Source organism: Kordiimonas lipolytica (genome assembly GCF_042651265.1).
Classification (GTDB): Bacteria; Pseudomonadota; Alphaproteobacteria; order Sphingomonadales; family Kordiimonadaceae; genus Kordiimonas; species Kordiimonas lipolytica.
Map to the genome: position 1 here is coordinate 1 of NZ_JBHSCR010000016.1, position 54,555 is coordinate 54,555.

The 54,555-nt window shown below is 57.8% G+C and carries 61 protein-coding genes (1 of these 61 only partly in view); 40 read left to right on the forward strand and 21 right to left on the reverse strand.

The window, feature by feature from the left end:
• Positions 1–147 precede the first annotated feature (147 nt).
• On the forward strand, positions 148–318 hold the full coding sequence (locus ACFO5Q_RS15325) for a DUF2312 domain-containing protein (RefSeq protein ID WP_269448966.1): 171 nt from the start codon (positions 148–150) through the stop codon (positions 316–318).
• A 64-nt stretch (positions 319–382) separates the two neighbouring features.
• Here ACFO5Q_RS15325 and ACFO5Q_RS15330 read toward each other — a convergent pair whose 3' ends face one another.
• Positions 383–1,201 (reverse strand): arylamine N-acetyltransferase family protein, encoded by an 819-nt coding sequence (locus ACFO5Q_RS15330; RefSeq protein WP_068146736.1) that lies wholly within the window; start codon positions 1,199–1,201, stop codon positions 383–385.
• Positions 1,202–1,300: 99 nt separating this feature from the next.
• On the opposite strand from ACFO5Q_RS15330, the gene ACFO5Q_RS15335 reads away from it, so the two are divergent.
• Both ACFO5Q_RS15335 and ACFO5Q_RS15340 read left to right on the forward strand, forming a co-directional pair.
• Complete coding sequence (locus ACFO5Q_RS15335; RefSeq protein WP_068146738.1) at positions 1,301–1,852, forward strand: PAS domain-containing protein; 552 nt, start codon at positions 1,301–1,303, stop codon at positions 1,850–1,852.
• 30 nt (positions 1,853–1,882) lie between these two features.
• Positions 1,883–2,524: a phosphoribosyltransferase gene (locus ACFO5Q_RS15340; protein ID WP_068146740.1), complete on the forward strand. Its 642-nt coding sequence runs from the start codon at positions 1,883–1,885 to the stop codon at positions 2,522–2,524.
• Here ACFO5Q_RS15340 and ACFO5Q_RS15345 read toward each other — a convergent pair.
• Positions 2,521–3,357, reverse strand: a complete 837-nt coding sequence (locus tag ACFO5Q_RS15345) for a glutamate racemase (protein ID WP_068146742.1) — start codon at positions 3,355–3,357, stop codon at positions 2,521–2,523. The genes ACFO5Q_RS15340 and ACFO5Q_RS15345 overlap by 4 nt on opposite strands.
• Positions 3,358–3,376: 19 nt before the next feature.
• Positions 3,377–4,846 (reverse strand): sigma-54-dependent transcriptional regulator, encoded by a 1,470-nt coding sequence (locus ACFO5Q_RS15350; protein ID WP_068146745.1) that lies wholly within the window; start codon positions 4,844–4,846, stop codon positions 3,377–3,379.
• A 250-nt stretch (positions 4,847–5,096) separates the two neighbouring features.
• Between ACFO5Q_RS15350 and ACFO5Q_RS15355 the strand changes: the two genes are divergently transcribed.
• The 6 genes from ACFO5Q_RS15355 (at position 5,097) to ACFO5Q_RS15380 (ending at position 11,540) form a co-directional block, all read left to right on the forward strand.
• Positions 5,097–6,227, forward strand: a complete 1,131-nt coding sequence (locus ACFO5Q_RS15355) for a Re/Si-specific NAD(P)(+) transhydrogenase subunit alpha (RefSeq protein ID WP_068146748.1) — start codon at positions 5,097–5,099, stop codon at positions 6,225–6,227.
• Position 6,228: 1 nt separating this feature from the next.
• Entirely contained in the window at positions 6,229–6,525 is a 297-nt protein-coding gene (locus tag ACFO5Q_RS15360; protein ID WP_068146751.1) for an NAD(P) transhydrogenase subunit alpha, read from the forward strand.
• A gap of 12 nt (positions 6,526–6,537) precedes the next feature.
• Positions 6,538–7,956, forward strand: coding sequence for an NAD(P)(+) transhydrogenase (Re/Si-specific) subunit beta (locus ACFO5Q_RS15365; protein ID WP_197421019.1), 1,419 nt, complete (start codon positions 6,538–6,540; stop codon positions 7,954–7,956).
• Positions 7,957–8,074: 118 nt separating this feature from the next.
• A complete protein-coding gene (locus ACFO5Q_RS15370; RefSeq protein WP_068146753.1) occupies positions 8,075–8,731 on the forward strand; it encodes a hypothetical protein in 657 nt (218 codons plus the stop codon).
• Between the two features lie 401 nt (positions 8,732–9,132).
• On the forward strand, positions 9,133–10,680 hold the full coding sequence (locus ACFO5Q_RS15375; RefSeq protein WP_068146755.1) for a sensor histidine kinase: 1,548 nt from the start codon (positions 9,133–9,135) through the stop codon (positions 10,678–10,680).
• Between the two features lie 92 nt (positions 10,681–10,772).
• Positions 10,773–11,540: a substrate-binding periplasmic protein gene (locus ACFO5Q_RS15380; RefSeq protein WP_068146758.1), complete on the forward strand. Its 768-nt coding sequence runs from the start codon at positions 10,773–10,775 to the stop codon at positions 11,538–11,540.
• A 6-nt stretch (positions 11,541–11,546) separates the two neighbouring features.
• On the opposite strand, the gene ACFO5Q_RS15385 is transcribed toward ACFO5Q_RS15380, so the two are convergent.
• Positions 11,547–12,311 carry a DUF1295 domain-containing protein gene (locus ACFO5Q_RS15385; protein WP_068146761.1) on the reverse strand — a complete coding sequence of 255 codons (765 nt, stop codon included), beginning with the start codon at positions 12,309–12,311 and terminating at the stop codon, positions 11,547–11,549.
• A 108-nt stretch (positions 12,312–12,419) separates the two neighbouring features.
• Between ACFO5Q_RS15385 and ACFO5Q_RS15390 the strand changes: the two genes are divergently transcribed.
• From ACFO5Q_RS15390 to ACFO5Q_RS15430, 9 genes are all read left to right on the forward strand, one after another.
• Positions 12,420–12,956 (forward strand): hypothetical protein, encoded by a 537-nt coding sequence (locus ACFO5Q_RS15390; RefSeq protein ID WP_068146764.1) that lies wholly within the window; start codon positions 12,420–12,422, stop codon positions 12,954–12,956.
• Positions 12,957–13,036: 80 nt separating this feature from the next.
• Positions 13,037–13,477 (forward strand): hypothetical protein, encoded by a 441-nt coding sequence (locus ACFO5Q_RS15395; protein ID WP_068146767.1) that lies wholly within the window; start codon positions 13,037–13,039, stop codon positions 13,475–13,477.
• Positions 13,478–13,660: 183 nt separating this feature from the next.
• Positions 13,661–16,765 (forward strand): efflux RND transporter permease subunit, encoded by a 3,105-nt coding sequence (locus ACFO5Q_RS15400; protein WP_068146771.1) that lies wholly within the window; start codon positions 13,661–13,663, stop codon positions 16,763–16,765.
• Positions 16,766–16,789: 24 nt separating this feature from the next.
• Positions 16,790–17,893 (forward strand): efflux RND transporter periplasmic adaptor subunit, encoded by a 1,104-nt coding sequence (locus ACFO5Q_RS15405; protein ID WP_068146773.1) that lies wholly within the window; start codon positions 16,790–16,792, stop codon positions 17,891–17,893.
• Positions 17,894–18,109: 216 nt separating this feature from the next.
• Positions 18,110–19,180: a sensor histidine kinase gene (locus tag ACFO5Q_RS15410; protein ID WP_197421020.1), complete on the forward strand. Its 1,071-nt coding sequence runs from the start codon at positions 18,110–18,112 to the stop codon at positions 19,178–19,180.
• A gap of 63 nt (positions 19,181–19,243) precedes the next feature.
• Positions 19,244–20,056, forward strand: coding sequence for a LytR/AlgR family response regulator transcription factor (locus tag ACFO5Q_RS15415; protein ID WP_068146778.1), 813 nt, complete (start codon positions 19,244–19,246; stop codon positions 20,054–20,056).
• A gap of 16 nt (positions 20,057–20,072) precedes the next feature.
• A complete protein-coding gene (locus tag ACFO5Q_RS15420) occupies positions 20,073–20,582 on the forward strand; it encodes a hypothetical protein (RefSeq protein ID WP_156431928.1) in 510 nt (169 codons plus the stop codon).
• Positions 20,583–21,152 carry a hypothetical protein gene (locus ACFO5Q_RS15425; protein ID WP_068146786.1) on the forward strand — a complete coding sequence of 190 codons (570 nt, stop codon included), beginning with the start codon at positions 20,583–20,585 and terminating at the stop codon, positions 21,150–21,152.
• Positions 21,153–21,254: 102 nt separating this feature from the next.
• Positions 21,255–22,016 carry an MOSC domain-containing protein gene (locus ACFO5Q_RS15430; protein WP_068146788.1) on the forward strand — a complete coding sequence of 254 codons (762 nt, stop codon included), beginning with the start codon at positions 21,255–21,257 and terminating at the stop codon, positions 22,014–22,016.
• Positions 22,017–22,136: 120 nt separating this feature from the next.
• Here the strand turns inward: ACFO5Q_RS15430 and ACFO5Q_RS15435 are convergent, their stop codons facing one another.
• From ACFO5Q_RS15435 to ACFO5Q_RS15460, 6 genes are all read right to left on the reverse strand, one after another.
• Positions 22,137–22,772 (reverse strand): GNAT family N-acetyltransferase, encoded by a 636-nt coding sequence (locus tag ACFO5Q_RS15435; RefSeq protein ID WP_068146792.1) that lies wholly within the window; start codon positions 22,770–22,772, stop codon positions 22,137–22,139.
• Positions 22,773–22,854: 82 nt separating this feature from the next.
• A complete protein-coding gene (locus ACFO5Q_RS15440) occupies positions 22,855–23,301 on the reverse strand; it encodes a hypothetical protein (RefSeq protein ID WP_068146795.1) in 447 nt (148 codons plus the stop codon).
• An 84-nt stretch (positions 23,302–23,385) separates the two neighbouring features.
• The gene (locus ACFO5Q_RS15445) at positions 23,386–24,201 is read right to left on the reverse strand and encodes a TIGR00282 family metallophosphoesterase (protein WP_068146797.1); all 816 of its coding nucleotides are present in this window, start codon (positions 24,199–24,201) and stop codon (positions 23,386–23,388) included.
• A 49-nt stretch (positions 24,202–24,250) separates the two neighbouring features.
• Positions 24,251–24,832: a 5-formyltetrahydrofolate cyclo-ligase gene (locus ACFO5Q_RS15450; RefSeq protein WP_068146798.1), complete on the reverse strand. Its 582-nt coding sequence runs from the start codon at positions 24,830–24,832 to the stop codon at positions 24,251–24,253.
• Between the two features lie 197 nt (positions 24,833–25,029).
• Positions 25,030–25,347 (reverse strand): cell division protein ZapA, encoded by a 318-nt coding sequence (zapA, locus tag ACFO5Q_RS15455; RefSeq protein WP_068146799.1) that lies wholly within the window; start codon positions 25,345–25,347, stop codon positions 25,030–25,032.
• On the reverse strand, positions 25,347–25,868 hold the full coding sequence (locus ACFO5Q_RS15460) for a hypothetical protein (protein WP_068146801.1): 522 nt from the start codon (positions 25,866–25,868) through the stop codon (positions 25,347–25,349). The genes zapA and ACFO5Q_RS15460 overlap by 1 nt, the downstream gene beginning before the upstream one ends.
• Positions 25,869–26,137: 269 nt before the next feature.
• Here ACFO5Q_RS15460 and tkt point away from each other — a divergent pair, with 269 nt between their 5' ends.
• The 5 genes from tkt (at position 26,138) to thiE (ending at position 32,567) form a co-directional block, all read left to right on the forward strand.
• The gene (gene tkt / locus ACFO5Q_RS15465) at positions 26,138–28,141 is read left to right on the forward strand and encodes a transketolase (protein WP_082719833.1); all 2,004 of its coding nucleotides are present in this window, start codon (positions 26,138–26,140) and stop codon (positions 28,139–28,141) included.
• Between the two features lie 55 nt (positions 28,142–28,196).
• Positions 28,197–29,204, forward strand: coding sequence for a type I glyceraldehyde-3-phosphate dehydrogenase (gene gap, locus ACFO5Q_RS15470; RefSeq protein ID WP_068146804.1), 1,008 nt, complete (start codon positions 28,197–28,199; stop codon positions 29,202–29,204).
• Positions 29,205–29,289: 85 nt separating this feature from the next.
• Positions 29,290–30,453: a phosphoglycerate kinase gene (locus ACFO5Q_RS15475; protein ID WP_068146806.1), complete on the forward strand. Its 1,164-nt coding sequence runs from the start codon at positions 29,290–29,292 to the stop codon at positions 30,451–30,453.
• A gap of 279 nt (positions 30,454–30,732) precedes the next feature.
• Complete coding sequence (gene fbaA, locus ACFO5Q_RS15480) at positions 30,733–31,797, forward strand: class II fructose-bisphosphate aldolase (protein ID WP_068146809.1); 1,065 nt, start codon at positions 30,733–30,735, stop codon at positions 31,795–31,797.
• Between the two features lie 134 nt (positions 31,798–31,931).
• Positions 31,932–32,567: a thiamine phosphate synthase gene (gene thiE / locus ACFO5Q_RS15485; protein ID WP_068146811.1), complete on the forward strand. Its 636-nt coding sequence runs from the start codon at positions 31,932–31,934 to the stop codon at positions 32,565–32,567.
• A 41-nt stretch (positions 32,568–32,608) separates the two neighbouring features.
• On the opposite strand, the gene ACFO5Q_RS15490 is transcribed toward thiE, so the two are convergent.
• Positions 32,609–33,085, reverse strand: a complete 477-nt coding sequence (locus ACFO5Q_RS15490; protein WP_068146814.1) for a DoxX family protein — start codon at positions 33,083–33,085, stop codon at positions 32,609–32,611.
• A gap of 130 nt (positions 33,086–33,215) precedes the next feature.
• On the reverse strand, positions 33,216–33,815 hold the full coding sequence (locus ACFO5Q_RS15495) for a hypothetical protein (protein ID WP_068146818.1): 600 nt from the start codon (positions 33,813–33,815) through the stop codon (positions 33,216–33,218).
• A gap of 188 nt (positions 33,816–34,003) precedes the next feature.
• On the opposite strand from ACFO5Q_RS15495, the gene efp reads away from it, so the two are divergent.
• The 8 genes from efp to ACFO5Q_RS15535 all read left to right on the forward strand — a co-directional run bounded on the left by efp (position 34,004) and on the right by ACFO5Q_RS15535 (position 40,834).
• Positions 34,004–34,567 carry an elongation factor P gene (gene efp / locus ACFO5Q_RS15500; RefSeq protein ID WP_068146821.1) on the forward strand — a complete coding sequence of 188 codons (564 nt, stop codon included), beginning with the start codon at positions 34,004–34,006 and terminating at the stop codon, positions 34,565–34,567.
• A gap of 70 nt (positions 34,568–34,637) precedes the next feature.
• Positions 34,638–35,459 (forward strand): inositol monophosphatase family protein, encoded by an 822-nt coding sequence (locus tag ACFO5Q_RS15505; protein ID WP_068146822.1) that lies wholly within the window; start codon positions 34,638–34,640, stop codon positions 35,457–35,459.
• A gap of 179 nt (positions 35,460–35,638) precedes the next feature.
• The gene (locus tag ACFO5Q_RS15510) at positions 35,639–36,337 is read left to right on the forward strand and encodes a glutathione S-transferase family protein (RefSeq protein WP_197421022.1); all 699 of its coding nucleotides are present in this window, start codon (positions 35,639–35,641) and stop codon (positions 36,335–36,337) included.
• Between the two features lie 227 nt (positions 36,338–36,564).
• Complete coding sequence (locus tag ACFO5Q_RS15515) at positions 36,565–37,779, forward strand: hypothetical protein (RefSeq protein WP_068146830.1); 1,215 nt, start codon at positions 36,565–36,567, stop codon at positions 37,777–37,779.
• Complete coding sequence (locus ACFO5Q_RS15520) at positions 37,779–38,873, forward strand: peptidoglycan -binding protein (RefSeq protein ID WP_068146833.1); 1,095 nt, start codon at positions 37,779–37,781, stop codon at positions 38,871–38,873. The genes ACFO5Q_RS15515 and ACFO5Q_RS15520 overlap by 1 nt, the downstream gene beginning before the upstream one ends.
• Positions 38,874–38,908: 35 nt before the next feature.
• On the forward strand, positions 38,909–39,298 hold the full coding sequence (locus tag ACFO5Q_RS15525; protein ID WP_068146835.1) for a hypothetical protein: 390 nt from the start codon (positions 38,909–38,911) through the stop codon (positions 39,296–39,298).
• A gap of 64 nt (positions 39,299–39,362) precedes the next feature.
• The gene (locus tag ACFO5Q_RS15530) at positions 39,363–39,734 is read left to right on the forward strand and encodes a hypothetical protein (RefSeq protein ID WP_068146838.1); all 372 of its coding nucleotides are present in this window, start codon (positions 39,363–39,365) and stop codon (positions 39,732–39,734) included.
• Between the two features lie 98 nt (positions 39,735–39,832).
• Positions 39,833–40,834, forward strand: a complete 1,002-nt coding sequence (locus ACFO5Q_RS15535; RefSeq protein WP_068146841.1) for a serine hydrolase domain-containing protein — start codon at positions 39,833–39,835, stop codon at positions 40,832–40,834.
• On the opposite strand, the gene ACFO5Q_RS15540 is transcribed toward ACFO5Q_RS15535, so the two are convergent.
• A complete protein-coding gene (locus ACFO5Q_RS15540; protein ID WP_068146845.1) occupies positions 40,831–42,615 on the reverse strand; it encodes an ABC transporter transmembrane domain-containing protein in 1,785 nt (594 codons plus the stop codon). The genes ACFO5Q_RS15535 and ACFO5Q_RS15540 overlap by 4 nt on opposite strands.
• Positions 42,616–42,848: 233 nt before the next feature.
• Here ACFO5Q_RS15540 and rpmE point away from each other — a divergent pair, with 233 nt between their 5' ends.
• Positions 42,849–43,073, forward strand: a complete 225-nt coding sequence (gene rpmE, locus ACFO5Q_RS15545) for a 50S ribosomal protein L31 (RefSeq protein WP_068146850.1) — start codon at positions 42,849–42,851, stop codon at positions 43,071–43,073.
• 191 nt (positions 43,074–43,264) lie between these two features.
• Positions 43,265–43,723, forward strand: a complete 459-nt coding sequence (locus tag ACFO5Q_RS15550) for an Hsp20 family protein (RefSeq protein WP_068146853.1) — start codon at positions 43,265–43,267, stop codon at positions 43,721–43,723.
• Positions 43,724–44,102: 379 nt separating this feature from the next.
• Here ACFO5Q_RS15550 and ACFO5Q_RS15555 read toward each other — a convergent pair whose 3' ends face one another.
• Positions 44,103–44,297, reverse strand: coding sequence for a DUF1192 domain-containing protein (locus tag ACFO5Q_RS15555; RefSeq protein ID WP_068146856.1), 195 nt, complete (start codon positions 44,295–44,297; stop codon positions 44,103–44,105).
• Between the two features lie 88 nt (positions 44,298–44,385).
• Between ACFO5Q_RS15555 and ACFO5Q_RS15560 the strand changes: the two genes are divergently transcribed.
• Positions 44,386–45,366, forward strand: coding sequence for an NAD(P)H-quinone oxidoreductase (locus ACFO5Q_RS15560; RefSeq protein WP_068146859.1), 981 nt, complete (start codon positions 44,386–44,388; stop codon positions 45,364–45,366).
• Between the two features lie 212 nt (positions 45,367–45,578).
• Positions 45,579–46,256, forward strand: a complete 678-nt coding sequence (locus ACFO5Q_RS15565; protein WP_068146862.1) for a DUF1013 domain-containing protein — start codon at positions 45,579–45,581, stop codon at positions 46,254–46,256.
• An 85-nt stretch (positions 46,257–46,341) separates the two neighbouring features.
• On the opposite strand, the gene ACFO5Q_RS15570 is transcribed toward ACFO5Q_RS15565, so the two are convergent.
• Positions 46,342–46,509 (reverse strand): YdcH family protein, encoded by a 168-nt coding sequence (locus tag ACFO5Q_RS15570; protein ID WP_074519394.1) that lies wholly within the window; start codon positions 46,507–46,509, stop codon positions 46,342–46,344.
• Positions 46,510–46,665: 156 nt separating this feature from the next.
• Here ACFO5Q_RS15570 and ACFO5Q_RS15575 point away from each other — a divergent pair, with 156 nt between their 5' ends.
• On the forward strand, positions 46,666–47,238 hold the full coding sequence (locus ACFO5Q_RS15575; protein WP_068146865.1) for a UbiX family flavin prenyltransferase: 573 nt from the start codon (positions 46,666–46,668) through the stop codon (positions 47,236–47,238).
• Positions 47,239–47,244: 6 nt separating this feature from the next.
• On the opposite strand, the gene ACFO5Q_RS15580 is transcribed toward ACFO5Q_RS15575, so the two are convergent.
• Positions 47,245–47,718 carry a TIGR02444 family protein gene (locus ACFO5Q_RS15580; RefSeq protein WP_068146868.1) on the reverse strand — a complete coding sequence of 158 codons (474 nt, stop codon included), beginning with the start codon at positions 47,716–47,718 and terminating at the stop codon, positions 47,245–47,247.
• Between the two features lie 41 nt (positions 47,719–47,759).
• On the opposite strand from ACFO5Q_RS15580, the gene ACFO5Q_RS15585 reads away from it, so the two are divergent.
• Positions 47,760–47,957, forward strand: coding sequence for a YdcH family protein (locus ACFO5Q_RS15585; protein ID WP_068146871.1), 198 nt, complete (start codon positions 47,760–47,762; stop codon positions 47,955–47,957).
• 67 nt (positions 47,958–48,024) lie between these two features.
• Here ACFO5Q_RS15585 and ACFO5Q_RS15590 read toward each other — a convergent pair whose 3' ends face one another.
• A complete protein-coding gene (locus ACFO5Q_RS15590) occupies positions 48,025–48,765 on the reverse strand; it encodes a GGDEF domain-containing protein (RefSeq protein WP_068146969.1) in 741 nt (246 codons plus the stop codon).
• A gap of 226 nt (positions 48,766–48,991) precedes the next feature.
• On the opposite strand from ACFO5Q_RS15590, the gene purE reads away from it, so the two are divergent.
• Together purE and ACFO5Q_RS15600 are read left to right on the forward strand one after the other, a co-directional pair.
• Positions 48,992–49,489, forward strand: coding sequence for a 5-(carboxyamino)imidazole ribonucleotide mutase (gene purE / locus ACFO5Q_RS15595; RefSeq protein ID WP_068146972.1), 498 nt, complete (start codon positions 48,992–48,994; stop codon positions 49,487–49,489).
• A gap of 27 nt (positions 49,490–49,516) precedes the next feature.
• On the forward strand, positions 49,517–50,593 hold the full coding sequence (locus tag ACFO5Q_RS15600; protein WP_068146873.1) for a 5-(carboxyamino)imidazole ribonucleotide synthase: 1,077 nt from the start codon (positions 49,517–49,519) through the stop codon (positions 50,591–50,593).
• 56 nt (positions 50,594–50,649) lie between these two features.
• Here the strand turns inward: ACFO5Q_RS15600 and ACFO5Q_RS15605 are convergent, their stop codons facing one another.
• On the reverse strand, positions 50,650–50,907 hold the full coding sequence (locus ACFO5Q_RS15605) for a YjhX family toxin (RefSeq protein ID WP_068146876.1): 258 nt from the start codon (positions 50,905–50,907) through the stop codon (positions 50,650–50,652).
• Positions 50,908–51,140: 233 nt separating this feature from the next.
• On the opposite strand from ACFO5Q_RS15605, the gene ACFO5Q_RS15610 reads away from it, so the two are divergent.
• Complete coding sequence (locus ACFO5Q_RS15610) at positions 51,141–51,608, forward strand: hypothetical protein (RefSeq protein ID WP_068146881.1); 468 nt, start codon at positions 51,141–51,143, stop codon at positions 51,606–51,608.
• 6 nt (positions 51,609–51,614) lie between these two features.
• Here ACFO5Q_RS15610 and ACFO5Q_RS15615 read toward each other — a convergent pair whose 3' ends face one another.
• The 3 genes from ACFO5Q_RS15615 to ACFO5Q_RS15625 all read right to left on the reverse strand — a co-directional run.
• The gene (locus tag ACFO5Q_RS15615) at positions 51,615–52,274 is read right to left on the reverse strand and encodes a hypothetical protein (protein ID WP_068146884.1); all 660 of its coding nucleotides are present in this window, start codon (positions 52,272–52,274) and stop codon (positions 51,615–51,617) included.
• Positions 52,275–52,331: 57 nt separating this feature from the next.
• Complete coding sequence (gene fsa, locus ACFO5Q_RS15620; RefSeq protein ID WP_068146888.1) at positions 52,332–52,985, reverse strand: fructose-6-phosphate aldolase; 654 nt, start codon at positions 52,983–52,985, stop codon at positions 52,332–52,334.
• Positions 52,986–53,167: 182 nt separating this feature from the next.
• Positions 53,168–54,555 carry the 3' portion of a DHA2 family efflux MFS transporter permease subunit gene (locus ACFO5Q_RS15625; protein ID WP_068146889.1) on the reverse strand. 163 nt of this gene lie beyond the right edge of the window, so the window shows 1,388 of its 1,551 coding nt (coding positions 164–1,551); its start codon lies beyond the right edge, outside the window; it ends in the stop codon at positions 53,168–53,170.

Consider the following 54,555-nt stretch of genomic DNA (forward strand, 5'->3'; position numbering starts at 1 on the left):
GAAATTACTACGCCATGCTGGACGAACGCCCCATGGCCGCTTAACTTAAACCAACCTGCCTCCGACAATCCCGGGGCGGTTCAGCATGGCCCCTTCCAAAATAGCAATGGGCTGACTGCTAAATAATGATACAAAAAGATACAGTATATATTAGGCTTCGACACCAAGGTGATGCGCAAGGTTATCGCCATCCGCAAGATGGATCAGGCAGACCGGCAGGAGCAGGAAGCGCTTCTGGACGTTTACCTGCACGCCATTGAAGGCGGCCAGATGCCGGAAGCCGCACCAGCCGCACCAGGCGAAGGCGACGACGAATAGGCTTTGGCTTTATTGCTGAAGTGTTGAGAAGGCGCTGGTTTCAGCGCCTTTTTTCATGGCCGGGTTATCCCTGGCGGGCTTCAGCAGTCAGTTCCGCGTCGCGCGCCAGCACCTTCTGCCAGATAGGGTCGAGGCCTTCGATCTCAAGCCCGAACAGCGCCTTCAGCGTCTCCCGGTAATCATCAAGGTCCGCGATCGTGCGTTTGTGGCTTTCGTCCGCGCGGATGGTTTTCAGTACCCGCCCCCGCATGATCTCAAGCCGGTCCGGGAAGTGCCGCTGGCACACAGCGTTCAGCACGAATACTGACTCTGGCGAGCTCTGGAGGTGCTGACACTTTCTGGCGAGCAGATCGGCGTCGGCCTGTTCTTCGGTGAAATCGAACGATGGGGCCGCGCCGTCCGGGTGGTTATGCAGCCGCCACCAGCGGTCGTCCAGCTTTTCAAGGGCGAACCGCCACTGCCGCTGCTTGAAAGGGCCCTCCTTGAGCGGCGCTGGCTCGACCATGCCGTCCCCAAAGCCGACGTCGGCCAGATAGCGCACGCCTTCAAGGTCCACCAGAAGCGCAAGGTGATTGCCGACCATCTCGTCCCCCAGAAGCGCGCGCCTGACACCTGCGGCCACGCGTGTGACGGAAAAGCCAATCTGGCCCAGGGCCCAGCCCATCAGGCCGTTCATTTCATAGCACCAGCCGCCGCGCCCGCGCCCGACGATCTTTTCGAACGCATCAGGCACGTCGATCCCGATGGGCACACCGGCCTGCACATCCAGATTCTCATACGCGATGGCGTCACTGTGCAGGCGGTGGATGCGCTGGAATGTCTCAAGATCAACCTGTGGTATTCCATTGAATCCAATACGTTTTAGATAGGCATCCAGTTGCATGGGGGCATTCTCACATTGTTTGCCTTTGTGCCAAAAACGGCATGGACACGGGCCCCATAGATTGGCAATCTGAATCCTGATGGGGCAACAACTTATAAAGTGACCACCCTTATTGTGTCTCTTCCTCCGGCTCATGAAAAGCTGTTAAAATATTATCGCGGCCTGATGCAGGATGCAGGCGGCGCCATTCCGCAACGCTCGGCTGTTCATCCATCCGATATCAAGCCGATGTTGCCCTGGATTGCGATGGCGGAACGGCAGGGGCCGCGGCATCTGGTGCCTACCATTATCGGCAGCGCGGTAGACGAGGTTTTGCAGGCCAGCTTCACCGGCATAAATCTGTTCGAATATTGGGACGAAGACATGTTCGATCCCATGGACACTTTTTATTCCAACATCACCGATGTGCCCTGCGGCGGCTACAATGTTCGAACGCTGGTGGGGCAAAACGGCCTTCAGCGCCTTTATCAAAGCTCCATGTATCCGCTTAAAGGGCGCAGTGGCAAGATCGACCGGTTGATCGGCATTATCTCGGTTGCGAAATCGGAACCGCTGCTCTCACGGTTTGGCAAACCCAAAGATATTAAAACGCTGGATGTGGCCCATATCGATTATATCGACATCGGTTTCGGCGTGCCTGAGGGTATTTGAACCATCCGCTGATCCGCGGTAAAATGCGCCATGTTTCATGACAGGACAGAGGCTGGAAAACTGCTCGCCGAACGCCTTCAGGCGTTTGAAGGGCAGGATGCGCTGGTAATCGGGCTGCCGCGTGGCGGTGTGCCTGTGGCCTATGAGGTAGCACATGCGCTCAACGCGCCGCTTGATATCCTGCAGGTGCGAAAATTGGGCGCGCCGGGCCAGCCGGAATTGGCCGCCGCCGCGGTGGCGGAAGGAAATCCGCCGCACTTGGTGCGCAACCAGAAGGTCGTCACCTTCTTCAATATCTCTGACGCTTATCTGGAAAGCACGGCCGCCGACATGCTGCGGGCCATGGCAAAACGGCGGCTTGAGATGGGCGCGGGCGACGGCCCTTTGAATGTACGTGACCGCGTGGTGATTTTGGTGGATGACGGCATCGCCACAGGCGCCACCGTCAAGGCGGCGATTGAAGCCATCCGCGCGGGCGGTGCGAAACGCATTTGTCTGGCGGTTCCCGTTGCGCCGCCTGAGGTCGTGCTTGAGATGCGCCGCCTTGTGGATGATGTCATTTGCCTTGAAACGCCTGAATATTTCCGCGCCGTTGGGGCGCACTACCGGATTTTTGATCAGGTCAGCACGGCAGAGGTCGCCGACATCCTGGCCAGTTACCGCGCGAATTAGACGCTGGTGTGATCCTCAAAGTGCCGGAGTTTTTCTGGCAGGTAGGCATCCGCCATAGTGACATCCTCTGGCCTGCCGGTTGTCAAAAGCCGAACATGGCCTGATCCGCTTTTCTGGAATTCCGGATGCCGCGCCAGATAGTCCTTCAGCGATTTCGCGACGATGTCGGGCTGGGACAGAAGCTCTGTCGATGCGGGCAGGGCGTCACGGAAATAGTCCCGTACCAGCGGGAAATGGGTACAGCCCAGCACGGCAGCATCTGGCGCAGGCACTTCTGCCAGCACTTCGCCCACAAAACCGTCAATCAGGCCGCGCATGGGCGCTTGCCCGGCACCGCCTTCAATCGCGTCCACTAGGCCAGGACAGGCCTTCTGTACCAGGGCTACATGCGGGGCACGCTTGTTCACTTCATCAAGATATGAGCCGCTCTCCACCGTTTTCCGCGTGGCGAACAGAAGGATCGAACGGTCCTTTGGCTTGCCCCCGTTCGGATGCTCCTGGCTCCAGGGCACACCGGTCAGCGCCTCCACCATCGGCACAAGAACGCCAAGGATACGCTTGTTTGGGTGAGCTTGCGGCAGCCAATCCTGCTGCAGGGTCCTGAGGGCGATGGCGGCTGCCGTGTTGCAGGCCAGAATGACAAGGTCGCAGCCCGCATCAAAAAGGGTTTCGATGCAGTCCCGCGTCATGTCCACGATCTGCTCGTTCGACCGGTGCCCGTATGGCGCGTTGGCATGGTCGCCCAGATACAGGAAATCCTGGTTTGGCATGGCTTCATGCAGGGCTTCAAGGATGGTGAGCCCGCCCGAGCCGGAATCAAAAACGCCAATCATCAGCGCGTGCGCCCTTTGCTTAAGTGTCGAGACCGTATTCAGCTACTTTTCGATACAGCGTTGACCGGCCAATGCCAAGCCTTCGTGCGACTTCGGCCATCTTACCGTCGTACCTTTCAAGCGCCTTGCGGATAATCTCCGCTTCCAGCTCATCGAACCGCTTGATATGGCCGTCACCGCTTTCGAGCGCCAGCAGCATGCCATCTGCCTGTGGCGCTTGTGTGGCAGGGCCGGGCCCAGGAGCAGAACCAGGCACAGTAGCGGGCTGGGAATGAGGAAGGGTGGGCACAGCGCCTGCGTTGGGCTGCAGATGCGGGAAATCGGCTGGCGTCAGGATGTCGCTGTCCGAAAGGATCACCGCGCGGAACAGGGCATTCTGAAGTTGGCGGATGTTGCCCGGCCAATCGTAGCTTTCAAGAAGCCTCAGCGTGTCCGTTGAGACCTGCTTGCGCGCCATGTCTTCCATGGCGGCGATCTGGTCCAGGAAATGTTCGGTCAGCGCCGGGACGTCGCTTTTGCGTTCACGAAGCGGCGGCAGGTGAATGGGGTAAACATTCAGCCGGTAATAAAGGTCTTCGCGGAAGGCACCAGTGGCGACGCGCTCTGCCAGGTTTCGATTCGTTGCCGAAATAATTCTGATATCGACTTTGATCGACTGCCGCCCGCCAACGGGATCGATTTCTTTCTCCTGGATCGCGCGCAACAGCTTCACCTGCACATCCAGCGGCAGCTCGCCCACCTCATCAAGGAACAGGGTGCCGCCGTCGGCTTCCTGGAATTTACCGATGCGTTTTTCCGTGGCGCCTGTGAAAGCGCCCTTCTCATGGCCGAACAGGATGCTTTCCACCAGGTTTTCCGGGATGGCGCCACAGTTTACGGCCACAAAAGGCGTGCCCGAACGGTCGCTGGCGTCATGGATGGCGTTTGCGAACACTTCCTTACCCACGCCGCTTTCGCCTTCGATCAATACTGGAATGGCGGCCTTGGCTGCTTTTTTGGCCAGGCCCACCGCGCGCTGCATGCTCTCAGATGTGCCCACAAGGGACTGGAAACCGACGCCGGTGGCGTGCCCAGCCATCTGATCGCGCATGGGGCCGATTTCTCCCACGAGCGAGCTGGTCTTCAGCGCTGCCTCTATCGCTGTGCGGATACGTTCGGCGCTTGCGGGCTTCACGATAAAATCATTGGCGCCGGCGCGCATGGCGTCCACCACTGTGGTGATGGAGCTGTGCGCTGTCAGCATGACAACCGGGAGGGCGGGGAACTTGGGGCGGATGGCATTGAGAACCTCAATACCGTCCATGCCGGGCATGACCAAATCCAAGAGCACGACATCGACCTTAGGGGCAGCGCGGTCCATCAGCCGGTCTATGGCTTCCTGACCGCTCATGCATTTTTCAGCGCCAAAACCTGCCCGCGTCACAATGCCTTCCAGGAGTGTGATCTGGGTGATTTCGTCTTCGACTATGAGAACGCGTTCGCTTGCCACTTTATGCCCCTGCCACCGAATCAAACTGTATCATTTCAGGACACTTGTTAACAAAGTGGTAATCATAAAATTTTACCAATCACTTTCTCTTCACATCATCATCACAAGAAATAATGTTGCTCATACGCGCAATTGCGCTACCCTTCCGTTTCAAGGCTCTGGCAGCTCGAGAGGGGCAAACCAGAAATATAAGTTTCAAGTGCTGAAGTGCCTGTTTTGTTGTCTTTAAAAAGTTCAGGGAGAACTGCTTATGAAACTGGCGGTCCTTCGGGAGCGGCGAGACGCGGAAAAGCGCGTTGCGGCCAGCCCCGAAACAGTCAAGAAACTGATCGGCCTCGGGTTCGAGGTCATCATCGAGGCAGGCGCCGGAGAAGGCGCCTCCATTCCAGACAAACAGTTTGAAGAGGCTGGCGCTTCCATCGCCAAGGACCTCAAGGCTGCAGTGAAGGATGCCGACGTCATCTTTTCCGTGCAGGGGCTTGAGGCGGCGGATGCCAAGCACGTGAAAAAAGGCGCGGCCCAGCTTGCTGTGTTGAACCCGTTCGTGGAGCGCGACCGGCTTGACGCCTACGCCAAGGCGGGCCTGATGGCCTTCGCTATGGAGTTCGTGCCGCGGATCACGCGGGCACAGTCTATGGATGTGCTGTCATCCCAATCGAACCTTGCCGGCTATAAGGCCGTGCTGGACGGTGCGGCTGAATTCGGCCGGGCCTTCCCGATGATGATGACCGCCGCCGGCACGGTGCCACCCGCACGCGTTATGGTTATGGGCGCGGGTGTTGCTGGCCTTCAGGCCATTGCGACGGCCAAGCGACTGGGGGCAATCGTCAGCGCCACAGATGTGCGTCCTGCAGCCAAGGAACAGGTTGAAAGCCTGGGCGGCAAGTTCGTGATGGTGGAGGACGAAGAGACCGCAGCGGCTGAAACCGCCGGTGGCTACGCCAAGGAAATGTCTGACGAATACAAGGCCAAGCAGGCGGCGCTGATTGCTGAAACGCTGGCCAAGCAGGACATGGCCATCACAACGGCCCTGATCCCGGGCCGTCCGGCGCCGAAGCTGATCACCGAAGAGATGGTGAAAAGCATGAAGCCCGGCAGCGTGATCGTTGACCTGGCGGTCGAGATGGGCGGCAACTGCGAACTTTCTAAACCCGGTGAAGTGGTTGAAGCGCATGGTGTCAAGATCGTGGGGCACAGGAATGTGCCGTCACGCCTGGCGGCGGATGCTTCCGCACTTTATGCCCGCAACCTGGTTCATTTCATTACACCCATGGTGAAAGAAGGCGAACTTGCGTTCGACTTCGAGGATGAGATCATCCGCGAGTCGCTTGTCACCAAGGACGGTGCCGTTGTGAACGAGCGCCTCAAGGGGGAGAAATAAGATGCATGACATCATCGTAAATCCATTTATCCAGCAGTTCTCTGTTTTCCTGCTGGCGATCTTCGTTGGCTATTATGTGGTGTGGTCTGTTACGCCCGCCCTGCACACGCCGCTGATGAGCGTTACCAACGCCATCTCAAGCGTGATCATCGTGGGTGCACTCATTGCCGCTGGACCGGAAGCCATGTCGATCTCCAAGATCCTTGGGGCCATCGCCATCGGGCTTGCTGCTGTCAATATCTTTGGCGGCTTCGCGGTTACGGCGCGAATGCTGTCCATGTACAAGAAAAAGAAATAGGGGGCCTGGCATATGACACAAATGCATGTGGACCTCACAGCCGTTGCCTACCTGGTGGCAGCTGTTCTTTTTATCCTTTCCCTTCGAGGGCTGTCGTCTCCTGAAACCAGCCGCCAGGGTAATATCTTCGGCATAATCGGCATGGTAATCGCGGTGGTGACGACCATCATGAACCCCGAGATCGTCTCCTATGACTGGATCATCGGTGCGATTGTTATTGGTGGGGCCATCGGCTTCGTGATCGCGCGCAAGATCGCCATGACTCAGATGCCCCAGCTTGTGGCAGCGTTCCACAGCCTTGTGGGCCTCGCGGCCGTTCTGGTGGCGGCCAGCGCCTTCCTGCACCCCACATCCTTCGGGATCGCGGATGCCATGGGTCATATCCACACAGCCTCCAAGATTGAGATGAGCCTGGGCATTGCCATTGGCGCCATCACTTTCTCGGGCTCTGTGATCGCCTTTGCCAAGCTGAACGGCAATATGTCCGGCGCGCCGATCATGCTGCCCGCGCGGCATATCATCAACATCCTGCTGGGTGCTGGCATTGTGGGCGGTATCGCCATGTTCGTGGTGGACCAAGACCTTGAGATCGCAGGCGTGCACATCTTCTGGATCGTCACAGCCCTCAGCTTCATCATCGGCTTCCTCTTGATCATCCCGATCGGCGGCGCGGACATGCCAGTGGTGGTTTCCATGCTGAACAGCTATTCTGGCTGGGCGGCTGCGGGCATCGGCTTCACGCTGGCGAACACGGCGCTGATTGTTACCGGCGCGCTTGTGGGGTCATCCGGTGCCATCCTTTCCTACATCATGTGTAAAGGCATGAACCGGTCCTTCATCAGCGTGATCCTTGGCGGCTTCGGCGGTGACGGTGGCCTGGCTGTGGCGGGTGCTGCGGAAACGCGGCCTGTCAAGCAGGGCAGCGCGGACGACGCGGCCTTCATCATGAAGAACGCTTCCAAAGTGATCATTGTGCCGGGGTACGGCATGGCGGTGGCGCAGGCGCAGCACGCGCTCAAGGAAATGGGCGACATGCTGAAGGACGAAGGCGTTGAAGTGAAATATGCCATCCACCCTGTGGCAGGCCGGATGCCGGGGCATATGAACGTGCTTCTGGCGGAAGCCAATGTGCCGTACGACGAAGTGTTTGAGCTTGAAGACATCAACAGCGAGTTCGCGCAGGCTGATGTGGCGTTCGTGATTGGCGCAAACGATGTGACGAACCCGGCTGCCAAGACGGACCCTCAAAGCCCGATCTTCGGCATGCCTATCCTGGACGTGGAAAAGGCCAAGACGGTCCTCTTCATCAAGCGCTCCATGGGCAGTGGCTATGCCGGCGTGGAGAATGAGCTCTTCTTCCGCGATAACACCATGATGCTGTTTGCGGACGCCAAGAAGATGGTAGAAGAAATCGTCAAGGGCTTCCATTAGAGGCCACTAACGCGTTAGAAAAGAGGCCGCCCCTGGAAATGGGCGGCCTTTGTTGTTCAGGCACGGTTCAGCGATGGCGTCATAAGGTTTTGGCAAGGACAAGACGAAAGGGTTTAGCATGAAAAATCTGATGATGACGGTAGCGACAGCCGCAGCCCTGTTGATGCCCGGCTCAGCAGCGCTGGCTGACGTGGAGGTAACCTTCTCTGACCGCTTGCAAGCCAAGATGGACCGTATCAATGATATCGACACCAGGCGCGAGGAAGCCTTCCGCGAATTTCGCACGGAAGGAACGCGCGGCGGCCTGCCACCGAATGCCAAACTGAACGTCAGCCTTTATGCCGGCACCGAATGGGGCAACGAGCGCCTGTTCCCGGATATTAAGGACTATAACGTGCCTGCGCTGTTTCAGGCGATGATGGAGCGCGGTATCAAGGAAGCCGACCCGGCTTTTGACGGCACGGTGAAGGTCAGGATCAAGAAACTTCAGATTCAGTCGTTTTCGCTGGCGGCGCTTCGGTCCAGGAACACGCAGGCAGGCGGTGATGTGACCGTGCTGGACAAGGACGGCAATGTGGTGGCTGAACATTATATCTGGGTCTCACCAGTGCCCGAATATACCGCCAGTCGCAGCTATACGGGGCCGGACTATGCTTACCGCAAGGCGGCGGTGACCACGCGGGTTGGCCCCATTGCGGCTGAATTTACCGAAAAGGCGCTGAAGAAGCTGTACCCGGACTATGACGCACCTGGCCTGGTGATCGTTGACCGCTAGGCAGCAGGCCAGATCGCTTCCGATAGTAATGAGAGAGCCGCCCCGGGGCTGGGGCGGCTTTTTCGTGACTGGTCAGAAGAAAGTCTCTCGGGAAGTTAGGGGCGGGCAGCCGCAGGAGAAGTTAGGGCCAATCATGGGCCGCCCGCCAAGGAAAGCGCCGCTGTCAGGACCGACGCAGACAAGGCGGGGCATCCGGTTCCGCCTTGCTGATGATCTTATCCCATAAATAATATTAATAATCAATTGCAAAAATGAAATAATGCAGCATATGGCCGACATGGGGTGTTGCCGCAGTTTCATTGAAAAAACTCTTAATGGTTGTGTATTGCAAACCCAAACGTTGATATCCATGACGCAGCTTCTGCGCTATCCTTAAAGATGGGGGCAGAAGGGAAGCATTCATGGATGTTCGGCAATTCGTTCGGCCGATCTTCATTGCCATGTTCTTATGTATGTCGGGGTATGTCGCACTCGCCGGCTTCCTTGCCTATCAACAGGACAAGACCTCCATTGCTGGTGAACGCCAGAAATTTCATTCCGTTATGAACCAATATCTCCGTCGGCTGGAGCTGCTCGCAGAAGATAATGCCTGGTGGGACGATGCCGTTCAAAATGTCGTTCTGGAATACGACGAGAGATGGGTGAAGGAGTCCATCGCAGAAACCACCTATACCTACAGCTTTGTGGTTGGTGTTCTTGTTATGGCGCCTGACGGATCGGTCATCTTCAGCCAGGTCCAGAACGGGCTCCCGCCCGCTGGCGAGCTGCTGGGGGCCGGGCTTGCGGATGCCGTCCGGTCACTGGAGCTTCCTGAAATTGATACACCTGCCAGCGTTAGTGGCTTTGTCGTTGCGAATGAACGCCTGTTCGCTTTCGGGGCCAGCATGGTTACCACCGGCCTTGGATTCCGGTCTGACGTTGGTAAGGACTTCTTCGAAGAGGCTCGACCGTCGCTTGTTTTCGTTTCCGAGATAACGCCAAACATTATAGCCGAGCTAGAGAGCGAATATTCCCTCAAGGGAATCGAGTTCCATACCGAACAGCCGACCGACAAGGAATTTATCCCACTGGCTTTGGCCTCCTCTGAAGGGCAGGCTGCTTACCTTTCGTGGGCCGCCACGCACGCCGGGCGCAACATGCTGATCACCCTGGTTTGGCCCACGCTGTTGATGCTGGCCATTGTCGCAGTCCTGGTGCGCATTTTCCTCAGGCGCGTGCGTATTGTCGTGGAGCGTGTGGCGGCGGCGGACAAAGCCAAGTCGGATTTTCTGGCTTCCACCAGCCATGAAATCCGCACACCCCTGAATGCCATTATCGGCTTTGCCGAAATGCTGCAGCTGGAGATTTTTGGCAAGGTGGAGGGTGAGAAGAACAAGCAATATGTTCAATTGATCCGGGAAAGCGGCGCGCACCTTCTTGCCGTCATCAATGACATCCTTGATATGTCGAAGCTTGAAGCAGGCAAGTATGACATCTTCATGGAAGATGTTGATATCCGAGACCTTGTGAATACCAGCTGTGAACTGGTGCGCGCGCTGGCGGATGAAAAAGACATCAAGGTCAATTGCGATGTCCCTGAAATCAATGTCTATACAGACAAGCGGATCGCCCGCCAGGTGCTTTTGAATGTCCTTTCGAACGCCGTGAAGTTTTCCCCTGAAGGCAGTGTGGTTGAGCTCTCAAGCTCGTCGAACGGGGACTGGTGTGCTCTCACGGTGAAGGATAACGGCATTGGTATGACGGAAGACCAACTGACGAAGGCGCTGGAGCTCTTCGGGCAAGTGCGCGGCGGCGTCCACACCAAACACGCGGGCACTGGCCTTGGCTTGCCGCTTGTGGTGCGTTTTATGGCGCTGGTTGGTGGTGGTTTTGATATTGCGTCGGAAAAAGGTGTGGGTACGGAAATCACGCTAACCTTTCCCACGCACTCTGTCTCCGTGCCGGACTGACGGGCTTTCTGGGCTCCCTGGAGGCTATAAACCTTTTGGCAAGAACCGGGACTTAGACTGATGTGGGGTCCTGATTTGGGTGGGAATGAATATTGGATTTTCTTACCAGACTGTTTGCACCGGCTGTCCTGCTGTGTGCTGTGACGCTAAATGCTGGCACTGCGCATGCCGGGGATAACAAGCTGACTCTTCTTTATGCCGACCTAGCACCCTATGTGACAGCCTCATCCGATGGGGCGCAGGGCTATCTGGCTGATCACCTTGAAGCGGTGGCGAAGGGCGCTGATGTCGAATTGGAATGGAGCTATATGCCCTGGTATAACCAGATGGCGCTTCTGAAGCGTGCGCCTGGCAATGTCTGTGCAGCGGCTTTGTTCGCCACCGAGGCCCGGCGCGAATTTCTTGTATTCACCGAAGCCATCGGCAAGGATTATGGCATGGTCGTGGTGGTCAGGAAATCCGATAAAAGGATCGGGGGCCACCGGTCTCTTGTGAGCCTTCTGGATGATGCCCGCCTTAAGGGAATCGTGCAGGTGGATACATCCTACGGGCCTTATGTTGATCCGCTTCTCAAAGGCCGGGACCTTATGGTCGCCTCCACTTCCACGCCGCGGACTCTCAGGAATCTCGCTGCCGGTGTTGGTGATTTTTTGATCGTGACCAAGCCGACTGTTGAACATCTGATCGTGCAATATAACCTTGGGGATCAGCTCGCTATCATCGCGGACCTTACGGATATGCAGGACGATATCTTTTTCTATATCGGGTGCACCAAGTCAACGGATGGGGAAGCCCTGGCCCGCCTGAACCGGGAACTATTGCGCATGGGGCCGGTCTGCCCCGACGGGCCTTGCCGCTGACGCCTGTCAGCCTTTAGGCGGCTTTGGAAAAAAGGCGCTGGTGCGCTTGATGTAATCCGCGTAATCGGGCCGGCGCTTCTTCAGCGATTTTTCCAGAAGCGGTACGCCCGACCATTTCATCAGGAGGAAGGTCATAAGCGCAGGCGTGAACACTAGCGTCAGGTCATGGCCGATCAGCCATAGGCCCCACCAGACGCAGGCATCGCCGAAATAGTTCGGGTGCCGCGTCCAGGCCCAAAGGCCAGTGTCCAGCACCTTGCCTTCACTCAAAGGGTCTGCCTTGAAGCGTGAAAGCTGCCAGTCGCCCACCCATTCAAAGAAGGCACCGAGGGCCCAAAGAGCCGCTCCCGCGTAGGCCCAGCCGTCAAGGCCGCGCGCGGGTTCTGCCAATAGCCCTATAACCGGTGCTGCGATGACCAGAATAAGCGCGCCCTGCATGCCGAAGACAAACCAGGCCGTGAATATATGGCGGCTGACGCCTGTGCGGGCGCCGATGATTTTCACATAGCGCGGGTCTTCGCCATGGGCCAGATAGCGCCTGAACAGATAGACGGAAAGCCGCACAGACCAGGCCGCCAGCAGAGCTAGTACCAGCGTTTGCGCGGGGCCAAGGGCGGGAAGTGTTGTCGCGCCCGCGCCCGCTGCGATCAGGAATCCCGTACCCCAGAAGGCATCGATGAAGCTCACGTGCCCGCGCAAGATGCTGATGATCCAAAGGGCCAGAAGGCTGGCGGCAAGAGCGGTTGCGCCTGTTAAATAGATGTCGGTCATTCGTGCTCCCCAGGGTGTGTTCGGACAGTGTACGAAATTCTATGTCAAATCGATCAAAAATCCGAAGTTTGTTGGCGCGGGCGGCTGCACCATGTATAGGAAAACGGGTTGGAACAAGGATCAGATGTGACAGAACAGGCAACCATTATCGATTTTTTGGGTGCCAGCCTACGGGGGCTGGAAGCCTCCGGCCGTGCTATTTTGAGCCCCAACCAGCAGAAGCTGGCGGATGATATTGCAGACGCGCTTGATCGCGAGCTCGAGGACATGGTCAGCCAGCTTGAAGCTGTCGCCTCCTGCCAGCAGGAAGAAGACCTGGAAGACGATACGCCGGAAGAAGAGCTGCCCCCTTTCGCTGCTTTCTGTGCTGGTCTTCGCCGTATTGGCACCACGCTTCTGCCGCATCTAGTGCATGAATTTGTGAGGTTATGCGAAAGTCGCGATGTCCCAACCGGGCCATTCCGCTGGATTATCCAGGCACGCGCCGACGCCTTTGTTGCCTACTTGCTGCAACTGGCGCAGGTGCATGGTCTGGCGTTTGATGACACGCTCACAAAGGTGGGGCGGACAGAGCAGATCGCGCTTGCAAATCTGGGGGCGGACCTTCGGGTGGCCATGCAGAGAGAGCTTGAAGGGCTTGACTAAAGCCCTAAAAATTGTTCAGCAATTGTTCAGACAGCCCTTGGTAGGGTAGCCGTGAAATGAGACGAAAGGTGAGACAGAAAATGAAACAAAAATCCCTGTTCTCCGCGGCATTAGTAGCAGTACTCGCGATTTCTTTCGGCACGACGTCTGCGGACGATGACGGTGAAAAAGAAAAGACGCGGGGCGAAAAACGCCTTGAGCGCATTCTTGAAAAATATGAGCCAACGGGCGAAACGCGTCACTGCGTGCCGCTCCGGTACCTGCGGGATTCGCAGATTATCGACGATCAGACCATCTTTTTCCATGGGCTCGGCAAAAAGGCCTATATGAACAGGATGCCGCATCGCTGCATCAGTCTGGCGCGGGAAGAGCGCTTTATGTACAGCACCTCGATTTCCCAACTGTGTAAGTCGGAGATCATCACAGTACTCGACAGTTTTGGGCGTCAGTGGGGCAGCTGTGGTCTTGGCGAGTTCGAGGAATGGCAGAAGAAACCAAAGTCGGACAAGAATGACGAGTAACTGAGTCTCTCATCCAGTGCTTATTTAAGCGAAAGTTTAGGAAATCCGGGGGCTTCAGGCCCCCTTTTTGCGTTTTGTCGCAGGCGAATGGCGTCCCGTCGCATTCACATTCCGCATTATAATATAACAGGTCATACCGTGTCGTAACGATATAAATGGATACGACGCGAGGAAACCCGTTCCATGAAACTTACAGAAAAAAGCCTGAAGAATCCGGCGGCTGTCATCGTGGTGGCTGCCATGGCGCTTGTACTGGGTGCCGTGATGCTGACCAAACTGCCTGTGCAGCTGTTCCCGGCAATTGAGCGCCCGCAATTGGCCGTGCAAGTGTTCTGGCGCGGCGCCAGCCCGTCTGAGATCGAATCAGAGATCATCGAGCCCGTTGAAGAGGTGATGCAAGGCATCCCGGGCCTTGAGGAGATGCGCACCTTCTCGAACAACAGCTTCGGCTTTGTATCGCTGGAGTTCGCGCTTGAATCAGACATGGACCGCACGCTGATCGACGTGATCAGCCGTATCAACCGCTTGCCGCCCCTACCGGCAGATGCGGATCGGCCACGTATCCTGATGAACGGCGGCAACCCGACGGGTGAGACGCTGATCTATCTGTTCACACAGTTCCGCGACGGCAGCTCGCTGCCGCAGGACCAGTATGTCAATTTCATCCAGGACGAGGTGGTGCCACAGCTTGAAAGCGTTGAAGGCGTGGCCGATATTTCCGTGGAAGCAGGCGCGGGGTTTGGCGAAGAACTGCGCATCGAATTTGATGCCATCCGGGCTGCCGAACTGGGCATTAATGTTAATGCCATCGCGCGTCTTGTGGGCCGCACGGTCGACAGCTCAGGCGGCTTTCTTGAGGTGGGCCGTCGGCGCTATATGCTGAATTTCCAGGGCCGGTACGAGCCCGAGGAACTGCGCGCCCAGATCCTGGATTGGCGCGATGGGCGTCCGATCACCCTTGGCGATATCGCCACCGTTGAAGTGGCGCCACCAGACGCGCGCCAAGTGGTGTACCAGAACGGCAACCCGGCCGTGGGTATGCGCGTGATCCGCGAAAGTGGCGCCAACGTGCTTGCCACCATTGATCGCCTGACCGAAAAGCTGGATGAGATGAACAGCGGCATGCTGGCCGAAAAAGGCATCGCGATTGAAAAATCCTTCGATCCGTCGGTCTTTATCAAGCGTGCGATCAACCTGCTGTCCACCAACCTGGTGATCGGCATCCTGCTGGCGGTGGGTGTGCTGTGGTGGTTCTTGCGCCAGATGCGCGCCACGCTTCTGATCGCACTTACGATCCCTGTGTGCCTTTTGACCACAATCATCGTGCTGGCAATGTTCGGGCGCACGGTGAATGTGATCTCGCTTGCGGGCCTCGCCTTTGCTACAGGGATGGTGCTTGATGCTGCCATCGTGGTTCTGGAGAACATCGTGCGACTTCGCGAGCGCGGCGAAAAACCACGCATCGCATCCCTGCTGGGGGCCGGGCAGGTGTGGGGTGCGCTTTTGGCTTCCACCACCACAACCGTGGCTATCTTTGTGCCGATCCTGTTCCTGAAGGACGTGGAAGGCCAGCTGTTCGCCGACTTGGCACTGACGATCGCCATTGGTGTTGGCCTGTCGCTCATCGTGGCGGTTACTGTGCTGCCTGTGGCGGCAGAAGCCTGGCTCAAGAAGCTTCCGGCCAACGAGGCCGCTGGCGCGCGAGCCAAGCGTTTCTCGGGCAAGCTGATGCGTCTCACGGGCACACCCATGCGCCGCGTGGGTCTGATCGTGGGCCTGATGGCGGGTGCGGTTGGCCTCAGCTACAGCCTGTTGCCCAACATGAACTATCTGCCGCCGGTGAAACGGGACGCAGTTGACGCCTTCGTCTCCTTCCCGTCTGGCGCCAACACAGAAACCATCGAACGCGAGATTGTCAGCGTCATCGTTGACCGGTTGAAGCCCTATATGTCGGGTGAAAAGGAACCGGCGCTGAGGAACTATTATTTCATCACCTTCCCGAATGGACAGGGTGGGTCACTGGGCATTCGCGCGAAGGACCAGAACAAGGTCAAAGAGCTTGAGAAGCTGGTGAATGAGGAAATCCTCGTGGGCTTCCCGGATGTGTTTGCTTTCGGCCAGCAGGGCAACCTGTTCGGCGGCTTCGGTGGCAATGGCTCTGTGCAGCTGCACCTGCAGTCGCGTGATCTGGACGGCCTCAGGGACGCGACCATGACAGCCATGCAGCTGGTGCAGGAAAACCTGCCGGGTGCCCGCGCACAACCGAACCCGGATCCGAATGTGGTGTCGCCTGAGCTGAAAGTGGTGCCCAACGACCGCCGCCTGGCTGAAGTCGGCTATACCCGTGGTGACGTTGCGCGCATCATCCGGGCGCTTGGTGACGGCCTGTGGCTTGGCGAACATTTCGACGGCGAACGCCGTGTGGACATGATCCTGAAGTCGCAGGACTGGGCGGAGCCCGAAGCGCTTGAAAGTGTGCCTTTGGCCACGCCGCGTGGTGGCACGGTGCTGCTGGGTGACCTTGTATCGATCGAACGCAGCGTGGGCCCAAGCTTTGTCCAGCGCGTGGACCGCAAGCGGACCGTGACGCTCAATATCAACCAACCCGAAGGCATGGCGCTTGAAGACATGATCGCAGTGCTGAAGGACAAGGTTGAGCCTGAGCTTCGCCCCCTTATGCCGACTGACGGCACCATCAGCTATGGCGGCAGCGCAGATTCGCTTGAGCGGGCCGTTAGCTCGCTGGCTCTCAACTTCGTGCTGGCCCTGGGCCTGCTGTTCATGATCCTTGCGGCGCTCTTCAAGTCCGCCAAGGACGCCATCTTTGTGGTGATCACCATTCCGCTGGCTACAGTTGGCGGTGTGCTGGCGCTGCGCCTCCTGAACCTGGTGTCCTTTGCGCCGCTTGATCTCCTGACCATGATCGGCTTCATCATCCTGCTGGGCCTGGTGGTCAATAATGCCATCCTGCTGGTGGCCCAGACCCGGGCGGGCGAAGCCGAAGGGCTGACCCGTGACGAAGCGGTAGAGCGGTCTCTGGCGCTTCGCCTGCGGCCGATCTTCATGAGCACGCTGACATCCATCATGGGCATGCTGCCGCTGGTGCTGTTCCCCGGTGCGGGTAGCGACATCTACCGCGGCATGGCCACCACAATCGTGGGCGGCATGGCCGTTTCCACCATCTTTACCCTGGTTCTGCTGCCGTGTCTGTTGCGGTTCAAGGAACTGGGCATGATCGGGGCCCTGTTCGCCCGCCTGCGCGGCCGCACATTGCACCCTGCTGAATAAAATAAAAACGCGAGGAACTGAGAGATGACTATGACAATGGCAAAAGCCAAAATCCCCCTGAAAGGAACCCTTGTGGCGGTTCTTGCCGCCGCAAGCCTGTTCACCGGTGCCGCCAGCGCCCAGCAGCGCCAGATGCCGCCAGCGCTTGTGGAAGTGGCGGAAGCCAGCAATGAGATGATGGCGCCGCAAACCTACCTGCCGGGCACGGTGGTCAGCCTGAACGACAGCCGTATCTCTGCCGAAATCGCAGGCCGCGTTGTCTGGATCGCCAGCGAAGGCACGCTGCTTAAGGAAGGCGATGTGATCGCCGAGATTGACGACAGGAACCAGACGCTGGCTCTCGCGCGCAACAAAAGCCAGGTGTCGCGTCTGGAAGCTCGCATCCAGTATCTGGAAAGCGACCTGAAGCGCCTCAAGGAACTGGCGGCCAACAACAATATTCCGTCCAGCCGCCTTGAGGAGGCTGAAAGCACCCTTGCCATGACCCGCGAGGAGCTTTCCCAGGCCCGCGTAGCGGTGGAACAGGCGAAGATTGATCTGGACCGCACCAAAGTGCGCGCGCCGTTCCCGGGCCGCGTGGTGGAGCGCCTCGCGCAGATTGGTGAATATTCTTCCCCCGGTCGCCAGATTGTGCGTCTGGTTGATACCGAGCATCTGGAAGTATCCGCTCAGGCGCCGGTAACGCTTGCCCGCGTGCTGAATGACGGCCAGAAGGTGGTGATCCGTGAGGATCAGCTTGTGGCGGACACGAAAATCCGGGCCCTGGTGCCTGTGGGTGATGCGCTGAGCCGCAGCATGGAACTTCGCGTCAGTCTGCCTGCAAGCGGCCACTATGTGGTAGGTGCGGCATTGCAGGTTGGCGTGCCTGCGAACACGCCCGAGCAGGTGGTGGCGGTGCCGCGCGACGCGCTGGTACTTCGCCGCGAAGGCACTTATGTGTTCCGTGTGAAGGAAGATAATACGGCTGAGCGCCTGATGGTGACCACAGGTGCTGCCACAGGCCGCTTTGTCGCTGTAACCGGTGGCATCGAAAGCGGGGACCGCGTGGTGGTGCGCGGCGGTGAACGCCTGCGCGAAGGCCAGGCGGTTGAACTGCGCGGCGGTGTGAACCTCGCAAGTGGGCGCTAAGGGCGCCCACCTGTTCCGAGTAGCCATATGGACAAAAAGCCAAAAAACAGTGTTGGCCCCAAAAAGCCTGTTGGCGAAGCCCCTAACGGGTCCCATAATGCCCCTGCACAATCAGCGGATGACCGGAGAACCGGTCCCGTTGAGGTGCCGGGGCTTCTTGATTTAGTCCTCGAAGAAGAAAAACGCCAAAAGGCAAATCAGGGGGCTGCCGCCGACATGGATCGTTTCTTTGGGACCAAAGAACGCACGTTCTGGACTTTCCAGATATTGGGCTGGACAGGCTACGGCCTTGTTCGTTCCTTCACTGCATTTGCGATCGGGTTTGACCTGCGCTTCTATTCCATTCTGATTCTGGTGGCGATCCTGATTGGCCTGACCATGACAACAGGGCTGCGCTATCTATACCGGTTCGCCAAGGACTGGTCGTTGCCGCTGCTGCTGCCGCTTGTGGTCATAACCTGTGCCACACTTGGGCTCATGTATTCCTATATCGAGGTGTCACTCGGGCCGATCCTGATCCCATATTTTTCGCAGGCTTCCGGGCTTGGGCTATTCTCAAATGCCATGTTTGAAGCCACGACGCTCTTTGCCTGGTCGGCCATCTATTTCGGCTACCATTTCTATACAGGCATGCAGGAACAGAAGGAGCAGGCGCTGAAGGCAACGGCCATGGCGCACCAGGCACAGCTGAAGATGCTGCGCTACCAGCTGAACCCGCACTTCCTGTTCAACACCCTGAATGCCATCTCCACCCTCGTGCTTGAGAAGTCCGAAGAGGACGCCAACAAGATGCTGACGAAGCTCTCAAGCTTCCTGCGCTTCACGCTGGTGAACCAGCCAACGCAGCGTATCCCGCTGGATCAGGAACTGCACGCGCTGGGGCTTTACCTGGAGATTGAAAAGGTCCGCTTTTCAGACCGGCTGAATGTGGAGTTTGATATCGATGAACAGGCGCGGTCCGCACTGATCCCAAGTCTTCTGCTGCAGCCGCTTATTGAAAACGCCATCAAATATGCCATCGCACCGGAAATCGATGGCGGCACCATCAAGGTGGAAGCGCGTGTGGAAAACGGCTGGCTGAAGATCGGGCTGAAGGACAGCGGGCCGGGAATAGACGACCTCAACAATATCGTCAGTCAGTCGGGTTCGGGCGTGGGCATTACCAACACCAAGGAACGCCTGCACCAGATTTACGGGCCAGACCACCTGATCATGCTGGAAAACCTGGAGCCGAAAGGCCTTGGTATCTTTATCGAAATTCCTTGCGAACGAAAGAAACAAACTTAAACTTCAAAGCGGGCCGGATTTTCCAACCACAGAGCTCGCAGCAAAACTGACCGGGGTAGGAACATGGGGAAAATACGCACTATTCTTGTGGATGATGAGCCACTGGCACTGCGCGGCCTGAAGATCAGGCTTGAGAAATTCGACGATATCGAGATCATCGGCACCTGCTCGAACGGGCGGGAAGCGGTGAAATCCATCAAGGAAATGAAGCCGGATCTGGTTTTCCTGGATATCCAGATGCCGGGCTTTGACGGCTTTTCGGTCCTGCGCTCGCTGGTGGGCGAGGCGGAAATCCCGCTTGTTGTGTTCGTCACCGCCTATGACCAATATGCGCTCGATGCGTTTGAGGCCCACGCGCTTGATTACCTTCTGAAGCCGGTTGAGGAAGACCGTCTGGCGGAAGCCATCACCCGCGTGCGCGAGGCTATCAGCCAGCGTATGGCGATTGAACAGAACGCCAAACTGGTGGAACTGATCGAAGGCATGGACGAGCCGTCGAAGGAGGCGCTGACCGCTATTCTGGAACAGCCGGTGGAAAGCCATGATGACCGCTTCGATCCGCACCTGCGCATCAAAGACCGCGGCCATATCACCATCGTTAGTGTCTCTGACGTGGAATATATCGACGCGGCGGGGGACTATATGTGCATCCATGTAGGCGAGAAAACGCATATCTTGCGCGAGACCATGAAGACCATGGAAAAGCGGCTCGATCCCAAGATTTTCCAGCGTATTCACCGTTCCACCATCGTGAACCTTGATAAGGTGCGAGAAGTGAAACCCCATTCGAACGGCGAATGCTTCCTGACGCTTGAGGGTGGCACCGAACTGAAGGTCAGCCGGTCCTACAAGGATGTGGTTGGACGTTTTTTATAGGGATAGGTTTCTAGTCATGGAAACTGAGGTATTGGCATTGGTCGTTTCTGGTGCTTCGGCTGTAATAGCAGGGGTGTCTGCATTCTATTCCTATAGGTCTGACGTTAGGTCCAAGCGCGCCATCCAAGAAGCATCGGCGGGTGTCGATTTATACCTTGAGGAATATTTTAAGAAGTATGAGGGAGGGAAGGAGTGCTTTTTCTTTGATCTTTCTATTTCAAACCCCGCTACGCGATCATTTTCAATTAGCGACATTGAGCTCAGAATACTGATAATGCGCTATTCAGAAAGTATTCGAACTGTGATCCTTAAGCCGGATAAGGTTGATTGGCAGGAAGGCGAAAATGAAGGCAGTGGCGATATCTTTTATCTGGAGGCAGGTCAAAAAAAGAGCTTTAAAGTTGAATTTTCTGCTTCAAAATTGAATGATATTGAGAAGGACGAGACCAAATCCTACGAGTTGCTAGTGAGGGATACACGAGGTCAGATTTCTTCTTTGGGCTTTAAATTAATTAGGACCAAGTGATTGCTTAGGTATGCTCTATCTGGCTACCGATCCAGAGTTTTTGATGGTGTGCCGGTCAAAATAACGAACTTTGGGTTGGTGGGGCACCCTGGTTGGGGTGATAGTGCTCTAGTACCATTCGTAACTGTTGATACAACTGATTGTCCGCAACTGCATGACCTGATCGAACACCATAGACGGGAAGCTGTTTCAGGCGATGTTCGTACAACTTGGGGGTTTCTAAAACGCAAACGCGATACAAAGCTGTTTTTACAGTTTCTACAGCCTGTTGAGTTGTCGATAGTCCTTTCGTTTGATTTACAAAACGAGTATCAACAGATAGATCATATTGTGGCATCTGGCGGCTTTTTCATACAGTCCTCATTGGTGGCGACAAAGCCCTCTGAAGGAATCGAGGCGTCCTATATCACCGTTGATGTGAATGCTGATTTTCCTGAATGGCCGAAACTTTTCGAAAAATATGCGGCCAAAAAACTTCGAGCTCAAGGACTAGGCAAGAAAGAAGCAGCCGAAGCAGCTAAGAAAGAACGTTTTGAGTTGGCTAGGTTTCGAGTTGGGTTTCGCCGCTAAAAGCCCCCTTTACGTGCAGATAGTAGTGCGCTGCTAGAAACAAATAATTCGAGTGCTTTTAGTGAAGTGAGGCTGCTGAATAGGTCGTCGAAGGGAAATCACATGACCACAATCGCAGAAATTTGGCGGTATCCGGTGAAGGGCCTGACGGGCCAGCGGCTTGAGACAGCCCAGCTGGAACCAGGCGGAGCGATTGCGGGTGACCGCGCCTTTGCCATCCGCCACGGCAATACCGAGTTTGACCCGGGTGCCCCAAAGCATCTGCCGAAAACCAAATTCCTTGCGCTGATGACCCACGCGGAGCTCGCGGCCCTTGAGGTCAGCTTCAGCGGCGAAGGCGACGTGATGACCGTCTCGAAGGACGGCGAGCTGCTGTTCCACGGCAGCTTGCGCGACCCGGACGAAGTGCACCGGCTGGATATCATGATGGCAACCTATATGGGTGACCGCGCAAAGGGTGCGCCGCACCTTGAAAGCGCGGAAGGCCACATGTTTTCAGACGTGCCGGAAAAGGTGCTGTCTGTTGTGAACCTCGCGAGCGTGAAGGCGCTCGGTACCCACGTCGGCGAGGCGCTTGATCCGCTTCGCTTCCGCGCGAACCTCTATCTGGACGGCTTGCCCGCCTGGGCGGAGCGCGACTGGGAGAAGGGCAGGCTGTTCACCGCGGGCGATGTAACGCTCAGGCTGATGAAACCCATCGTGCGCTGTAACGCCACCAACGTGAACCTGAAGACCGCGGAAGTGGACCAAAACCTGCCCAAGGTGCTGCAGCAGGAGTTTGGCGCCAATCTGATGGGCATCTACTGCACGGTGGAAAGAGCCGGTGTTATCAAGCTTGGCGACCCGTTCATGCCTGTGGATTGATGCTTATGGGTTGCTCCTGATGTCACCCTGAACTTGTTTGGCGTGCCGCCCGCTTCGCGAACAGGGTCTATCTTTCTTCCTCGCCTGCTACCGGATGTGTTCCTGGATGCTGAAACAAGTTCAGCATGACGAATTCTGGTGCTTCGCGGCCCATTCTTCTTTTGTGATTTCCCACACCAGTGACGCTCGGGTGCTGCCGTCAGGCCGGGTGCTGGTGATTTCGCCTTTGCGCACAAACCCAAGATAATCCAGAAGCTTTGCGGTGCGGATATTATCAAGCGCGGCGGTTTCCACGATCAGGTCCAGCCCAAGGGCGTCGAACATCCAACCGAAGCTCATCGCCGCGCCCATCTGCCCGCGCCCCTTGCTTTGCATGTCGGGGTGCACGGCACCGCCCAGCTCCCCCGCCGCCCACTGCGGCCAGAAGCTGAAATCGCTGTAGCCGACAATACGGCCCGTGGCGTCCAGGTTCAGGAACATCAGCCCCACACCTTTCTCGCGCTCGCGCTCGTGCGCTTCGATGAAGGCGCGCACGCTCTCCACCGTAAGCGGCCGGGGCAGGGTGTAGATGGGGGCGTAAACCTTGGGGTCGGAAAGGAAGGCGTGGAAGGCTTCAGCGTCATCCGGGGTGGCGAGCCGCGCCGCCCGGTCTGGCGTTGGCATGCTGGTGGCTGCGCGCACCGCGCTGCGGATGGCATCAGCCCGCGCGTCTGAAACCTTGTTGCGTGTGATTGGCGTGCCGCTGTCTTCTGCCATCTGTCTGCCCCCAAGTTTGTCTTAACCGTGAAATGGGGCAGGGCGCAGTGGTTTCAATGGCGGCGGCCATTGCGGGCCGTGGTCAGTTATAGGGCCGCGTGAAGTGATACTGGGCAGAACAGCGCCGACCGTTCACCATGCTGTCGAATGTACCGAAATAGGTGACATACTGGCCATATAGGCTGGTGGACATGGTGCTTGGATATCCCTGGCCCGCATTGGCCCACACGGGGCAAGGCCGGATGGTTGGGATGGGCGTGAAACGCTGGCCTGCCGGGATGGTGGGGCGGGTGTCCGCATGGCGACTTGACCGCCCGCGATGCCTGTGGCCGATGTCATCGTCCTGATAGCGGCGAATTATGGCGCGTTTACGCTCCAGGCATTCGTTGCTGTAGCCAACAAAATCGCCATCCGCGTCATAAACGCTGCATTCTTCATAGTCGCCGTCTGAAAGATATTGCGCCGATGCCGGCGCGGCCCAGAAAGCGCCGCCAGCAGCAAGCACAAAAATGGAAAACAAGCGGGTCATCGACTGTCTCCTTTCACGCCCCCAAGCGCATGAAAGGGTACAATAGTTTAGCCAAAGGGCCAAATTGTGGCGGAATGCCTGGGCCTAGACCTCGGGCATATGCTCCATCAGGCGGGGGCCAAGGCGCACGGGCTCAATGCGTTTCGCCAGCCCCGTGCGGTCGTCGGTTTCCACAAAGGTGCCGCACACGGTGGCTTCGCCGCCCGCAGGGGTGAAACGTTCCTTGTTCATGCGGGAAACGAACCGGTTGATCGGCTCAGCCTTGTCCATGCCGATCACGCTATTATAGTCCCCGCACATGCCGGCGTCGGTCTGGTAGGCCGTGCCTTTATCGAAAATTTGGCAGTCCGCCGTGGGGATATGGCTGTGGGTGCCAACAACAAAGCTCACGCGGCCATCCAGATACTGGCCCAAGGCCATTTTCTCGGACGTTGCTTCGCCGTGGAAATCCACGATGATGGCATTCACCGTCACGCCCAGGCGGTATTTGGTCAGCACCTTATCGATGGCGCGGAACGGGCATTCAAGCGCGTTCATGAACACGCGGCCCATGGCGTTGATCACCAGCACCTTCTTGCCCCGTGGCGCATCATAAACGGCATAGCCGCGGCCGGGCGTGCCTTCGGGGTAGTTGATGGGCCTCAGGATGCGGTTGTCGTTATCGATAACGGAAAGGATGTCTTTCTGGTCAAACGTGTGGTTGCCGCCGGAGATCACATCAGCGCCTGACTGGATGACCGCGCCGGCGATCTTGCTGGTGGTGCCAAAGCCCGAGGCCGCGTTTTCTGCGTTCACCACAACAAAATCCAGCTTCAGCTTTTCGCGAAGATCGGGAAGGGCGTCGATGGCGGCGGTCCGTCCAGCACGGCCCATCAGATCGCCAAGGAATAATAGTCGCATAGGTACCTGTTTTTCTTTTTTGTTAACCGCACAGGGCGAATAGCGGGCGCTATACGCTCATTTTGCGGGGCAGGATCACGCCTTCTTCCGTAATCACGCCCTGCAGCGGCCAATCGTGCGCTTCTCGGGGAACATGATCAACGATTTGGGCGCCAAAGGCAAAGCCAAATGCTTTAATTTCTGTGTGGGCGGCCAGCGTTCGGTCGTAAAACCCGCCGCCCCAGCCCAGGCGGTAGCAGTCTTCGTCGTAGGCAAGCAGCGGCACGATCAGCGCGTTGGGCACCACCTCAGGCGCGTCTGTGCAAGGATGCTGGGTGCCGAAGCTGCCAGCCTCCAGCGGGTCGCCCACGCCCCACAGACGGAATGTCAGCGGCTGGTCTTTCCCAGTCACGACCGGCAGGGCTGTGCGATATCCCGCGCGTTCAAGCGCGCTCATCAAAAAGCGGGGGTCAAGCTCGTCCCCCATGGGCCAATAGGCGCCGATGATGGCGTGCTTCTCAAAGCTTGAAAAAAGCCCCATGCCGTGCGTCGCGGCCTTCTCGGCTGCCTCAAGCGCATACATCTGATGTGCGCCCATGCGGATGCGCTTGGCATTTTCACGCATGGTCGATTTGTCTTGGCTGATTGTCATGACTGACCCTGGAAAAGAGAAGGGTGCGGGACCGCCTCTGCCGCGTTGACGTATGTATCCTCCGTAGCCTGATAAATCAGGTGGGTGCCGTTAATAGTAAGGACCACGGTCCGAACCAGGGACAGCTCCCTAGGAGAATTTATAGCCCCGGGGATTACTGCATATCGTGCGCACAGCGCAGAACCCGCGCCGTGTATTTAGGCGTTCGCGAGCTTTTCTGCAATAGCTTCCACGTCTGAGGACACCTCATTAAGCACGCTGGCGAGGTCTTCTTCACTGAGCGCGCCCATGATCCCTGCGCCGCCCTGGCCTTCAAGGGCTTCATGCAGTTCATCCGCAATCAGGATGGCGGCCATCAAAAGCAGTTTGTTTTCAGCTACATGGCCCAATTTGCCTGAAAGGTCCTTGGCTTTGGTGTCTACATAGCCCGCCAGTTTGCGCAGGCGCTCCTCGCCGCCTTCACCGCAGGCAAGCGGGTAGGATTTTCCGGCAACATCAACATTGATCTGGGCCATCAGGCGTCTCCCACAATGGTTTCAAGCTGTCCGATGGCGCCGTCAAGCTCACTGCGAATCTCATCGCGTTCGGCTTTCAGGGCCATAACAGCCTTCTTCAGTTCTGCATTCTCGGCCGCCATTGCACTGTCAGCGTCCCCGCCATCGCTGCTTGCAGCAGCCTGGGCCGCGAGCCGGTCTTCAAGGCCTTCCATCTCGTCCTGCAGCGTGGCGTACTGGCGCTTCAGGAGGCCGTAATTCTGCTCAATCGCGGCTTTTTCTTCCGCAAGCGTCGCCATCGCGGCGTCTGTGTCTGCGCCGTTGTCCTGAAGTGACAAGGTCGCCACCTGCTCATGCAGCTTGAGGTTTTCCTGTTCAAGCGCGCCCACGCGGCTCTCAAGTGTGGCTTTTTCCGCCCGCATCTTCTCAGCTGTGATTTTGGCGGCGCGTGCCGTGGCGACTTCCTGCGCCAGATGCGACATGGCGGCTTCGAGTCGCGACCGTGCGGCCTCAAGGACGTCGTTTTTTCTGCTTTCACTCATTATCGGTAGTCCCCCTGCGGCAGTGCCTGTTCAGCAACATGCAAAACACCGGATTCGGCTGGTTTCTGCCAAAGATAGGGGCGATGCCCCCCTGTCGTCAATCGCGCAGAAGGAGGCATTGTGCAATCAAACCGCCCAAAGGCCGCATCAAAAAGCGCTAGATGGTTGACTAAAGCGCGCTTCCTCGCCATTTTGGCCCCAATTTTTGGCCCCACTCAGCACGGGACAGGCCGCCGGTCCCGGGCTCAACATATAAGATGCTTTTGACCATGCCCGATTCAGAAATGCTGCAAGACGACATTCTCAACCAAAAAATGGCGAACGCGATCCGCGCTCTGTCGATGGACGCGATCCAGAAAGCCAACAGTGGCCACCCGGGCATGCCAATGGGTATGGCTGATGTGGCGACCGTGCTTTTCTCCAAATTCATGCGTTTCGACCCGAAGTGGCCGACCTGGCCAAACCGCGACCGCTTCGTGCTGTCTGCCGGTCACGGCTCGATGCTGATTTACTCGCTTCTGCACCTGACGGGCTATGAGCGCCCAACCATGGAAGACATCAAGAACTTCCGCCAGCTGCACAGCCCAACCGCCGGTCACCCTGAATTCGGTGAGTGCCCAGGCGTTGAGACCACGACTGGTCCGCTGGGCCAAGGCCTTGCGACATCCGTTGGCATGGCGATCGCTGAGCGTCTGTCAAACAAGGAATACGGCGACGATATCACCGACCACTTCACTTATGTGCTGGCCGGTGACGGCTGCCTGATGGAAGGTGTTTCCCAGGAAGCCATCTCGCTGGCGGGTCACCTGAAGCTCTCAAAAATGATCGTGCTGTGGGACGACAACTCCATCTCCATCGACGGTTCGACTGATCTGTCCACCAGCGAAGACCAGGCCATGCGCTTTGAAGCTGCGGGCTGGCACGTACAGGCTGTTGACGGCCACGACATGGAAGCCATTGAAGCCGCGATTGCCGAAGCGCAGCGCGCTGACCAGCCTTCTCTGATCGCCTGCCGCACCACCATCGGTTACGGGGCACCGAACAAGCAAGGCACGTCCGCAACCCACGGCGCACCACTGGGTGACGACGAGATTGCAGCAGCCCGCGACTTCCTGGGCTGGGACGCCGCCCCATTTGAAATTCCTGCCGACGTACTGGAAGCATGGCGCGCGGTTGGCGCGAAAGGCGCTTCGCTGTCCGCAGACTGGAAAGCCAAGTTCGAGACACTGGACGGCTTCGTGAAAGAAGATTTCGAGCGTCGCCTCAACAAAGACCTGCCAAAGGGCTTCACCGCTGCGATCAATGACTATAAAGCCAAGCTGGCGGCTGAGCCTGTGAAGGTTGCCACCCGCAAGGCAAGCCAGATGGCGCTTGAGGTAATCAACGGCGTGGTGCCTGAAACCATCGGTGGCTCTGCTGACCTGACGGGTTCGAACCTGACGAAAACCAGCCAGACTGATCCGATCCAGGCTGACGACTTCGGCGGCCGCTATATGTATTATGGCATCCGCGAGTTTGAAATGTGCGCCGCCATGAACGGTATCGCGCTTTATAACCAGCACATCCCGTACGGCGGCACCTTCATGGTGTTCACAGATTACGCTCGTCCGGCGATCCGCCTCGCGGCCCTGATGAAACAGCGCGCCATCTATGTGATGACGCACGACAGCATCGGCCTTGGCGAAGACGGCCCGACCCACCAGCCGGTGGAGCATCTGGCAAGCTTGCGCGCCATGCCGAACCTGAATGTGTTCCGCCCTTGTGACGCGGTTGAAACGGCTGAATGTTGGGCACTTTCACTTGAAAGCAAGGAAACGCCATCCATTCTGTCGCTGACGCGCCAGGGTACGATCCAGCAGCGCCTTGAGCACACAGAAGAGAACCTGTGTGCCAAGGGTGGTTACATCCTGCATGAAGCGTCGAACGGTGCGCCGAAGGTTGTGCTGATCGCATCCGGTTCCGAAGTTGAGCTGGCAGCAGCCGCGCGCGAGACGCTTGAAGCAGACGGCGTTCCAACCCGCGTTGTTTCCATGCCGTGCACGGAACTGTTTGACGCGCAGGACGCGGCTTACAAGGCTTCGGTTCTGCCGGAAGGCACTGTGCGTGCGTCCATCGAAGCAGGCTCGACCTACGGCTGGGCCAAATACACTGGTCTGGACGGCGTGAACATCGGCATGGACAGCTTCGGTGCGTCAGCGCCAGCTGAAGAGCTTTACAAATATTTTGGCATCACGTCGGACGCGCTGGTTGCAGCGGTTCGCGAGAAGCTTTAAACAGAGGCAAATTTTAGCCCACCCGATCTTTTGACCCTACTGGAGGACCCCGCGGATGACTGTTCGTGTTTCCATTAATGGCTTTGGCCGCATCGGCCGTAACGTACTGCGCGCTATCTATGAAAGCGGCCGCACCGACATTAAAGTAGTCGCAATCAACGACCTCGGCGACGTTGAGATGAATGCCTACCTTCTCAAGCGCGACAGCGTGCACGGCCCATTCCCGGGCGATGTTGCCGTTGACGGCGACAGCATTGTGGTAAACGGTGACCGTATCCGCGTGACCGCGATCCGCAACCCTGAGGAACTGCCATGGGGTGAGCTGGACGTGGACGTTGCCATGGAATGCACCGGCATCTTCACCGCGCGCGAAAAAGCTGCGATGCACCTGACGGCTGGCGCGAAGAAGGTTCTGATCTCCGCACCTGGCGCGAACGCTGACAAAACCATAGTATATGGTGTGAACCACCAGACGCTGACAGCTGACGACAAGATCGTTTCGAACGCATCCTGCACCACCAACTGCCTGTCGCCTGTTGCGAAGGTCCTCAATGACCTCGTGGGCATCGAGCGCGGTTACATGACCACAGTTCACGCCTACACTGGCGACCAGCCAGTTCTGGACACGCTGCACTCTGACCCACGCCGCGCCCGCGCCGCTGCCCTTTCCATGATCCCGACTTCCACGGGCGCTGCGAAAGCTGTTGGTCTGGTGCTGCCAGAGCTTGACGGCAAACTTGACGGTTCCGCTGTTCGCGTTCCAACGCCGAACGTATCCATGGTTGACCTGAAGTTTGATGCCGGCCGCGACACCACGGCCGAAGAAATCAACGCTGCGATCAAAGCGGCGGCTGAAGGCGAACTGAAGGGCGTTCTTGGCTATGAGGACATGCCTGCAGTTTCCATCGACTTCAACCACAACCCGAACAGCTCCACGTTCGACAGCAGCCAGACCAAGGTTATCGACGGCAAGTTCGTTCGTATCCTGACTTGGTACGACAATGAGTGGGGCTTCTCCAACCGCATGTCCGACACTGCGGTTGCGATGGCGAAGCTGGGCTAAGGCCCCGCACGGTTAATCAAATAGAGGGCGGCCCTTTCGGTCGCCCTTTTTTGTCTTAAGTGATTTGCATTCGGAGCATTTGAAAATGGCTTTCAAACGTATTTCTGACCTGGGTGACCTGACCGGCAAAACCGCCGTTGTGCGCGTGGACTTAAACGTCCCGATGGCCGACGGCAAGGTGACAGACGACACCCGCCTGCAGGCCGTAAAACCAACCGTTGACGCAATCGCCGCCCAGGGTGGCCGGTCTGTGTTGCTTGCGCACTTTGGTCGCCCCAAGGGGCAGGTGGTGCCTGAGATGTCCCTGAGGCCAGTTGTGCCTGCGCTGGCCGCAGTCCTCGGGCGCAGTGTTGGCTTTGCTGAACTCGGTGACGCGCTGCCGTCTGACGAGGTGGTGGTGATGGAAAACACCCGCTTTTTCCCGGGCGAGGAAAAGAACGACCCAGAGCTTGCGGCCAAATTCGCGGCCCTGGGCGACGTCTATGTAAATGATGCTTTCTCCGCGGCGCACCGCGCGCACGCGTCCACTGAAGCCATCGCACGCCTGCTCCCCAATGCAGCGGGTGAGACCATGGGCGCGGAACTGGAAGCCCTTGAAGCCGCGCTGGGTAAGCCTGAGCGCCCGGTTGTGGCTGTTGTGGGTGGTGCCAAGGTATCATCCAAGCTGGCGGTTCTTGAGAACCTCGTGGCCAAGGTGGATCACCTGATCATCGGTGGCGGCATGGCCAACACTTTCCTGTTCGCGCAAGGCTTCGACATTGGCTCCAGCCTGTGTGAGAAAGACCTCAAGGACACGGCGCTCAAGATCCTGGCGAACGCCGACAAGGCGGGCTGCAAGGTGCACCTGCCATCTGACGTTGTCGTGGCGCGCGAGTTCAAGGCCCATGCTGCCAATGAAGTGAAACCAGCCGACGCGGTTGTGGACGGCGAGATGATCCTGGATGCGGGCCCAGCGACAGTCGCGGGCCTCGCGGACGTTCTGGCGGAATGCAAGACGCTGGTGTGGAACGGCCCGATGGGCGCCTTTGAGATGGAACCGTTCGACATGGCGACAGTGGCGCTCGCAAAAGCGGCTGGCAAGCTGACGGATGAGGGCAAGATTCTGACCGTCGCGGGCGGCGGTGACACCGTGGCCGCGCTCGCGCACGCAGGTGTGAAGGACAGCTTCACCCATATCTCCACCGCAGGCGGCGCGTTCCTTGAGTGGATGGAAGGCAAGGCGCTTCCGGGTGTGGTCGCACTCGGGTAAACCAGCGCGTCTGCAACAACCGAATCACCAAAGCCCCCGGTCACCGATCGGGGGCTTTTTTGTGCCCGCTGCGTGCCCCGAGTCGGAGGGCGTGAAAATTGGCAGCGCTGTCAATTTTGACCGGAAGGCAATCAGGCCCTAAACCCGCACAAAAAGTGGCTTTTTGGGCCCCGATCCGCGTTGCGAAGGTAGTCCCGTTTGTGTATCAAGGGGCCACTGAATTTGCGCCGACAGACGCGCGAAACTGAGGCCCCAATAAGCTGCGAAACAGGATTAATCATGAAACCAGGTGTTGTCTTCGGCGAAGAGTATGCGGCTCTCGTCCAGAATTGTAAGGATAAGGGTTTTGCTCTCCCTGCTGTCAATGTAACCAGCACGAACACAATCAATGCTGTGATGGAAGCTGCGGCAAAAAACCGCTCTGACGTGATCATCCAATTCTCCAACAGCGGCGCGCAATTCTATGCCGGTAAAGGCATGCCTGACGAATTCGGCGCGAAAGTGCTGGGCGCTGTATCGGCTGCCCGCCATGTACACCTGCTGGCAGAGCATTACGGCATCTGTGCCATCCTGCACACTGACCACGCTAACCGCAAACTGGTGCCTTGGGTTGAGGCGCTGGTGGAAGAAAGCCGCAAGAACATCAAGCGCGAAGGCGTGCCTCTTTACACAAGCCACATGCTGGACCTGTCGGAAGAAGTCATCGATGACAACCTTGAGACCTGCGCACGCGTGCTGAAGGAAATGGCGCCGCTGGGCATGAGCCTGGAGATCGAACTGGGCGTCACGGGCGGTGAAGAAGACGGTGTTGGTTCCGACGTGGACGACGATTTCGAGAACCCGGCGCTCTATACCCAGCCTGAGGACGTTCTGAAGGCCTATGACCTCCTTGACCCGCTTGGGCATTTCTCTGTGGCGGCATCGTTCGGTAACGTGCACGGCGTCTATAAGCCAGGCAACGTGAAGCTGCGCCCTGAAATCCTGAAAAACAGCCAGGAGCTTCTGATGGCCGAGCGCGGTCTTTCCGGTAATCCGCTCAACTTCGTGTTCCACGGCGGTTCGGGGTCCGAGAAAGCCAAGATCGAAGAAGCTGTATCCTACGGCGTGTTCAAGATGAACATCGATACCGATACCCAGTTCGCTTTCTCCAAAGCTGTGGGTGAGTATGTGAATGCCAACCAGGATGCTTTCAAGTGGCAGGTTCACCCTGAAACAGGCGCGCCATACAAGAAACAGTATGACCCACGCGCGTGGCTTCGGAAGTGCGAGCAGTCGATGGTTGAACGCCTCGATGAAGCCTTCGCAGACCTGGGTGCCCAGGGCAAGACGATGGCTGACAGCTAGGACTGCCGCAAAGATATCTGATTAGGGGGGCATCTGCCCCCTTCTTCATTTTTTGAACCCTTTCCCTTTTCGTGCGCGCCAAAATAGGGCATACGCGGGGAGAGGGATTTTCATTTATCAAGAGGGTGACTGCGGTGTCTGAAACAACGGAAGGCTGCCTGCTTTATCTGATCACGCCGGACCGGATCGACGATCTGGACGATTTCGCCACCAAGCTGGATGAATCGCTTGGGGCGGGCGACGTGGCGTGCGTGCAACTCCGCCTCAAGGGCGTGGACGACGACACGATTGTGCGTGCCGCTGAAAAGCTGATGCCTATCGCCCACAGCCATGATGCCATTTTCCTGATCAATGACCGTGCCGACCTTGCGGCCAAAGTGGACGCGGACGGTGTGCACCTTGGCCAGCAAGACGGCGATGTGCCTTCCGCGCGCACGCTGCTTGGCCACGGCAAGGACATTGGCGTTACCTGTCATGACAGCATGCACCTGGCTTACAAGGCGGGTGAAGAGGGCGCGAACTATGTGGCCTTCGGCGCCTTTTTTCCAAGCGACACCAAAGACACGGAATACCGGCCAGAGCTGGATATCCTGACCGTGTGGGATGAGGTAACGGAGCTTCCATGCGTGGCCATCGGCGGCATCACGCCAGAGAACTGCCGCGAGCTTGCAGATGCCGGCGCGCACTTTGTGGCCGCTTGCTCCAGCGTGTGGAACCACCCGGACGGGCCAGCCGCCGCCGTACGCGCCTTCAATGAGGCGCTGGCGTAAAAAAAAAAGGGGCCGCTTTCGCGGCCCTTCGTTTATCAGGTTCAGTATTTAATGTTGAGGGCACGGTCCAGGCTATAGCGCCCGCCGCCTTTGACGGCGAAAGATGCAGCCAGGATGGCCCACAGGATTGGGTATTCCCAGCCGCCACCGGTCCAGAAGAAACCGGCGCTAAAGTGTACGGTGCTGGCGACCAGAAGCATGACAGTGATGGCGATGGCGGCGGACCGGGTGAAAAGCCCAAGTGCGAGGGCGAGGCCCGCGAAAAACTCCACCGAGCCCGCACCAAGCGCCGCCAGGTATCCGTTCGAGAAACCAAGCTGGGCCTCAAAAAACTGGCCGGTGGCATCCAGGCCGTATCCGCCGAACCAGCCGAAAAGCTTCTGTGCGCCGTGGGGCACAAGGAAGGCGCCGGTGACCACGCGGGCGACCGTGTCGCCGATGTCCGAGAAGCGGCCCAGAAGGCCTTCAAGGGTTGGCAGGCCAAAGGGGCCGGTTGTTGTATCTGTTGCACTTGTCATTAGGTGTCTCCTGATCATTTTGCGGGCCGCGCCTTGCGGCCCTGCGTCTTGCGTTGATCAGAAGGTAATGTTCGCCTGAACGCTTGAAAATATCGAAATATCGTATCCTGCGTTCGTTTTTAGGCAACACTTATTCCGAATGCTGTGATTGCTGGCCGGCATCCGTGCGCACAAGGTGAAGCTTCGCGGCCTGGTGATAATAGACTTCGGAAAGATCGACACTGCCATCGTCGTTCACGATCATTTTGTCGCGCATCACCTGGCGGGCAATCAGCATGATGTCGCCCTCGATATCCGGCAGTTTTACTTTCGCGCGGAAAGGCTCATCGGCTGGTGCGCCGGTGGTGCAGCCAACACTGTTGCTGCAGGGAGCCGCTGCCTGCAACAGCACGTTGGTGTGCGGGATTGGTGTTTTGATGCTGGCGATCTCATAGACCGGATAGGCATCCTCGCCCGTCAGGTCGCGGGTGTAGGAAATCACAATCTCGCCTGGATGCAGCTTGTAGACATTGACCTCCACATCAATGACAGATCCTGCCTCAACCGTATGGGAGGGTGCGGTCATTCCGTCAACATCGGGGGCACCGAAGGGGGCAGCCTTGAGCGCATTGCCGTCATAGGCGTGTCCGTCCTGCAGCGGCGTGGGGGATATCAGATCAATATGGGCGCTTGCTGCGGGGGCTGCCAGCGGTGCAGCCATGGCGGCGGCAAGAAAATAGTGTGGTTTCATTGTCGGGTTGTCTCTCGCTTAGGGAAATAAAGGCGACCATATGCCGGATGCGGGCACGCTTCCTGTCACGGTAGATCACGCTTGTGTGAAGCAGCCCTATGCTTGTCGTTGCATCGCTCGGGCTACTCTGCTATATCGCGCTCCAACTTGTTCTTTGACACATTGATAGTTCTTGAAAGAGGTATGCCATGAAGATCGATGGTAACGCGATCCGTCCGGGTAATGTAATTGAGCACAAAGGCGGCCTGTGGCGCGCTGTTAAAATCGCCCACACCCAGCCAGGTAAAGGCGGCGCATATCTGCAGGTTGAATTGAAAAACCTGCGTGACGGCACCAAGCTGAACGAGCGTTTCCGCTCTTCGGAAAAAGTTGAAAAAGTCAGCCTCGAGCAAAAAGACTATCAGTTCCTGTTCCAGGATGGTGACATGTTCAACTTCATGGACCAGGAAACCTACGAACAGATCGCAATTTCCGCTGAAGACATCGGTGATGACGCAGTCTTCCTGCAAGACGGCATGACTGTTGTTATCGAAATGTATGAAGAGAGCCCGCTGGGCGTAAGCCTGCCGGACAAGGTGACTTTGGAAGTAACCGAGACCGAGCCTGTGGTTAAAGGCCAGACGGCGTCTTCTTCCTACAAGCCAGCTATTCTTGAAAACGGCCTGAAGGTTGGCGTGCCACCTTTCGTCAATGCCGGTGACAAGATCATCGTCTCTACAGCAGAGCGTGAATACGCCGGTCGCGCTGACTAAAGCGCGCCGGTAAAGCCCGACTTTTAATTCTGTATTGTCCTGAGTAAATCCCGAAAGATTGGAGAGCCCCATGGCCCGTCGTTCGCCCCTGATTAACGTGATGGTTGGTGCTGTCATGAAAGCAGCCCGTAACCTTCGCCGCGATTTTGGTGAAGTTGAACAGCTTCAGGTTTCCAAAAAAGGCCCGGCCGATTTCGTGTCAGCCGCCGACAAGCGCGCCGAGCGCACCATCTATGAAGAACTGAGCCATGCTCGCCCCGATTTTGGCTTCCTGATGGAAGAAGCCGGTGAAATCCCGGGCAAGCGCGGCGACATCCGCTTCATCGTTGACCCGCTGGACGGCACCACCAACTTCCTGCACGGCCTGCCGCATTTTGCGCTGACTGTGGCGGTGGAAGAGCGCGGCGAGATCACGGCTGCTGTTACATACGCGCCGCTGACAGACGAGCTGTTCTGGGCCGAAAAGGGCCAGGGCGCTTACCTGAACGACAGCCGCCTGCGTGTTTCCGGCCGCGACAAGATGGAAACCGCGCTTCTGGCGACCGGCATTCCGTTCAAGGGCTGTGAAGGCCACATGGATTTCATGGCAGAGCTTGCTGAGTTTATGCCGTCTGTCGCGGGTGTTCGCCGCTTTGGCGCGGCGTCGCTTGATCTGGCCTATGTGGCAGCTGGCCGCTATGACGGTTTCTGGGAATCGAACCTGAAGCCGTGGGACATTGCAGCAGGCATCCTGTTGGTGAAGGAAGCCGGCGGCTATGTGACTGACATGGACGGCAAGCCGGACATGCTGAAGACCGGCGGCATCATCGCCGCGAACGACCGCCTGCATGCGCCAATCGAGCGTGTGATCAAGCGCGCACGTCGCAAGCTGGCGCAAAACACAGCTGGCTAAAAGGCCTGTCAAAACCGAATCCGAGAAGGGCTGTGGGCGTTTGTCTGCAGCCCTTTTTCTGTGTCCAGGTTCGCATGGCTTTCACAAATGTATGGGAGGCATTCGAAGATGTTGGCCGAAATTCAGGGACACGTCCCTACATTTAAGGTCTTCCCACAAGCAGCGTGAAGGGTATCGCCGTGACAGACAAACTGACCATCATTGGTACACCAGTCTCCCCATATGTCCGCAAGGTTCTGGCTGTGCTGGACATGAAGGCGGTGCCCTTCCGCTGTATCCCGCAGGTGCCGTTTCTGGGGGATGAGAATTTCACGCGCATCAGCCCGCTCAGACGTGTGCCGGTGATGCAGATCGGGGATTTCACCCTGCCGGACAGCACGGCGATTGTGCAGTATCTGGATGAAGCACACCCCGAGACGATGGCCTATCCCGGTGATATCCGCGACCGGGCCCGCGCCCGCTGGTTCGAAGAATATGCCGATGACCACCTGGGGCGGAACGTGCTTTTCAAACTGTTTTTCCAGCGCGTGGTGCGCCCGCGCATCTTCAAGGAAGAGCCGGACGAGGCGATTGTCGCCGAAGCGCTGGAGGGCGACTTGCCGAGGGCGCTTGATTACCTTGAAGGCGAAGTGCCGGATGAAGGCTTCCTCGCGGGCGACCTGAGTGCCGGGGATATCATCATCGCGACGCTCATGAAAAACGCCCTGTGGGCGGGTTGGCAGCTGGACGCAGACCGTTGGCCGCGTTTTGCAGCCTGGCTCGCGCGGGTAAACGCCACCCCGTCTGTTTCAAAGGTCAACGCCCTGGCTGACGAGGTTGTGAACGCAAACCCAAAAGAACAGATGGTTATCCTGCGCCGCTATTTCGGAAAAGCCTGAACCTGCGGCAAAGCCTGAAGCGGGATGTGGAAATGGATTTCTGTCCCGTTGATGCAGGGCCGCAATTTTCCTTGAAAAGCTTATATTCCCGCTGGCCCATGTGCTCGCGGACGATAAATCATTCTATTTGACCCATTTACAGCCACAATTCTGCCCTTAAACTAGGACGTCATTAATGCCATAACTGTTTGTGGTTATTTGATTTCCTGATGGGAGAGGCAGGCGAGATGCAGAAACCAACCAAGTTCCTGACAAGAATGACACTGTTTGTCGGTGTGGTGATCGTGCTTGGGGTGCTCCTTAAGGACTCGCTCATCGATGCCTTTCTCGCCAACGTGGCGCTCAACGGCGTTATCATCGGCACGCTTATCGTGGGCGCCGTGTTCGCCTACCGCCGCGTGTTTGACCTGAAGCCGGAGATCGACTGGATCACCGCCTTCAAGCGGAATGAAAGCGCCAGCTCAAGCGTAACGCCCCGCCTGATGGCACCTGCGGCGTCGCTCCTTTCCGCGCAGGAAGAGGGCGGCATGCGCCTCTCCACGCTTTCGATGCGCTCAGTGCTGGACGGTATCATCTCCCGCCTTGAGGAAAGTCGCGAGATCAGCCGGTATTTCACCGGGCTTCTGATTTTCCTGGGGCTTCTGGGTACCTTCTGGGGCCTTCTGGGCACCATTGGCGCCATCGGCCAGACTATCAAGAGCCTGACAGTGGACGGCGGCGACATGGCGCTGATGTTTGACGAGCTTAAGGCAGGCCTTGAAGCGCCCCTCTCGGGCATGGGCACGGCCTTTTCCAGCTCGCTGTTTGGTCTGGGTGGCAGCCTTGTGCTTGGCTTCCTGGACCTGCAGGCCAGCCAGGCGCAGACGCGTTTTTATAACAGTGTTGAAGACTGGCTCGCCTCCGTCACGCACCTGTCGCGGAGCGAGATGAGCGAGGGCATGGCCAGCCCGAACGCCTATATGACCGCGCTGATGGAGCAAACCGCAGACGGCATCGACCGGCTGCAGCGCACGCTCAAGAGCAGTGAAGACGCCCGCGCGCAAGGCCAGCACACCATGACGGCCATCGCCGAATCGCTCGCGACCCTGGGCGACAGGCTCGCGGCGGCAGACCAGCGCCGGGGTGAAAGCGACAATACGGTCAAGGAACTTGCCACCGCGATTGAGAAGCTGGCGGCCAGCCACAAGCCGGTGGAAATTCCGCCCATGCCGCCCGCCATGGATGACGCCACCAAAGGCCATATCCGCAACCTGGATGTGGGCATCAAGCGTTTGATCGACGAGCAGGCGCGCCAGTCTGACAATCTGGTGGACGAGCTGCGCGCCGAACTCAAGCTGCTGTCGCGCACCATTGCCGTTGCGTTTGACGCAACGAAAACCGGCCCGGCTGCGACGCCCCCCAAAAGCGTGACGGCCACCAAGTCAGATGAGGGCCAGGGCTGATGATAGGCGCACGCAGGCGCATCGGGGGCGGCGGCCAGGATAATAGCTGGCCCGGTTTTGTGGACGCGCTGTCCACGCTTCTGATGGTTATCATCTTCCTGCTTTCAATGTTTGTGCTGGCGCAGTTCTTTCTGGGGCAGGCGCTCTCCGGGCGCGATCAGGCGCTGGCGGAGCTGAGGGGGCAGGTGGCCCAGCTGGGTGACCTGCTGAAGATGGAAAAGCAATCCAACCAGGCGCTTCGGGACAGCATGGCTGAGCTTTCCGCCTCGCTCACCGCCGCGAACAAAGACCGTGACAGGCTAAGCGCAGACCTGGAAGCCACCCGCACGGCGCTTGAAGCTAGCGATGCGCGGCTTGCGGACATGACAGCCGCGCGGGAGAGGTTTGAAAGTGATGCCAAGGATTTGGCTGAGCGCTTCAAGTTGGCGGACGATGCACTTTCGGAAGAAAAGATCATCTCCCGCCGCGCGCAGGCACAGGTGGCGCAGTTGCAGCGCAATATCACAGCCCTTCAGGAACAGCTTGGGCGGCTTGAGGCCGCCCTTCAGGCCAGCGAGGAACGCGACCGCCGCAATCAGGCCGTGATCGTGGATATGGGCCGCAGGCTGAACCGCGCGCTTGCTTCCAAGGTTGAAGAACTGGCGGGCTACCGCAGCGAATTCTTCGGTCGGCTGAAAGAGGTTCTCAGCACGCGCCCTGAAATCCGCGTGGAAGGGGACCGCTTCGTGTTCGCAAGCGAACTGTTGTTCGCTTCCGGCAGCGCGGATTTGGGCCCAGAAGGCCGCGCCGAAATGCGCAAGTTCGCCGAAACGCTGATCAAAATTTCGCAGGAAATCCCGTCTGAGCTTGAGTGGATCCTGCGCGTGGACGGCCACACGGACAAGCGCCCAATTTCGAACGCGCAGTTCCGCAGCAACTGGGAGCTTTCAAGCGCGCGGGCGATCAGCGTGGTCAGGTTTCTGATCTCGGTCGGCGTACCGGCAGAGCGCCTCGCCGCCACCGGTTTCGGCGAGTTTCAGCCCATTGATCCGGCCGATAACGTCTTCGCCTACAGCCGCAATCGCCGCATCGAAATGCGCCTGACGCAGAGGTAGGGGTGCGGAATCAGTCTTTCGAGAGAGCTCATCGTATGCTTCAAGGTCAGACCTTGAGACCTGACGACGTGGAATTTCACGACGCGGTTATCCTCGCCATAGAGCAGCAGGGGAACGACAGGATTCTGCTTGTCGAATATGCTTATGTAAGTTCACTGGCGAGAACCGTTGAGTGCAATGTGAAGCTTCTTGGCATAGGGCCGGTGCAATGCTCCGACGAAGGTTCTGTTGAGTTAAAGATGCTGGGGGATGATGCCGCAATTCTCGATTTTGACGTTGATAGTAGAGGGCAATGCAACTTGCTGGTCATTTGGGACAATTATGAAAATCGCGATGAGAAAACTGGGCATCATGAGCAGATTACACGCCGTTATTTGTTTTCATGCCAGAAGATGGAAATTGTATTTCTGAGGTACTCTGAATAGGGCATATTTGCTGCGATAGTAACCGCCGTATTGAGATGCGCCTGACGCAGCGGTAGGGGAAGAGATGCCCATCCTTGAATTTCAACACTATTGCGTCCTGTTGTTGGCGGCTTCCATTTCCTGCGCTTTGATGTCTATGATGCGCTCCATTCCGAAAGCCGTCAGGTATGCACTGGCAACACTAGCAGCTGTTGCAGCAATGCCTTTCGTTGCATCCAAGTTTTCAGGTGGGACCGACCCCTGGTTGCTTGTTGGGGCGATGATGTGGTTCCCATTTCCACTGGCCGTTTCTGTGTTGACAGATATGACTTTGGACAGGGTTTTGAAAAGACCGCGTGAGTTTGGCGATTACCTGAAAGGTGGAATTGTTGCTGGCGCTTTGGTGATAGCTGCCCTCATGGGTTTGGTGGTTTCCACCTCGGCAACAACGGCCTAATAGCGGAAGAAAACTGGGACTTAAAACTAACCTAATGGTCTATTCGCGTGTGCGGCGAGGGGTGATAGGCTCCCTCTAGGCAAGCGGAGAGGATTTTCATGATCACGCGACTATTGAGCCTTGTGCTTTTCCTTGCTGTCGCGCCTGCGGCGGCGGCGCAGATTGACGATATCGCCGCGAAGATGCAGGCAGGGGAGTACAAAGGCATCACCGGCATGATGGTCAGCCGCGATGGTGAGATACTGGCGGAGGCCTACGCGCCCGGCAATAGCCCGGACAAGCGCCACGACATCCGCTCTGCGACCAAAAGCATCACGGCGCTTCTGGTGGGGGAGCTGATCGAGGACGGCAGCCTCAAGTCCGTCAAGGTCAAGCTTTCGAAAATCCTGCCTGACGATTTCAAGCATATGCCGAAGGACGACCCCCGCCGCGATATCACGGTTGAGGATGCGCTGACCATGCGCACGGGCCTTGCCTGCAATGACTGGATACCAGCCAGCGTGGGGCAGGAAGACAAAATGTACAAAACCCGCGACTGGGGCGCGTTCCTGTGGGCCTTGCCGATGGCCTATGAGCGGGGTGAGCATTTCAGCTATTGCACCGGCGGCGTGGTGTATTTGGGCCGCGTCATTGAAAAGCTCGCGGGCAAGCCCGTGCCAGACTATGCAGAAGAATGCCTGTTCGGCCCCATGGGGATCGAGGGCGCCAAGTGGGAGAAAACCCCCACGGGCCATACCGACACCGGCGGGCATCTGCGGCTGACGCTCCCTGACCTGCACCGCATTGGCGCGTTGGTTAGAAACGGCGGGGAAGGGCTGGTGGACCCCAAGTGGCTGAAGGAAGCCACATCAGAGAAGACCCACGTGTATGAGCGGAACGAGCGGTACGGTTACTTGTGGTGGCTCAATAGCGGCATCGTCAAGGAACAGCCCATCAGCCTCGTGTACGCGCACGGCAACGGCGGCAATTTCATTTTTTATGTGCCTGAGCTGAATCTGGTCGCTGCCTTCACCGGCAAGAATTACGGCGACCGCAGCCAGTTCATCCCGATGCAGCTGCTGACCCGCGAGATCATCCCAAGCCTGATTGAAGCTGACTAGGCTGCATCACCGAACTGCAGGTCCGCGAGGCGTTTATAGAGGCCGCCTTTGGCCACCAGCTCATCATGCGTGCCTTCGGCAACAATCTTGCCGTCCTCTAACACGATGATGCGGTCCACTTTCTTGACCGTCGCAAGGCGGTGGGCGATCACCAGCGTGGTGCGGCCTTCCATCAGGTGCTCAAGCGCTTCCTGAACCTTCAGTTCCGATTCGGCGTCCAAAGCGCTTGTGGCTTCATCGAGGAGGAGGATCGGTGCATCACGGAGGATTGCGCGGGCGATGGCGATGCGCTGGCGCTGTCCGCCAGAAAGCCGTGTGCCGCGTTCGCCCAGGAAAGTATCGAAGCCGTTCGTGGCGCGCTCGACGAACTCGGTCGCCGCTGCCGCTTCAACTGCCTGCCGGACTTCCTCGTCCGTTGCATCCTGCCGGCCATAGCGCACGTTCTCAGCAATCGTGTCAGCGAAGATGATGGTCTCCTGCGGCACGAATGCCAGATGTTCGCGGAAGGCTTTCGGGTCTGTCTGGGCGATATCAATGCCGTCCATCTTCACAGCTCCCGACTGCGGGTCGTAGAAACGAAGCAGCAGCTGCAGCACGGTGGACTTGCCCGCACCAGACGGGCCCACAAGCGCCACAGTCTCGCCCGCCTTCACATGCAGGTTGAAATTCTCCAGCGCTGCCACGTCCGGCTTGGTCGGATAATGGAATGTTACGTTATCGAAATGAATGTCACCTTCCACCTTGGCAGGCAGGGCCAAGGGCTGGTCTGGCGCCTTGATCTTGGCTTCGGCAGACAGCAGCTCCGCCAGACGCCCAGCCGCACCGGCGGCGCGCTGCAGCTCGCTATAGACCTCGGATAACGCCCCGAAGGCACCGGCCACAAACACAGCCCGCATGATGAAATCAAGCATCTGGCCGCCAGACATGGTGCCGGTCATCACATCCTGCGCGCCTTCATAAAGCACCAGCGCGATGGCGGAAAAGATCATGAAGATCATGATGAAGGTTAGGCCCGCGCGCACCTGGATGCGGCGTTTGGCAGCCCCGAAAGCGTCGTCTACCTGATCGCCAAACCTTCGGGCTTCCGTGCCTTCCTGCGTGAAGGCCTGCACGATGTTGAGGGCCGCGAGCGACTCGCCAGCCCGCGCGCCCACATCAGCCACCTTGTCCTGGCTGGTGCGCGACAGGGTGCGTACGCGCCGCCCCACAACGATGATGATGCCGAGAAGCAGTGGAATCACCAGCGCGATATAGCTCATCAGCTTGGGCGACATGACAAAAAGCCACACTGTGCCGATGACAGCGATCAGGAAATTCCTGATCCAGACCGAGACGGATGAGCCCACAATGGTTTGCACCAGCGTGGTGTCGGCCGTGAGGCGGGAGACGATCTCGCCGGGGCGGTTTTCCTCAAAGAATTCTGGCGACAGGGTGATCAGCCGCTCATAGACCGCCTTCCGTATGTCTGCGACAACCCGTTCGCCGATCCAGGTGACGAAGTAGAATCGGCAGGCGGTGGCGACAGCCATCACCACCACAATGGCAACGAAAATAAGGAAATAATCGTTTACTTTCTTGGCGTTGTCGCTTGAGAAGCCTTTGTCGACAATGTCGCCAAGGGCGGTTGGTACCACCAGGACCGTGCCTGCGGCGACCAGAAGAAAGAAACCAGCCAGTACCAGTTGCAGTTTGTAGGGGCGCACGAAAGACCAGAGCGTCCTCAGGTTCGCGAGCTTGCCTTTTGGCGGTTCGTGCTCGCTGCGGATGGTACTGTCTGACATGGGTGCTCCCTTGGGTGCTTCTGTGGTGCTTCTGTGGCTTTTGGTTTTGCTGATATAGGGACTGGTGCGCCATAATCCAATCAACGAATTTGGCACTCTTATAATGCGGTCATGGGGGAAGATGAAAGGAAAGCGATCATTATTTTTGCGCCCTGAGCCAAAAAGAGCAGAAACAGCCTTGCATTCCCTGAAATATTGACCTATACGGACGCCTCGTTTTCGGAGGTATGACCATGAAACAAGAAATTCATCCCGACTACCACACTATCAAAGTGGTAATGACTGACGGGACGACTTTTGAGACCCGCTCTACTTGGGGCTCGGAAGGCGACACTATGACGCTTGAGATTGATCCTAAGTCGCACCCAGCATGGACTGGCGGCGCACGTCAGGTTCTTGAAGGCGGCCGCGTGGCTAAATTCAACAAGCGCTTCGGTGGCCTGTCGCTCAAGAAGTAAGTCGTTCTCGACATTCAAGTTTTTCGGAAAAGGCGTCCAAATCGGGCGCCTTTTTCATTTTCTCCCCTTGAAGGCCTGAAACTGCTCCCCACATATGAATTGTCCGGTCGCCGAATGCGGGGCCAGACGTGGAACCGACCCGGCAGATTTGCGGGTCACATATATCAGTCGCTTCAACTGGAGGACATGAAATGAGAAGTTTTGACCTTTCCCCCCTTATGCGCAGCACCGTCGGCTTCGATCATCTGAGCCGTTTGCTCGATTCGACCCTGAACACAGAAGGCGCCAGCGCATATCCGCCATACAATATCGAAAAGCTGAGCGAAGATGACTACCGAATCACCATGGCAGTCGCCGGTTTTTCGCCTGAAGAATTGAATGTCACCGTTCAGGAAGGCACGCTCTATATCTCTGGCAAGGGCCAGGAAGATGAAGAAGAGCGCCGGTTCTTGCACAAGGGCATCGCAAAGCGCGCCTTCGAGCGCCGCTTCGAGCTCGCGGAAACCATCCGCGTTGGTGACGCCAAGTTTGAAAACGGTCTTCTTGAAATTGAACTGAAGCGCGTGATCCCTGATCACAAGAAACCGCGTCAGGTCGAAATCCGCTCGACGGAAGCGAAGATGAAGACCATCGAGGCTGACGCCGCCTAAGGGCAGGCAAGCCTTGGCGCCCTGACCCCTTTCGGGGCGCCGTTTACCACAGTTTCCTCCACGACTCCTCGCTGTCGTGTACCTAACGTGAGAGCCGGACTTTTCCTCCCCCCCCCTAATCCCCCTGGCTCTCACGTTCTTTTATGTGCCTTGAAGAAAAGTCCTTCGCTGGCGCTCAGTGTACTTTCCTTCAGTTTCCATAATGAGAAAACAAGCCTCGAGGCGGCTCTTCGCCTTGTTTTCGCTTGCCTTTGAAAAATCCGTCGTTCGACGGATTTCAAGATCAACACAGCAAAACTGAAACGAAAACCGCTTTGAGGTTCAGTTTTTCAAATGGCTAGCGGGGAAAAGTACACCGAGGCGAAGCCGAGGGACTTTTTCACGATTTAAAAAATGCTTCTGCAGCCGCCTTGCTGGAGCCCTTGGCGTCGAGCTCGCGCTTGGTGCGGGTGATCTCATGTTCAAGCCGGCTGATGCGCTCTTCAAGTTCATGGGCGCTCAGGGTCGAGAGGTCTTCCTTCTCCACAGCGGTCAGTGGGCTGTCTTTCTTGATGGGGAGATCGTCAAAATCCATGGCGCATGCCTCCTGCCTTTTTTCACCTTTTACCTTGTATTCCTGCCTATCGCCCACAGATTAATTAGGCAAGCAGGGAGATGAATTCATGAAAGCCGTAGAGATTACAACACCGGGTGGCCCGGACGTTTTGAAGCCATGTGAGCGCGAGACACCAGTGGCAGGAGAGGGCGAAATCCTGATTCGCGTGGAAGCCGCAGGTGTGAACCGGCCTGACGTGGTGCAGCGGCTTGGCCGCTATCCGGCCCCGCCGGGCGCAAGCGATATACCCGGCCTTGAAGTGGCGGGCGAAGTAGTGGCGTTGGGTGCTGGCACTGAGGGCTTCAAAGTGGGCGACAAGGTCTGCGCGCTGGTGCCGGGCGGCGGATACGCGGAATTTTGCACGGCAAACGCCGCCTGCGCGATGCATGTTCCGAAGGGCTTTTCCATGGTGCAAGCTGCGGCGATCCCGGAAACCTATTTTACCGTCTGGTCCAACCTGTTTGACCGCGCGGGCCTGACAGAGGGCGAAACGCTTCTGGTGCATGGTGGGTCATCGGGCATTGGTTCCACGGCCATTCAGTTGGCGAAGGCGTTCGGTGCGAAGGTGATTACGACCGTGGGCAATGCTGAAAAAGCTGACTTCTGCACGAAGTTGGGCGCGGATGTGTTGGTGAATTACCGCGAGGATGATTTTGTCGAAGCCGTGAAAGACTTCACGGGCGGGGTGGGCGTGAATGTGGTGCTCGATATGGTGGGCGGCGATTATATCGCCAAAAACATCGAGTGCCTGGCCGTAGAAGGCCGCCATGTGTCCATTGCCTTTCTGCAGGGGCCGCAGGTTGACGTGAATATGCTGCCGGTGATGCTGAAGCGCCTGGTGCTGACTGGCAGCACGCTTCGGGCGCGCGACAATAGCTTCAAGGGTGCGATCGCTCGGGCATTGCAGGCACAGGTCTGGCCGCTGATGGAAGCGGGCAAAGTGGCGCCTGTGATTGATTCGGTTTACCCGCTGGAGCAGGCATCTGAGGCCCACGCACGCATGGAGACCAGCCAGCATATGGGCAAAATCATGCTTGAGGTGGCCTAAGGCGTATCCAGTAGGCCGAAAGCTGCCTGAAAGGGGATAAAATCTGGCCTTTTGACCATGTTTCGCCATGACAGAGGCCTTTCTACCTGTTACACATGGCGTGGGAGGAATTTCTCTCCCCCCTTTCAGGAAAAACATGGATCCAGAGAGGGCAGGTAGGCGGCACCGCTTATCTGGGCGAAGAGGAATTTCCGTAAACAAGGGATAACGGGATGACACAACCTTTGATGCCGATGGCCACCGCTGTATGGCTGGTGGATAACACGGCGCTTACATTCAAGCAGATTGCCGAATTCTGCCAGTTGCACGAACTTGAAGTTCAGGGCGTTGCAGACGGCACTGTTGGCATGAACATTGTGGGGCAGGATCCAACGGCCAGCGGCCAGCTGACGTGGGACGAGATCAACCGCTGCCAGGCAGATGCGAAAGCATCGCTGGTGCTCAGTGAAGATGATGTGAAAGCGGTTCCGCGCACAAAGGGCCCGCGCTATACGCCGGTGTCCAAGCGTCAGGACAAGCCAGACGCGATCGCTTGGCTCGTGCGCAATCACCCAGAGCTTTCAGACCTGCAGATCAGCCGCCTGGTGGGTACCACCAAGCCGACAATCAGCGCGATCCGTGAACGCAGCCACTGGAACATCCAGAATATCAAGCCGCAGGACCCGGTTGGCCTGGGCCTTTGCAAGCAGATTGAGCTTGATGAAGCTGTGCGCCAGGCTGCTGCCCGCCGCGACAAGGCTGCTGCAAAGTCCGGTGAAGCCCCGGCTGAAGCTGCAGAAGCGCCAGTCGAGGCTCCAGTTGAAGCGCCGGTGGAAGCCGCTCCGGAAAAAGAGCTGACGGCAGCTGACGTATTTGGTGAAGCGCCTGCTGAGGACGCTGACAAAGAATAAAACCTGACATTCGGGTGAAAGCCATCAGGGCAAACAAAAAGCGCGAGGACCTGCCTCGCGCTTTTTTTGTTCTATCTATTTGCCGTTAGTGCCTGACCAGGCGGGTCATTTCTTCTTTCAGGCGGAGTTTCTGCTTCTTAAGCTGTGCTATTCGTATCGTATCGGGGCACGGCCTGTGTTCTTCCCGGGTGATGATCTCTTCAATTTCAGCATGTTTCGCGTTCAAGGTATTCACATGCGACTGTAGGTTCATTCCCGCACTCCTTTTGTTACGATTTTAAGACACTTCCATGAGACCAAAAGGTGGGGCTTTTGTCACGGAAAACATTTGCGCCTGACCACTTGTCCTGTATCTTCGGGCACTTAGCAAATCGCCGGAAAACCGCCAATTGAAGGATTATTGCGCCAAATGGCAGAGACTCGAAAGAAAAGGTTGATTGTTGCCATCACAGGCGCCAGTGGTGTGGCCTACGGCGTGCGGGCGCTTGAGCTTCTGGCGGACCTGGATGTGGAACGCCATCTGGTGATGTCCAAGGCGGGTGAACGTACCCTTCTTGAGGAAACGGACTATAGCGTGCGTGAGGTGCAAGCTATGGCGGATGTGCTCTATCCGGCGAAGGATATTGGTGCAGCGATCGCCAGCGGGTCTTTCCGCACCATGGGCATGCTGATTGCGCCGTGTTCCATTAAGACCATGGGGGAAATACGCACCGGGATTACCTCCAGCCTGGTCAGCCGTGCGGCGGACGTGATTCTGAAGGAGCGCAAGCGCCTTGTGCTGATGGTGCGGGAAACGCCTTTGCATACCGGGCATCTGCGCACCATGACCGCGCTGAGCGAGATGGGCGCGATAATCGCCCCGCCTGTGCCAAGCCTTTACGCCAAACCGGCGAGCATCGACGAGATGGTGACCTACACGGCCGCCCGCGCGCTTGACCTGTTTGACCTGGAAGTGGAAGGCCTTAACCGCTGGGGCCAATAGCTGGCTTTACTTAGGCGTTTTCGGTGCCTTGAGCTTGCCGCCGCAAATCTGCAGATAGCTGCTGACGCAGGGCCATACGTCGCGGGCGTGGCCTGATTTTACAGGCGGGCGTATGAGGCACTTCAGAAGCGCGCGTTGCTCGGCCTGTTCCATCGCCAGTTCTTCTGCCTTGGCGTCTTCGTAGCCGTCCTGCCCCCTAAGGGCCTTCCGTGCCATGCGCAGCGGGGCCAGGCGCTCGCGCTGCCACCAGTCTGCGGCTTCCAAGAGCATATCCCAGTTATCTGCCGCCGGGCGTACGCCGTGATCGTCCATCCATAGGCACAGCAGCAGTAGGTTTACGTCCGCGCCAAGGCTGTCCTGGGCCTCAAGGCAGGCTTCCTGCATCGGGGCGTGGGCATAGGTCCCGCAGGCGAAATTCCAAAAATCGTCCGGCGTGGGCCACGCGGTTGCTGCCTTTGCTTCTATGTCGGCGTCTGCCATGCTATAACCACCCCAGTTCAAATGAGTTTTGGGGCCAGTATATGGATGAGGATGCCATCAGGGAGCAGATTTCCGCCCTTATGGAGGAACACCGCGACCTGGATGATGCTATTACCGCGCTGCAGCGCGCCGGCACGTTTGATCTGTTGCAGGTGCAGCGGATGAAGAAACGCAAGCTTCTTTTGAAGGACGAGATTTCCAAACTGCGCAATATTCTGGTGCCTGACATTATCGCTTAAGACATCCTCGTTTGAGGAACCATTTTCTGACTAATGGGGCTGACGGTCTTGTCTCCCGGTTTGGCCCCTAGCGTGGCTCGCTGTCGCCCTTCATGTCCCGCTTGTGCTCATACATGGCCCTGTCGGCCTTGTCGATTGCCTCGTCTGGCTTGTCGCCCTGACGGAAGGTATAGGTGCCGAAGGCCATGCTCATCTTGATGGTCTCACCGCCGATCACCAGCGGGTTCTCAGCAATGGTCTGCGCAAGCGAGGCGGCCTTGTCGTGGCCAACCTGTTCATCGGCCTGTGCCAGAATCACCCCAAACTCGTCACCGCCCAGGCGGCCGATCACATCGGTGCCGCGGACATTGTCAACCAGCGTCCGGGCCACGTGGAAGAGCGCCTTGTCGCCTGCCTCATGGCCGTATTTGTCGTTGATCAACTTCATGTCGTTGAGGTCAATGAACATCAGCGTCGACGGCGTGCCGTACCGTTCAGCGAAGCTGATCATGCGGTTCAGCTCGCGCACAAAGGCGCGCCGGTTCGGGATCGGGAGCAGGGCGTCTGTATCCGCCATGTCTTCCATTTCCCGCAGCCGCCTGTTGGTGGCGTCCAGTTCACGCCTGAGCTTGTCCACTTCTTCCATCAGCGACATGATCGCCTGCTGGACGCGTGGGGTCATTTCCTCAGGGGGAATGGTCGTAACCTGCACGGTGTCGTTTATTTCGCGCGCGCCGGACGTTTCAGTCGCGCTACCGGTCGCCCCGGTTTTGCGCACGGGGCGCGTCGGGGCGGTACGCATGACGCCGGGTGTATTGGTTATTTTCATACAAAACCCTGTACCGGTTACTTTTGACTGCACATAACCCATTATGGCGTCTTTGTGAATCGACTTGCAAGTTTCCTGATAAAATTGGCGCGAATTAGGCGGATTTCGGGGCTTTCCGGCAAAGCTTGCATTAAGGAGGCGCATGCCTATAATGCGCGCTCCGCCGGGCGGCAGATGGGTTGCCGTGCCTACGGATATCGTCATGGAAACGAGGATGGAAGCGACCATGAGCATAGAGACGCCCGAAATCGGAATCATTATGGGTAGCCAGTCTGACTGGCCGACAATGAAGCACGCAGCCGATGTGCTTGATGAACTTGGCGTGTCTTATGAGACCCGCATCGTTTCCGCCCACCGTACCCCTGACCGCCTGTATGACTATGCCAAGACCGCGCGTGACCGCGGGTTCAAGTGCATTATCGCGGGTGCGGGCGGTGCGGCGCACCTGCCGGGGATGGCCGCAGCCATGACCCCGCTGCCGGTCTTCGGGGTGCCTGTTAAATCCAGCATGCTTTCGGGCAAGGACAGCCTGCTGTCGATCGTGCAGATGCCGGGCGGTGTGCCTGTTGGTACGCTCGCAATCGGCAAGGCAGGGGCCAAGAATGCCGGCCTTCTGGCGGCAGCCGTGATCGCCCTGATGGATGAAGAAGTTGCTGCCAAGCTCGATGCCTGGCGCGCCGCGCAAACTGAAAGCGTGGCTGAAATTCCTGTAGACGACGCTTAACCGCTAACTGCAAAGGCAGGACCCCGCATGACACAGATCGCACCAGGTGGAAAAATTGGAATTCTAGGCGGTGGCCAGCTTGGCCGCATGCTCGCCTTGGCAGCTGCCCGCCTTGGCTATCGGTGCCATATCTTTTGCCCCGATGTTCGCAGCCCGGCCTTTCATGTGGCCAGCGATTTCACCATCGCTGAATATGAAAATGAAGACGCGCTCGCAGAATTTGCCTCCAGCGTCGATGTAGCGACCTACGAATTTGAAAACGTCCCGGCCCGCACGGCTGAGATCGTGGCAAAGGAAACGCTGCTGCGCCCTGGCGCGCGTGCGCTCGAAGTGTCGCAGGACCGTCTGGTCGAGAAGAAATTCCTTAATGAGTGCGGTGTGAAAACCGCGCCCTTCATGCCTTTCCAGACCCAGGAAGAGCTGGATGAGGCCTTCAAGGAAATTGGCCGCCCGTCTGTCGCCAAGACCCGCCGGTTTGGCTATGACGGCAAGGGCCAGTTGATGATCAAGGCCCGCAAGGACGTGGACCTTGTCATGGATGTCACCAAGGGTGCGCCTGCCATCCTTGAAGGGTTCGTGACATTCGACCGCGAGATCAGCGTTGTTGTGGCGCGCTCGGCATCGGGCGATGTGGCGGCTTTCCCCGTGGCGGAAAACGTGCACACCAACCATATTCTGGACACCAGCACGGTGCCGGCGCAAATCTCTGAAGTGGTCGAGGCCAAGGCCAAGGTAATGGCAACCCGTATCGCCAATGCGCTTGAATATATCGGCGTGATGACCGTTGAGATGTTCGTGAGCGACGGCACAGGCGAGATTGTGGTCAACGAGATCGCCCCGCGCGTGCACAACAGCGGCCATTGGACCATTGAAGGTGCTGTCACCAGCCAGTTCGAACAGCATATCCGCGCCATCTGTGACCTGCCGCTTGGGGGCACCGATGCCAAGGGCAAGGTATTGATGAAAAACCTTCTGGGCGAAGATATCCTGGATTGGGAGAAATACCTCTCTGACCCTAAGGCTCACTTCCACCACTATGGCAAGCTGGAGCCGCGCGAAGGCCGCAAGATGGGCCACGTGACCTGGGTTAACCCAGACGAATAGACGCTGGCGAATAAACGCAGGAAGCGAGAGGGAGGCCGCAGCCTCCCTTTTTTGTTTTATTTGTTGTCCAGCTGGGCGCGGACACTGGCCAGCCCATGCATGGTGATGCGGTAAGGCCCGCCGCCACGGCTGGCGATGAAGCCGCGCCGCTTCATTTTTCGGAACAGGCCAACGCTGAAGCCCGCAAGGCGCCAGCCTTCGCGGTTCACACAATTGGCTTCAATAATTTTCCTGCGCTCGTCGCGTTCAATAAGAATAGCGCCGCCCTGCGCCAAAGCATGCAGCGCGCGCTGTTCGGATTTCGAAATATTCAATGGGGAAACTCCGCCACATAGAAAAGGGCTCCGCCCACGCGGGTGGGGGAGGGTTTCTATTTCCCTGCCGCCTCAAGTGGGGCAGGGCCTAGCGGGTCTCTGACAGTAGTTTCACAAACGCTCCGTATCTGGAACGCTATTCATAGCGGAAGCGGGCGGGGCCTGTCTAGTTCCAGAAAGTTGTAATGATATAACTTTTGGTATAAGGTTGCCACATCAGGTGGGGAGGCCTTATGCGACATTGGATATTTGGCATTTCAGCCATGCTGCTTGCGGGGTGCGCTTCAGCGCCGACGGCGGGTGAGTGGCCGGAAATGAAAATCGACCGGTCAGAGCTTGAGCGCGTCTCGCTGAAGGGCCGGATTGTTATCATTGAACAGGTGCCGCGTTTCCTGCAGTTCGGCAGCGCGCGCATCGTCAGCCCCAGTCTTGACCATTATCTGTTTTGGGATTTCTGCCGCGGCTCCGGCCTTGTGTGGCAGATGGTTGCGCTCAGGCCGGATGACCGCGCCAGTTCCGGCTGGTCTTTCACGCGCACCAGAGCCATACCTGCCACACAGAATCACGCGGCAGAAACACAGGTCACCGAAGGCTTTGTGGAAAGACGCATCGTCGGGTATGCGGATCTCAAGAAGGCTGGTCTTGCCTTCTTCAAGCCCGGCGCCATCAAGTGCGATGCTACTTATGGCGACCCGATTTGAAGCGGCCTAGCGCTCCAGAATCCAGGTGGCGTGTTCGGCGTGGACCTTGAAACCGTATTTATCGGCGAAGGCATAGACGATATCGCGCATGGGGAAGCCTTTTGACCGGCTCCAGTGCCAGTCGTCGCCGGTGATCTGGGCGTCGGGCCACAGCTCATGGCACACTTCAAGGTCAATGGCCTGCTTGTTGGCGTCGATATACACCAGCTCAGGCTCGAAGCCCTTTTCCTTCAGTTCATAAAGCGCGTCAGGTGACAGACCGCGGTAAGGCACGAAGCGGCCCTCAAACCCGCGCAGATTCGCAAGCGCCGTGGGGAAAGGGCCCTGGCGCTCAACGTCTGCAGCGAAGCGCTTCTGGTCTGCCATATCAGGGTATTCACGCGTCAGCTTCGGGCGGCCCACATAACGCTGGACCTGCTCGATCAGATGATCGCTCCAGGGGTCCACGCCCACGAGTTTCAGCTCAGGGTCCAGGCTCAGCCAGCGCTTCGCACTTGAGCACAGGAAACAGCCGATCTCCAGCATATAGCGGGGCTTACGCTTGCGGATGATCTCATCCACCATGTCCCGGCCATAGCCCCCCAGCGTATAGTCCCACGCCACGAGGCCTTCGGTCTCAGGCCATGGGTTTTCCGCCAGCAGCTTTTCAAATGCAGTATCGGTCATGCTATGCCCCGGATACAAAAAGGGCGCGGGGTTGCCGCGCCCTGATCGCTTGAATGCTTAAAGGATCGAGAAGCCGGTGGCTGCCCAGTCCTTGTCGAAGCCCGCGAGGCCGTTGGTGGTCAGCGGGTGGTTGAACAGTTTCCGCAGCACGTCGATCGGGAAAGTGGCAACGTCGGCACCGATGCGCGCGCTTTCCAGGATGTGCGTGGGGTGGCGAACGGAAGCCACCAGGATTTCTGTGTCGAAGTTATAGTTGTCATAGATGTTGCGGATGTCTTCAATCAGCTCCATGCCGTTGAAGCCAACATCGTCATGACGGCCCACGAACGGGGAAATGAAGCTCGCGCCTGCCTTGGCAGCCAGCAGCGCCTGGTTGGCAGAGAAACACAGCGTCACGTTCACCATGATGCCTTCAGCGCGCAGCGCCTTACAGGTTTTGAGGCCTTCGATTGTCAGTGGAACCTTGACCGCGATATTGTCTGCGATCTTGGCGCACTTGAGGCCTTCCTTCAGCATGGTCTCATGGTCGTGGGCAACGGTTTCGGCGGATACCGGGCCGTCCACTTCCTTGGCGATCTCGGTGATCACTTCAAAGAATTCGCGGCCAGCTTTCTTGATCAGCGACGGGTTGGTGGTTACGCCGTCCAGAAGGCCCGTGGCATTGGCTTCACGGATTTCATCGATGTTGGCGGTATCCAGGAAAAATTTCATTGTTAGCTCCTTCGGCACTCCGGCGCGCGGAGTGGGTCCCAATATTCAGTGGCGGTTGCTGTTCTATATATCGGCAAATCGCGCCAGATGCACTCACTATGCATTCACGGCGCTCTTACGTCCGCCTTTTCGCCGCTTCCCTAATCAAGTTTGGCGGGATTGGCAAGTGTCCTGTGCGGGAATCAGGCCTCGACCGGGTGGCCGCTGCCTTCCTCAGTTTCTGCCTCATCGGGCATTTTGACAAAGAAGGATGTGATGATCACGAAAAGGGCCGCGGCAAACAGCGCCATGTAGGCGTTATTATAGGCCATCATGGCCGCCTCGCGCTGCACCAGCATTTCGCTTATCGCCAGTTGCTGCAATGCTTCCGGGCTGCCGGACATTGAAATCGCCTTGGGCGTGAAAGCGCGCAGGGGGCTGATGCGCTCCACAAGCTCAGCGTGGTTGATCTGGCTATAACGGCTCACGAGCGCCACGACGACCGAAATGGCCGCCGCCTGCCCAAGCCCGCGCACTAATGAGAAGACAGACGAAGCCTCCACCTGCATTTCATGGCTGATGGACGCGTAGGCGACGGTGGAGGCGATCACGAACAGGATGCCGATGCCGAAGCCGTGCAGAATGGGCGGCACCGCCAGAATGAAAGCCGGGGTTTCGGTGGTCAGGTGAATGAAGGGGAACAGGCCCGCCGCCATACAGGCCCCACCAAGCGCGAGCAGAAGCCGCACGCTCAGGAAATGGGTAAAGCGCGGGGTCAGCATCATGCCCGCCATCATGCCCACGCCGCGCCACATCAGGATCACGCCGGTATCCAGCACGGGGTATCCCATCAGGTTCTGCATCATGGGCGGCTGCAGCACCACTGACGCCGTCATGTTGCCGGCGGTGATCAAAATCAAGAGCATGCCGATCATATAGTTGCGGTCACGGAACAGCGCGGCGGGCAGGAAGGGGCGGCTGCTCGTGCGGCTGTTGACCGTGAAAATCCAGGCTGCTGCCAGGAACACAAGCGCGTAGGCGATGATCTCCGTGCTTTCGAACCAGTCTTCGCTTTCGCCCCGATCGAGCGCCAACTGCAGCGTGCCGATGGCGATGGCGAGGCTGAAGAAGCCGATGAAATTCAGCTTATGGCCGGGGAAATGCATGCCGCGCTTCATGGTCATGCCAAGGCCAATGGCTGTCAGAAGGCCCACAGGCAGATTAATGAAGAACACCCAGCGCCAGCTGGCAATGTCAGTGATATAGCCGCCGAGCGACGGCCCCAGCACGGGGCCCGCCATGGTGCCCATGCCAAAGAGTGCCATCAGGCGCGCGCGGTCGGCATTATCGGTGGACATGCGGTTCATGGTGGCGATGGCAAGCGGGATCAGCGGTGCCCCCGCCGCACCCTGCAAAATGCGGGCGGCCAGCATGGCCTCAAGTGTGATCGCCAGCCCGCACAATACGGACGCCAGCGTGAAGACGGAAACCGACAGGATCATCAGCCTTTTCACGCCAAAGCGGCTCGCGGCCCAGCCCACAAGGGGCGTCAGCACCACGGCGGCGATGATATAGGTGGTGACCACCCAGC

Excerpts from the sequence above, each read along its gene's own strand:
- ACFO5Q_RS15540 (WP_068146845.1), bottom strand. The coding sequence starts at position 42,615 with ATGTCAGACAGTACCATCCGCAGCGAGCACGAACCGCCAAAAGGCAAG.
- ACFO5Q_RS15365 (WP_197421019.1), top strand. The coding sequence starts at position 6,538 with ATGACACAAATGCATGTGGACCTCACAGCCGTTGCCTACCTGGTGGCA.
- ACFO5Q_RS15420 (WP_156431928.1), top strand. The coding sequence starts at position 20,073 with ATGGAAACTGAGGTATTGGCATTGGTCGTTTCTGGTGCTTCGGCTGTA.
- ACFO5Q_RS15475 (WP_068146806.1), top strand. The coding sequence starts at position 29,290 with ATGGCTTTCAAACGTATTTCTGACCTGGGTGACCTGACCGGCAAAACC.
- ACFO5Q_RS15385 (WP_068146761.1), bottom strand. The coding sequence starts at position 12,311 with ATGACCGACATCTATTTAACAGGCGCAACCGCTCTTGCCGCCAGCCTT.
- ACFO5Q_RS15370 (WP_068146753.1), top strand. The coding sequence starts at position 8,075 with ATGAAAAATCTGATGATGACGGTAGCGACAGCCGCAGCCCTGTTGATG.
- ACFO5Q_RS15560 (WP_068146859.1), top strand. The coding sequence starts at position 44,386 with ATGAAAGCCGTAGAGATTACAACACCGGGTGGCCCGGACGTTTTGAAG.
- ACFO5Q_RS15440 (WP_068146795.1), bottom strand. The coding sequence starts at position 23,301 with ATGACCCGCTTGTTTTCCATTTTTGTGCTTGCTGCTGGCGGCGCTTTC.
- ACFO5Q_RS15405 (WP_068146773.1), top strand. The coding sequence starts at position 16,790 with ATGACTATGACAATGGCAAAAGCCAAAATCCCCCTGAAAGGAACCCTT.
- ACFO5Q_RS15600 (WP_068146873.1), top strand. The coding sequence starts at position 49,517 with ATGACACAGATCGCACCAGGTGGAAAAATTGGAATTCTAGGCGGTGGC.
- ACFO5Q_RS15435 (WP_068146792.1), bottom strand. The coding sequence starts at position 22,772 with ATGGCAGAAGACAGCGGCACGCCAATCACACGCAACAAGGTTTCAGAC.
- ACFO5Q_RS15415 (WP_068146778.1), top strand. The coding sequence starts at position 19,244 with ATGGGGAAAATACGCACTATTCTTGTGGATGATGAGCCACTGGCACTG.
- ACFO5Q_RS15505 (WP_068146822.1), top strand. The coding sequence starts at position 34,638 with ATGGCCCGTCGTTCGCCCCTGATTAACGTGATGGTTGGTGCTGTCATG.
- ACFO5Q_RS15555 (WP_068146856.1), bottom strand. The coding sequence starts at position 44,297 with ATGGATTTTGACGATCTCCCCATCAAGAAAGACAGCCCACTGACCGCT.
- ACFO5Q_RS15530 (WP_068146838.1), top strand. The coding sequence starts at position 39,363 with ATGCCCATCCTTGAATTTCAACACTATTGCGTCCTGTTGTTGGCGGCT.
- ACFO5Q_RS15615 (WP_068146884.1), bottom strand. The coding sequence starts at position 52,274 with ATGACCGATACTGCATTTGAAAAGCTGCTGGCGGAAAACCCATGGCCT.
- ACFO5Q_RS15565 (WP_068146862.1), top strand. The coding sequence starts at position 45,579 with ATGACACAACCTTTGATGCCGATGGCCACCGCTGTATGGCTGGTGGAT.
- ACFO5Q_RS15570 (WP_074519394.1), bottom strand. The coding sequence starts at position 46,509 with ATGAACCTACAGTCGCATGTGAATACCTTGAACGCGAAACATGCTGAA.
- tkt (WP_082719833.1), top strand. The coding sequence starts at position 26,138 with ATGCCCGATTCAGAAATGCTGCAAGACGACATTCTCAACCAAAAAATG.
- ACFO5Q_RS15460 (WP_068146801.1), bottom strand. The coding sequence starts at position 25,868 with ATGAGTGAAAGCAGAAAAAACGACGTCCTTGAGGCCGCACGGTCGCGA.
- ACFO5Q_RS15360 (WP_068146751.1), top strand. The coding sequence starts at position 6,229 with ATGCATGACATCATCGTAAATCCATTTATCCAGCAGTTCTCTGTTTTC.
- ACFO5Q_RS15355 (WP_068146748.1), top strand. The coding sequence starts at position 5,097 with ATGAAACTGGCGGTCCTTCGGGAGCGGCGAGACGCGGAAAAGCGCGTT.
- ACFO5Q_RS15580 (WP_068146868.1), bottom strand. The coding sequence starts at position 47,718 with ATGGCAGACGCCGACATAGAAGCAAAGGCAGCAACCGCGTGGCCCACG.
- ACFO5Q_RS15450 (WP_068146798.1), bottom strand. The coding sequence starts at position 24,832 with ATGACAATCAGCCAAGACAAATCGACCATGCGTGAAAATGCCAAGCGC.
- zapA (WP_068146799.1), bottom strand. The coding sequence starts at position 25,347 with ATGGCCCAGATCAATGTTGATGTTGCCGGAAAATCCTACCCGCTTGCC.
- ACFO5Q_RS15525 (WP_068146835.1), top strand. The coding sequence starts at position 38,909 with ATGCTTCAAGGTCAGACCTTGAGACCTGACGACGTGGAATTTCACGAC.
- efp (WP_068146821.1), top strand. The coding sequence starts at position 34,004 with ATGAAGATCGATGGTAACGCGATCCGTCCGGGTAATGTAATTGAGCAC.
- ACFO5Q_RS15330 (WP_068146736.1), bottom strand. The coding sequence starts at position 1,201 with ATGCAACTGGATGCCTATCTAAAACGTATTGGATTCAATGGAATACCA.
- ACFO5Q_RS15340 (WP_068146740.1), top strand. The coding sequence starts at position 1,883 with ATGTTTCATGACAGGACAGAGGCTGGAAAACTGCTCGCCGAACGCCTT.
- ACFO5Q_RS15445 (WP_068146797.1), bottom strand. The coding sequence starts at position 24,201 with ATGCGACTATTATTCCTTGGCGATCTGATGGGCCGTGCTGGACGGACC.
- ACFO5Q_RS15550 (WP_068146853.1), top strand. The coding sequence starts at position 43,265 with ATGAGAAGTTTTGACCTTTCCCCCCTTATGCGCAGCACCGTCGGCTTC.
- ACFO5Q_RS15575 (WP_068146865.1), top strand. The coding sequence starts at position 46,666 with ATGGCAGAGACTCGAAAGAAAAGGTTGATTGTTGCCATCACAGGCGCC.
- ACFO5Q_RS15410 (WP_197421020.1), top strand. The coding sequence starts at position 18,110 with ATGGATCGTTTCTTTGGGACCAAAGAACGCACGTTCTGGACTTTCCAG.
- ACFO5Q_RS15535 (WP_068146841.1), top strand. The coding sequence starts at position 39,833 with ATGATCACGCGACTATTGAGCCTTGTGCTTTTCCTTGCTGTCGCGCCT.
- gap (WP_068146804.1), top strand. The coding sequence starts at position 28,197 with ATGACTGTTCGTGTTTCCATTAATGGCTTTGGCCGCATCGGCCGTAAC.
- ACFO5Q_RS15515 (WP_068146830.1), top strand. The coding sequence starts at position 36,565 with ATGCAGAAACCAACCAAGTTCCTGACAAGAATGACACTGTTTGTCGGT.
- ACFO5Q_RS15495 (WP_068146818.1), bottom strand. The coding sequence starts at position 33,815 with ATGAAACCACACTATTTTCTTGCCGCCGCCATGGCTGCACCGCTGGCA.
- ACFO5Q_RS15520 (WP_068146833.1), top strand. The coding sequence starts at position 37,779 with ATGATAGGCGCACGCAGGCGCATCGGGGGCGGCGGCCAGGATAATAGC.
- ACFO5Q_RS15400 (WP_068146771.1), top strand. The coding sequence starts at position 13,661 with ATGAAACTTACAGAAAAAAGCCTGAAGAATCCGGCGGCTGTCATCGTG.
- ACFO5Q_RS15585 (WP_068146871.1), top strand. The coding sequence starts at position 47,760 with ATGGATGAGGATGCCATCAGGGAGCAGATTTCCGCCCTTATGGAGGAA.
- ACFO5Q_RS15590 (WP_068146969.1), bottom strand. The coding sequence starts at position 48,765 with ATGAAAATAACCAATACACCCGGCGTCATGCGTACCGCCCCGACGCGC.
- purE (WP_068146972.1), top strand. The coding sequence starts at position 48,992 with ATGAGCATAGAGACGCCCGAAATCGGAATCATTATGGGTAGCCAGTCT.
- rpmE (WP_068146850.1), top strand. The coding sequence starts at position 42,849 with ATGAAACAAGAAATTCATCCCGACTACCACACTATCAAAGTGGTAATG.
- ACFO5Q_RS15345 (WP_068146742.1), bottom strand. The coding sequence starts at position 3,357 with ATGATTGGCGTTTTTGATTCCGGCTCGGGCGGGCTCACCATCCTTGAA.
- fsa (WP_068146888.1), bottom strand. The coding sequence starts at position 52,985 with ATGAAATTTTTCCTGGATACCGCCAACATCGATGAAATCCGTGAAGCC.
- ACFO5Q_RS15610 (WP_068146881.1), top strand. The coding sequence starts at position 51,141 with ATGCGACATTGGATATTTGGCATTTCAGCCATGCTGCTTGCGGGGTGC.
- fbaA (WP_068146809.1), top strand. The coding sequence starts at position 30,733 with ATGAAACCAGGTGTTGTCTTCGGCGAAGAGTATGCGGCTCTCGTCCAG.
- ACFO5Q_RS15395 (WP_068146767.1), top strand. The coding sequence starts at position 13,037 with ATGAAACAAAAATCCCTGTTCTCCGCGGCATTAGTAGCAGTACTCGCG.
- ACFO5Q_RS15375 (WP_068146755.1), top strand. The coding sequence starts at position 9,133 with ATGGATGTTCGGCAATTCGTTCGGCCGATCTTCATTGCCATGTTCTTA.
- ACFO5Q_RS15430 (WP_068146788.1), top strand. The coding sequence starts at position 21,255 with ATGACCACAATCGCAGAAATTTGGCGGTATCCGGTGAAGGGCCTGACG.
- ACFO5Q_RS15490 (WP_068146814.1), bottom strand. The coding sequence starts at position 33,085 with ATGACAAGTGCAACAGATACAACAACCGGCCCCTTTGGCCTGCCAACC.